This window comes from Streptomyces sp. NBC_01410 (assembly GCF_045040195.1).
Classification (GTDB): Bacteria; Actinomycetota; Actinomycetes; order Streptomycetales; family Streptomycetaceae; genus Streptomyces.
The window spans coordinates 6,760,363-6,818,033 of the sequence record NZ_CP109530.1 but is presented as its reverse complement, the minus strand read 5'-3'; the positions used below and the strand labels follow the sequence as shown (position 1 = coordinate 6,818,033).

Annotated in this window: 45 protein-coding genes and 5 pseudogenes (2 of these 50 only partly in view); 22 read left to right on the top strand and 28 right to left on the bottom strand. The window is 70.7% G+C overall.

Translation table 11 applies throughout. The features are described 5' to 3' along the window. On the bottom strand, window positions 1–1,496 hold the 5' portion of the coding sequence (locus OG741_RS31220; RefSeq protein WP_405603339.1) for an AMP-binding protein. It extends 193 nt beyond the left edge of the window; 1,496 of the gene's 1,689 nt are visible here — the first part of the coding sequence; it begins with the start codon at window positions 1,494–1,496; its stop codon lies off the left edge, out of view. Window positions 1,497–1,620: 124 nt separating this feature from the next. Between OG741_RS31220 and OG741_RS31215 the strand changes: the two genes are divergently transcribed. The 3 genes from OG741_RS31215 (at window position 1,621) to OG741_RS31205 (ending at window position 4,550) form a co-directional block, all read left to right on the top strand. Further along, entirely contained in the window at window positions 1,621–2,448 is an 828-nt protein-coding gene (locus OG741_RS31215; RefSeq protein WP_405603338.1) for a response regulator transcription factor, read from the top strand. Between the two features lie 124 nt (window positions 2,449–2,572). Continuing rightward, window positions 2,573–3,565 carry an IS481 family transposase gene (locus OG741_RS31210; protein WP_405603337.1) on the top strand — a complete coding sequence of 331 codons (993 nt, stop codon included), beginning with the start codon at window positions 2,573–2,575 and terminating at the stop codon, window positions 3,563–3,565. Between the two features lie 340 nt (window positions 3,566–3,905). Next, window positions 3,906–4,550: a LysE family translocator gene (locus OG741_RS31205; RefSeq protein WP_405603336.1), complete on the top strand. Its 645-nt coding sequence runs from the start codon at window positions 3,906–3,908 to the stop codon at window positions 4,548–4,550. A 24-nt stretch (window positions 4,551–4,574) separates the two neighbouring features. Here the strand turns inward: OG741_RS31205 and OG741_RS31200 are convergent, their stop codons facing one another. Continuing rightward, entirely contained in the window at window positions 4,575–5,696 is a 1,122-nt protein-coding gene (locus OG741_RS31200) for a winged helix DNA-binding domain-containing protein (protein ID WP_405603335.1), read from the bottom strand. 181 nt (window positions 5,697–5,877) lie between these two features. Here OG741_RS31200 and OG741_RS31195 point away from each other — a divergent pair, with 181 nt between their 5' ends. Beyond that, window positions 5,878–7,017, top strand: coding sequence for a magnesium and cobalt transport protein CorA (locus tag OG741_RS31195; RefSeq protein WP_405603333.1), 1,140 nt, complete (start codon window positions 5,878–5,880; stop codon window positions 7,015–7,017). 58 nt (window positions 7,018–7,075) lie between these two features. Here the strand turns inward: OG741_RS31195 and OG741_RS31190 are convergent. Then, window positions 7,076–7,587, bottom strand: a pseudogene (locus OG741_RS31190) (IS5 family transposase); the annotation flags it as partial. A gap of 462 nt (window positions 7,588–8,049) precedes the next feature. Between OG741_RS31190 and OG741_RS31185 the strand changes: the two are divergent. The 11 genes and pseudogenes from OG741_RS31185 to OG741_RS31135 all read left to right on the top strand — a co-directional run. Next, the gene (locus tag OG741_RS31185) at window positions 8,050–9,021 is read left to right on the top strand and encodes a helix-turn-helix domain-containing protein (protein WP_405603331.1); all 972 of its coding nucleotides are present in this window, start codon (window positions 8,050–8,052) and stop codon (window positions 9,019–9,021) included. Window positions 9,022–9,664: 643 nt separating this feature from the next. Then, a complete protein-coding gene (locus OG741_RS31180; protein ID WP_405603329.1) occupies window positions 9,665–10,669 on the top strand; it encodes a GNAT family N-acetyltransferase in 1,005 nt (334 codons plus the stop codon). Window positions 10,670–10,707: 38 nt separating this feature from the next. After that, window positions 10,708–11,298 carry a dihydrofolate reductase family protein gene (locus OG741_RS31175; protein ID WP_405603327.1) on the top strand — a complete coding sequence of 197 codons (591 nt, stop codon included), beginning with the start codon at window positions 10,708–10,710 and terminating at the stop codon, window positions 11,296–11,298. Window positions 11,299–11,359: 61 nt separating this feature from the next. Further along, window positions 11,360–12,154 carry a VOC family protein gene (locus tag OG741_RS31170; protein ID WP_405603325.1) on the top strand — a complete coding sequence of 265 codons (795 nt, stop codon included), beginning with the start codon at window positions 11,360–11,362 and terminating at the stop codon, window positions 12,152–12,154. Window positions 12,155–12,303: 149 nt separating this feature from the next. Continuing rightward, a complete protein-coding gene (rox, locus tag OG741_RS31165; RefSeq protein WP_405603323.1) occupies window positions 12,304–13,740 on the top strand; it encodes a rifampin monooxygenase in 1,437 nt (478 codons plus the stop codon). A gap of 125 nt (window positions 13,741–13,865) precedes the next feature. Further along, window positions 13,866–14,357, top strand: a complete 492-nt coding sequence (locus OG741_RS31160) for a hypothetical protein (RefSeq protein WP_351133585.1) — start codon at window positions 13,866–13,868, stop codon at window positions 14,355–14,357. Between the two features lie 115 nt (window positions 14,358–14,472). Further along, window positions 14,473–14,652 carry a hypothetical protein gene (locus OG741_RS31155; RefSeq protein ID WP_405603321.1) on the top strand — a complete coding sequence of 60 codons (180 nt, stop codon included), beginning with the start codon at window positions 14,473–14,475 and terminating at the stop codon, window positions 14,650–14,652. A 109-nt stretch (window positions 14,653–14,761) separates the two neighbouring features. After that, a pseudogene (locus OG741_RS31150) lies at window positions 14,762–15,970 on the top strand (glycosyltransferase); the annotation flags it as partial. A 15-nt stretch (window positions 15,971–15,985) separates the two neighbouring features. Then, on the top strand, window positions 15,986–16,735 hold the full coding sequence (locus OG741_RS31145; protein WP_405605854.1) for an SAM-dependent methyltransferase: 750 nt from the start codon (window positions 15,986–15,988) through the stop codon (window positions 16,733–16,735). A gap of 8 nt (window positions 16,736–16,743) precedes the next feature. Continuing rightward, window positions 16,744–17,013: pseudogene (locus OG741_RS31140) on the top strand (alpha/beta fold hydrolase); the annotation flags it as partial. Window positions 17,014–17,246: 233 nt separating this feature from the next. Then, window positions 17,247–17,351 (top strand): annotated as a pseudogene (locus tag OG741_RS31135) (Loki-CTERM sorting domain-containing protein); the annotation flags it as partial. A gap of 85 nt (window positions 17,352–17,436) precedes the next feature. On the opposite strand, the gene OG741_RS31130 reads toward OG741_RS31135, so the two are convergent. The 4 genes from OG741_RS31130 to OG741_RS31115 all read right to left on the bottom strand — a co-directional run bounded on the left by OG741_RS31130 (window position 17,437) and on the right by OG741_RS31115 (window position 22,827). Continuing rightward, on the bottom strand, window positions 17,437–18,114 hold the full coding sequence (locus tag OG741_RS31130) for a 4'-phosphopantetheinyl transferase (protein WP_405603320.1): 678 nt from the start codon (window positions 18,112–18,114) through the stop codon (window positions 17,437–17,439). Between the two features lie 888 nt (window positions 18,115–19,002). Further along, window positions 19,003–20,280 carry an LCP family protein gene (locus OG741_RS31125; protein ID WP_405603319.1) on the bottom strand — a complete coding sequence of 426 codons (1,278 nt, stop codon included), beginning with the start codon at window positions 20,278–20,280 and terminating at the stop codon, window positions 19,003–19,005. Window positions 20,281–20,356: 76 nt separating this feature from the next. Continuing rightward, window positions 20,357–22,477: a bifunctional polysaccharide deacetylase/glycosyltransferase family 2 protein gene (locus OG741_RS31120; RefSeq protein WP_405603318.1), complete on the bottom strand. Its 2,121-nt coding sequence runs from the start codon at window positions 22,475–22,477 to the stop codon at window positions 20,357–20,359. Then, window positions 22,474–22,827 carry a hypothetical protein gene (locus tag OG741_RS31115; RefSeq protein WP_405603317.1) on the bottom strand — a complete coding sequence of 118 codons (354 nt, stop codon included), beginning with the start codon at window positions 22,825–22,827 and terminating at the stop codon, window positions 22,474–22,476. Before OG741_RS31115 ends, OG741_RS31120 begins: the two co-directional genes overlap by 4 nt. 591 nt (window positions 22,828–23,418) lie before the next feature. Here OG741_RS31115 and OG741_RS31110 point away from each other — a divergent pair. The 6 genes and pseudogenes from OG741_RS31110 to OG741_RS31085 all read left to right on the top strand — a co-directional run. Continuing rightward, window positions 23,419–23,589: pseudogene (locus OG741_RS31110) on the top strand (Lrp/AsnC family transcriptional regulator); the annotation flags it as partial. A gap of 49 nt (window positions 23,590–23,638) precedes the next feature. Beyond that, window positions 23,639–24,286 (top strand): ABC transporter permease, encoded by a 648-nt coding sequence (locus OG741_RS31105; RefSeq protein WP_405603316.1) that lies wholly within the window; start codon window positions 23,639–23,641, stop codon window positions 24,284–24,286. Next, window positions 24,279–25,574, top strand: coding sequence for an ABC transporter ATP-binding protein (locus OG741_RS31100; RefSeq protein WP_405603315.1), 1,296 nt, complete (start codon window positions 24,279–24,281; stop codon window positions 25,572–25,574). The genes OG741_RS31105 and OG741_RS31100 overlap by 8 nt, the downstream gene beginning before the upstream one ends. After that, window positions 25,571–26,440 (top strand): ABC transporter permease, encoded by an 870-nt coding sequence (locus tag OG741_RS31095; protein WP_405603314.1) that lies wholly within the window; start codon window positions 25,571–25,573, stop codon window positions 26,438–26,440. The genes OG741_RS31100 and OG741_RS31095 overlap by 4 nt, the downstream gene beginning before the upstream one ends. Beyond that, window positions 26,440–27,429, top strand: a complete 990-nt coding sequence (locus OG741_RS31090; RefSeq protein WP_405603313.1) for a glycine betaine ABC transporter substrate-binding protein — start codon at window positions 26,440–26,442, stop codon at window positions 27,427–27,429. The genes OG741_RS31095 and OG741_RS31090 overlap by 1 nt, the downstream gene beginning before the upstream one ends. A 193-nt stretch (window positions 27,430–27,622) precedes the next feature. Further along, on the top strand, window positions 27,623–28,309 hold the full coding sequence (locus OG741_RS31085; protein ID WP_405603312.1) for a phosphatase PAP2 family protein: 687 nt from the start codon (window positions 27,623–27,625) through the stop codon (window positions 28,307–28,309). Between the two features lie 42 nt (window positions 28,310–28,351). On the opposite strand, the gene OG741_RS31080 is transcribed toward OG741_RS31085, so the two are convergent. From OG741_RS31080 to OG741_RS30980, 21 genes are all read right to left on the bottom strand, one after another. Further along, window positions 28,352–29,677, bottom strand: a complete 1,326-nt coding sequence (locus tag OG741_RS31080) for a glutamate-1-semialdehyde 2,1-aminomutase (RefSeq protein ID WP_405603310.1) — start codon at window positions 29,675–29,677, stop codon at window positions 28,352–28,354. A gap of 7 nt (window positions 29,678–29,684) precedes the next feature. After that, entirely contained in the window at window positions 29,685–30,236 is a 552-nt protein-coding gene (gene rfbC, locus OG741_RS31075; protein WP_405603308.1) for a dTDP-4-dehydrorhamnose 3,5-epimerase, read from the bottom strand. Beyond that, entirely contained in the window at window positions 30,233–31,483 is a 1,251-nt protein-coding gene (locus tag OG741_RS31070) for a polysaccharide pyruvyl transferase family protein (RefSeq protein WP_405603306.1), read from the bottom strand. Before OG741_RS31070 ends, rfbC begins: the two co-directional genes overlap by 4 nt. Then, complete coding sequence (locus OG741_RS31065) at window positions 31,480–32,436, bottom strand: glycosyltransferase family 2 protein (RefSeq protein WP_405603304.1); 957 nt, start codon at window positions 32,434–32,436, stop codon at window positions 31,480–31,482. Before OG741_RS31065 ends, OG741_RS31070 begins: the two co-directional genes overlap by 4 nt. Further along, window positions 32,433–33,728 carry a hypothetical protein gene (locus OG741_RS31060; protein WP_405603302.1) on the bottom strand — a complete coding sequence of 432 codons (1,296 nt, stop codon included), beginning with the start codon at window positions 33,726–33,728 and terminating at the stop codon, window positions 32,433–32,435. Before OG741_RS31060 ends, OG741_RS31065 begins: the two co-directional genes overlap by 4 nt. A 5-nt stretch (window positions 33,729–33,733) precedes the next feature. Continuing rightward, the gene (locus OG741_RS31055; protein ID WP_405603300.1) at window positions 33,734–35,017 is read right to left on the bottom strand and encodes a DUF4910 domain-containing protein; all 1,284 of its coding nucleotides are present in this window, start codon (window positions 35,015–35,017) and stop codon (window positions 33,734–33,736) included. Continuing rightward, window positions 35,005–36,030 carry an NAD-dependent epimerase/dehydratase family protein gene (locus OG741_RS31050; RefSeq protein ID WP_405603299.1) on the bottom strand — a complete coding sequence of 342 codons (1,026 nt, stop codon included), beginning with the start codon at window positions 36,028–36,030 and terminating at the stop codon, window positions 35,005–35,007. Before OG741_RS31050 ends, OG741_RS31055 begins: the two co-directional genes overlap by 13 nt. 3 nt (window positions 36,031–36,033) lie before the next feature. Continuing rightward, window positions 36,034–36,681: a PIG-L deacetylase family protein gene (locus OG741_RS31045; protein ID WP_405603297.1), complete on the bottom strand. Its 648-nt coding sequence runs from the start codon at window positions 36,679–36,681 to the stop codon at window positions 36,034–36,036. After that, a complete protein-coding gene (locus tag OG741_RS31040; RefSeq protein WP_405603296.1) occupies window positions 36,678–37,487 on the bottom strand; it encodes a glucose-1-phosphate cytidylyltransferase in 810 nt (269 codons plus the stop codon). The genes OG741_RS31045 and OG741_RS31040 overlap by 4 nt, the downstream gene beginning before the upstream one ends. Then, complete coding sequence (locus OG741_RS31035) at window positions 37,484–38,719, bottom strand: class I SAM-dependent methyltransferase (protein WP_405603294.1); 1,236 nt, start codon at window positions 38,717–38,719, stop codon at window positions 37,484–37,486. Before OG741_RS31035 ends, OG741_RS31040 begins: the two co-directional genes overlap by 4 nt. After that, window positions 38,716–39,990: a glycosyltransferase gene (locus OG741_RS31030; protein ID WP_405603293.1), complete on the bottom strand. Its 1,275-nt coding sequence runs from the start codon at window positions 39,988–39,990 to the stop codon at window positions 38,716–38,718. Before OG741_RS31030 ends, OG741_RS31035 begins: the two co-directional genes overlap by 4 nt. A gap of 2 nt (window positions 39,991–39,992) precedes the next feature. Next, window positions 39,993–41,225, bottom strand: a complete 1,233-nt coding sequence (locus OG741_RS31025; protein WP_405603292.1) for an O-antigen ligase domain-containing protein — start codon at window positions 41,223–41,225, stop codon at window positions 39,993–39,995. Between the two features lies 1 nt (window position 41,226). After that, the gene (locus OG741_RS31020) at window positions 41,227–42,759 is read right to left on the bottom strand and encodes a right-handed parallel beta-helix repeat-containing protein (RefSeq protein WP_405603291.1); all 1,533 of its coding nucleotides are present in this window, start codon (window positions 42,757–42,759) and stop codon (window positions 41,227–41,229) included. Window positions 42,760–42,930: 171 nt separating this feature from the next. Further along, entirely contained in the window at window positions 42,931–44,898 is a 1,968-nt protein-coding gene (locus OG741_RS31015) for an alginate lyase family protein (protein ID WP_405603290.1), read from the bottom strand. Next, window positions 44,895–47,084, bottom strand: coding sequence for a bi-domain-containing oxidoreductase (locus OG741_RS31010; protein ID WP_405603289.1), 2,190 nt, complete (start codon window positions 47,082–47,084; stop codon window positions 44,895–44,897). Before OG741_RS31010 ends, OG741_RS31015 begins: the two co-directional genes overlap by 4 nt. Before the next feature lie 26 nt (window positions 47,085–47,110). Beyond that, a complete protein-coding gene (gene asnB, locus OG741_RS31005; protein WP_405603288.1) occupies window positions 47,111–49,045 on the bottom strand; it encodes an asparagine synthase (glutamine-hydrolyzing) in 1,935 nt (644 codons plus the stop codon). 3 nt (window positions 49,046–49,048) lie between these two features. After that, a complete protein-coding gene (locus OG741_RS31000) occupies window positions 49,049–50,581 on the bottom strand; it encodes a Wzz/FepE/Etk N-terminal domain-containing protein (protein WP_405603287.1) in 1,533 nt (510 codons plus the stop codon). Next, on the bottom strand, window positions 50,578–51,945 hold the full coding sequence (locus OG741_RS30995; protein ID WP_405603286.1) for a Wzz/FepE/Etk N-terminal domain-containing protein: 1,368 nt from the start codon (window positions 51,943–51,945) through the stop codon (window positions 50,578–50,580). The genes OG741_RS31000 and OG741_RS30995 overlap by 4 nt, the downstream gene beginning before the upstream one ends. Then, a complete protein-coding gene (locus tag OG741_RS30990; protein ID WP_405603284.1) occupies window positions 51,942–53,207 on the bottom strand; it encodes a glycosyltransferase family 4 protein in 1,266 nt (421 codons plus the stop codon). The genes OG741_RS30995 and OG741_RS30990 overlap by 4 nt, the downstream gene beginning before the upstream one ends. Further along, the gene (locus OG741_RS30985) at window positions 53,197–54,513 is read right to left on the bottom strand and encodes a nucleotide sugar dehydrogenase (protein ID WP_405603283.1); all 1,317 of its coding nucleotides are present in this window, start codon (window positions 54,511–54,513) and stop codon (window positions 53,197–53,199) included. Before OG741_RS30985 ends, OG741_RS30990 begins: the two co-directional genes overlap by 11 nt. 73 nt (window positions 54,514–54,586) lie before the next feature. Next, on the bottom strand, window positions 54,587–56,065 hold the full coding sequence (locus tag OG741_RS30980; RefSeq protein ID WP_405603281.1) for a sugar transferase: 1,479 nt from the start codon (window positions 56,063–56,065) through the stop codon (window positions 54,587–54,589). A gap of 679 nt (window positions 56,066–56,744) precedes the next feature. Here OG741_RS30980 and OG741_RS30975 point away from each other — a divergent pair. Further along, a protein-coding gene (locus OG741_RS30975; RefSeq protein ID WP_405603279.1) for an ATP-binding protein crosses the window boundary here: on the top strand, window positions 56,745–57,671 show its start. Its footprint extends 1,962 nt past the window's final position; 927 of the gene's 2,889 nt are visible here — the first part of the coding sequence; it begins with the start codon at window positions 56,745–56,747; its stop codon lies beyond the right edge, outside the window.

The following is a 57,671-nucleotide window of genomic DNA, read 5'->3' as shown; positions in this document are numbered from 1 at the left end:
CAGCCCTCCGCCAGCACGATGTACGCCTTCGGCACGGCGAGCCGTACGGGGTCGGGCGCGGGCACGACCGCCGCTTCGGCCACCGCCTCGTGCTCCAGGAGCGCGCTCTCCAGTTCGAACGGCGAGATCTTGTAGTCGGACGCCTTGAAGACGTCGTCGGAGCGGCCGATGTAGGTGATGTAGCCGTCGGCGTCGCGCGCGCCGATGTCGCCCGTGCGGTAGAAGCCGCCTGCCATCGCCTCGGCCGTACGCTCCGGGTCCCCGTGATAGCCGGTCATCAGGCCGACCGGATCACCGGACAGATCCAGCGAGATCTCACCCTCCGCAGCGCCCGGCTCGCCCGTGACCGCGTCCAGCAGGACCACCTGGTAGCCGGGGCTCGGGCGGCCCATCGACCCGGCCTTGAGCAGTTGGCCGGGGCTGTTGGCGACCTGCACGGCCGTCTCCGTCTGCCCGAAGCCGTCCCGGATGGTCACGCCCCATTCGCGGCGCACGGTCTCGATGACCTCGGGGTTCAGCGGCTCCCCGGCGGCGACGACCTCGCGCGGCGGCGTACGCAGCAGGCCGAGATCCTCCTGGATCAGCATCCGCCACACGGTCGGCGGGGCGCAGAAGCTGGTGACGCCCGCGCGGTCCATCTCCGCCATCAGCCGGGCCGCGTCGAAGCGCGTGTAGTTGTGGATGAAGACGGTCGCCTCGGCGTTCCAGGGCGCGAAGAGATTGGACCAGGCGTGCTTGGCCCAGCCAGGAGAGGAGATGTTCAGATGCACGTCACCCGGCTTCAGCCCGATCCAGTACATCGTCGCCAAGTGGCCCACCGGGTACGACACATGAGTGTGCTCGACCAGCTTGGGGCGGGCGGTCGTGCCGGAGGTGAAGTAGAGCATCAGCGGGTCGTCCGCCCGGGTCACGCCGTCCGGCTCGAAGACGCCCGGCGCGGAGAACGCCTCCTCGAAATCCAGCCAGCCCGGCACATCGGCCGCACCCCGGTCCGCCACCGCGATCCGGGTGTACTCCCCCGGCACCTCCGCGAACTTGGCGGCGTCCGCCACGCGCGCGATGACATGCCGGACGCGCCCTCGGTCGACCCGGTCCCGCAGGTCCACCGGGCCGAGCAGCGGTGTCGCGGGGATGACGACCGCCCGCAACTTCATTGCGGCGAGGGCGATCATCCACAGTTCCTGCTGGTTGCCGAGCATGACGAGGATCCGGTCCCCGGCCCGCACGCCGCGGTCCCGCAGCCAGTTGGCGACCTGGTCCGAGCGCACGGACATCTCGCCGAACGAGACGGTGATCTCGCGGCCGTCCTCCTCGACGATGTGCAGCGCGGTCCTGGCGTTGCCGTCGGCGATCTGATCGAACCAGTCCAGTGCCCAGTTGAATCGCTCGGGCCGGGGCCAGGAGAAGCCCTCGTACGCAGCCGCGTAGTCGTCTCTGTGCCGCAGCAGGAAGTCCCGGGCCGCCCTGAAACTCTCCGTCGCGCTGCCTGACGTCATTCGTCCTCCTCATTGCGGGACCGGCCACTGACATCGTGTAATCAGTGACCCAGGTCTCACTACCCCCGAACGGGGGTGACACAGCCCCCCTACGGGGGTGACCCAGCACGCAGGAGGAGAGCAAGTGTCCGAGCCGGCCGATGCGGTGGAGATGCGCGCGGCGCTGGCGCGGCTGCGCCGCGCGACCGGGCTGCCGGTCGCCTTCGGCGGGCTGCTGCACGATGCACGGCAGCTGCGGATCGCCGAGCTGAGCGGCACGGCGACGGGCGCGCTGCGCGGTCTCGCGATCAGCGCGGGCAACGGCCTCGGCGGCAAGTCGATCGCTCTCTCGCGGCCGTGCGCGGTGACGGACTATCCCTCGGCGCGGCACATCAGCCACGAGTACGACGCGGCGGTCGCGGCGGAGGGGCTGCGCTCGGTGCTCGCGGTGCCCGTCGTCGTACGGCGCAAGGTGCGAGGCGTGCTGTACGGGGCGCTGCGGGAACCGAGGGCGCTCGGCGAGCGGACCTTCGACGCGGCGGTGGCCGCGGCGCGCGATGTGGAGCAGGCGCTGGTCGTACGGGACGAGGTGCAGCGGCTGCTGGTCGCGGCGCGGGAGCCCGTGGCGGGGCCCGGGGCGTGGGAGGAGGTCCGCGAGGTGCACGGCGAGCTGCGCGCACTGGCGCCGCGGATCGTCGACGAGGTGCTGCGCCGGGAGCTGCTGGCGGTCTGCGGCCGCCTGTCCACCGCGTCGGGCGGCCCGCCGCGGCCGCACATGGTCAGCTTGGCGCCGCGGGAGCTGGACGTCCTGGCCTGCGTGGCCGCGGGCTCCACCAACGCGGCGGCGGGCGAGCGGCTGGGGCTGAAGCCGGAGACGGTGAAGGGGTATCTGCGGGCGGCGATGCGGAAGCTGGGGGCGCACACGAGGCTGGAGGCGGTGGTGGCGGCACGGCGGGCGGGGCTGCTGCCCTAGGTGTACTGCCCGGGCAGGTTGGTTGAGTTTGTGCGACGACACGGTCTGAATCTGGCCGATGGCGAAGGCCTCCGGTTGTGGAGTGGAGCTGTCTAGGAACCGCTCCGCCAACCTGGAGGCCTTCGTGTCTCACGCTAACGCTGCTTTGACTCCTCGTGCCCGTCTTCGCCTGGCGCGTCTGATTGTTGATGACGGGTGGCCGGTCGCTCGTGCGGCCGAGCGTTACGACGTGTCCTGGCCGACCGCGAAGCGGTGGGCCGACCGTTACGCCGAGTCCGGTCCGGCAGCGATGGCTGACCGGTCCTCACGGCCGCACCGCAGTCCTGCCCGAACCACGCAGCCGCAGGTCCGCAAGATCGTGCACCTGCGCTGGAAGCAGCGTCTGGGCCCGGTCCAGATCGCCGGACGGCTGGGCATGCCTGCCTCCACCGTGCACGCGGTCCTGACCCGGTGCCGGATCAACCGGCTGTCCCACGTCGACCGCGCCACCGGCGAGCCGGTCCGCCGCTACGAACACGACCATCCCGGCGCGATGCTCCACATCGACGTGAAGAAGCTCGGGAACGTTCCCGACGGCGGCGGCTGGCGCTACGTCGGACGCGTCCAGGGCCGCAGGAACCGCGCCGCGACACCGGACAGGCCCCGCAACAAGTACCGCGGACCGCTGCTGGGAACCGCGTTCGTCCACACCGTCGTCGACGACCATTCCCGGGTCGCCTACGCCGAGATCTGCGACGACGAGAAGGCCGCCACCGCAGTCGGTGTCCTGCGGCGCGCGGTCGACTGGTTCGCCGCCCGCGGTGTGAGGGTCGAGCGGGTCCTGACCGACAACGGCTCGGCCTACCGCTCCCGGCACTGGACACAAGCCTGCACCGAGCTGGGAATCACGCCGAAGAAGACCCGGCCCTACCGGCCACAGACCAATGGCAAGGTCGAACGCTTCCATCGCACCCTGGCCGACGGCTGGGCCCTCGGCCGCTTCTACTCCAGCGAATCAGCCCGCCGCAAAGCCCTGCCGGCCTGGCTCCATCACTACAATCACCACCGCCCCCACACCGCAACCAGCGGCAAACCACCCATCACCAGGTTGACCAACGTCCCTGGGCAGTACACCTAGGCCGTGTCTGACAAATCTCGCCTGGCGCGCGACGCCCGGCACGCCCACTCGCTGCGTTGTCGGAGTCATCCAAGTACGTCCAGTACGAGGATGATCCTCCGCCTTGCGATTGCACGCACCGGACGCCGCGCACCCCGCCCTGCGGGCGGACGGCGCTATTTGTCAGACACGGCCTAGGCGCCGGCGGCGAGCCTCACCCCACGCCCTTCAGGCCGCCCGCGGAAATCCAGCCCGTCCGGCGACTGAGGACATGCGCCGAAGGTCGCATACGGGGTCCGGGGCGAAGCCCGGTCTCCACAGCCACTGGCAGCGCCGCCCGGCACTGAGGTTGAATGTGCAAATGGTGTCCACAGACCGCTTCCTCGCCTTCGCCGCGATGTCGCTGCTGGTGATCGTGATCCCGGGGCCGAGCGTGCTCTTCGTGATCGGCCGGGCTCTGGCCCACGGCCGCCGCACGGCGGTGGCCACGGCGCTGGGCAATGTCTTCGGCTCGTACGTCCTGGTGGTGGCCGTCGCGCTGGGCATCGGCGCGCTCGTGGAGCGCTCGGCCCTGGTGTTCATGGCGGTGAAGCTGGCGGGCGCCGCCTATCTGGTCTTCCTCGGGGTGCAGGCGTTCCGGCACCGCAAGGACATGAAGGTCTCGGACATGCAGGCCCCGTCCGGACCGGCGCGCGGCGATCTACGAACGGTCGTGGACGGCATCCTGGTGGGCGTCACCAACCCCAAGGGCATCGTCTTCTTCGCCGCCGTCCTTCCACAGTTCGTGGACCACGCGGCGGGAAACCTGCCCGCGCAAATGCTGCTGCTCGGCCTGGTCCCGATCTCGATCGGCCTCGTCACGGACACCCTGTGGGGCCTGGGCGCGGCGGCGGCGCGCAGCTGGTTCGCCCGCTCGGAGCGCCGCCTGTCGATGGTGGGCGGCGCGGGCGGGTTCGCGATGATCGGCCTTGGCGTGACGGTGGCGGCGACGGGCCGCGCGGACTGACATGTACGCATGGCCGCTACTCGCTCACTCGCTGAAGACCCCGAACTCGATGTCGGGCGCGGTGGCCGGTGACAGGGTCGTGAGCATCCGCGCCGCCTCCTCGGCCACCGCCTCGCGCTGTGCGCGGGTCAGCTTGCCGAAGGCCTGCACGATCACATGCGCGCTGTCCTTGGTCTCGGTCAGCCGCCAGATCCCGGCGAGGTAGCCGTCGACGAGGAAGGTGCAGTGGGCCTGGTTGCCCTTCCAGGTCCGCTGCCGGTACTCCTCGGGCACGACGCGGGTGCGGTCGGCGTGCGAGAGCAGCAGATTGTCGAACTCCGGCAGCAGCCGGGGCGGCGCGGGGGTGCCGGCGTCCGGCCGGGGTGCGTCCGGGAGGTCGAAGAGTTCGACGCCGTTCTCGTCCTGGAAGAGGGCCAGCTGTGGCCGCAGCCGCTCGAAGGCCTCCCGGAGCCGGGTCAGTCCGGACCAGGTCTGCATGTCCCTGACCGATGCGGGCCCGAAGGCCGCCAGATAGCGCAGGACGGTAGCGTCGGGCGCGGGCGCGGGCTCCGACGTCCGCCCGAACCAGTGCTCGGCGGTGGTGAGCGCGACCTGGCCGCTCCTGCCCCACAGGCCGCGCGGGGTGACCTGCACCAGCGGCAGCACACAGCGCGCGGCGACGGAGAGGGCGAACGGATCGGCGTCCGGCCACTGGATCAGCAACGCCTCACGCAGCTCCTTCATGGTCCGGGGCTGCTCCTCGACCAGCTCCCGGCTGATGGCTCCGAGCCGGACCAGATCGACCCCGGCCAGGCCCGTACGGAACTGCTTGAGCTCCCGGTCACGGGCCGCCTGGACCAGCGGCCGCAGGGTGAGGCAGTCCTCTGCGGTGTGCGTATGAATGGTGGAACGCATCGTCACCAGGCGCGCGACCTCGCGGGAGGCCATCAGCCCGGAGAGTTCCTCGGGGTCGAACTCCTCCAGGCGTGCGGCGAGCGCGTAGTACGGAGGCTTCACGTTCTGCGCCTGGAGGCCGACGAGATGCCCGACGGCGCCCTTGACGGACATCGCGGACCGGGGAGCACGTCGCAGCAGGAGCTGGCGCTCCAGTGTGGCGCGGTTGAGGGCGCGGTTGCCGAGCACGGGGTAGGTCGTCTTCGAGGCCATGCGCCCCACGCTACTCAGGCTTGCGGACACCTTCTGTCCTCAAGGAATCCCGAGGGGGCCGAGGGAATCCCGCTGGTCGCCCCCGTCATGCCGGGGCAATTCGACCCGGATATCCTGCTCCGTGGCCGTACGGGCGCGGACGACACCCGCGCAGTTTCCGAGGTGGGAGGTGAGAGACACGATGCCGCTGTCCCCGAAGAGGCACCAATGGCGCCGCCGGTCGCTCCTCCCCGCGAGCCCGCCGCCCGCCAATCCCCTGCCCGCGGAGCCGGTCGCTCCCGCCCCCGTCCAGAAGGATCAGGGCAGCGTCGTCCAGGCCGCGCTCTACCGCGACGGCCGCCGCGTCGCGACGCCCGACTCCCTCGCCCAGACCTTCCGCCAGCTGCGCGAGTACCCCGACGGCATGGCGTGGATCGGGCTGCACCGCCCCACCGAGGCCGAAGTCCTCTCGCTCGCCGAGGAGTTCGACCTTCATGAACTGGCCGTGGAGGACGCGCTGGAGGCCCACCAGCGCCCCAAGCTCGAACGGTATGGCGAGACCCTCTTCGTGGTGCTGCGCGCTGCCCGCTATCTCGACGCCCAGGAAGAGGTCGAGTTCGGCGAGCTGCATGTCTTCGTCGGCAGGGACTTCCTGATCACGGTCCGCCACGGCGCGGCCCCCGACCTGTCCGCGGTCCGCCACCGCATGGAGAAGACCCCGGAACTACTGGCGCTGGGCCCGGAGGCGGTGCTGTACGCGATCCTGGACGCGGTGGTCGACGGCTACGCGCCGGTCGTGGCGGGTGTGCAGAACGACATCGACGAGATCGAGACCGAGGTCTTCGGCGGCGACCCGGCGGTGTCGCGCCGCATCTACGAACTCTCCCGCGAAATGGTCGAGTTCCAGCGCGCCACCCGCCCCCTCGTCGGCATGCTGCACGCCCTGATGGCGGGCTTCGCGAAATACGGCACGGACGAGGAGCTCCAGCGCTATCTCCGCGACGTCGCCGACCACGTGACCCACACGAGCGAGCGCGTGGACGGCTTCCGCCAGGCGCTGGCGGACATCCTCACCGTGAACGCGACGCTGGTGACGCAGCAGCAGAACGAGGAGATGCGGGCGATGGCGGAGGCGGGCATCGAGCAGAACGAAGAGATCAAGCGCATCTCGTCCTGGGCGGCGATCCTCTTCGCCCCGACGCTCGTCGGCACCATCTACGGCATGAACTTCGACCACATGCCGGAGTTGCACTGGGTATTCGGATACCCGTTCGCGATTGGCCTCATGGTCATCGTATGTACTAGTTTGTACGTCATTTTCAAGCGGCGAGACTGGCTCTGAGTAGTCGGCCGCACGAGCACATACCGAACAGGCTCGGGGCAGCAGTCAAAGACTCCAGCGGGGCGTCGCCCCACCGGCCCGGAGTGATCAGCAGGGACAGCGGGCGACGGCCGCCTTCACCAGCGAGATGGATCTTGCAGGTCAGTCCGCCACGGGAGCGTCCCAGTCCCTCGTCGGGGCGGTGCTGCCGGGGCGCGCGTCTTTTCCCCCCGGCACCCGCGGAGGTCTTCTTCGCGCTCCGGCAGCGTGCTGGTGGGCCCGGCAAGTAGTGGAGTCCACGCTCACCAGGGACCAGTCGATACGACCTTCCGCGTCGGCGTCGGCCAGGACGGACGCGAAGAGCTTGTCCCATGTACCGTCCGCCGACCAGCGTCTGTGCCGTTCGTACACGGTCTTCCACTTCCCGAAGCGCACAGGCAGATCCCGCCACGGCACCCCGGTCCGATTCCGGTACAGGATCCCGTTGATGACCGTACGGCGGCCAGCCCAACGGCCGCCGCGCTGCACGGACTTCGGCAGATGCGGCTTCAGTCGGGCCCACTCCTCGTTCGTGAGAACTCCCCGTAGCATGGACACGCCAACGAACGGATCTCCAGGAAGTCACATGATCCGCCGGACCGGCCCTAGGGGGGACTTAGACCGCCTCACCACATAGGACACGGTCTTAGCCGTCGAGGCTGCCAGCCACCGTTGTAGTGCCGCCGCAGGCACCCCTGACCGGCCGGCACCGCCTGCACACTCCACGAGCGGGCAGCCCCGGCCAGCAACGTGCGTGGTGCTCGTTGAAGCTCCCTGCTCCGTTGAACGCCGGACCGAGTGGGGCGACGAGTAGCCCTGGCCGGATTCAGGGCTGTGACAGTACGTGGAACGAGGCGCGCCTGGCGTTGTTCACGCCTCCAAACTGTCATGCAACGGTCGCCCGACCCGGCCAGTCGGTCCGGTGCCGGGTGCCCGAGTCCTTCCCGCGCGCCCTGCCAGTCATGGCTGATAATCGATGCGTCGCAGAAGGTGTGCAGGGTCTGGGGGACTGAGTTGGGATCGTTGGATGTTTCGGATGCGGCCGTGTCCTGTGAAGACACGTTCGACTGGTTCTGTGAGACGGTGTCCAGTGACGTGATGCCTGTCAGCCTCAGCACCCGGCACACAGCCGACTTCCGTGCCGACATCACGGACCTGGACCTCGGCGCCGCGCGATTGTCGACATTCGCCTGCTCGCCGGTGCTGGCGCGCCGCACCCCCGCTCACGTCCGCACAGGCGATTCCGAGCAGTACCAGATCGCGCTGGTCACACGAGGGGCCTTCAGGGTCTCTCAGCGAGGCCACCGTTCCGTGATCGCCGGGGATCTGGTGTTGACCAACACGTCACATCCGGTGGAGACCCAAACGGTCGGCGACGCCGACGGGCAGGTTGAAATGGTCATGCTCCAGATACCCCGGGCCGTCCTGCCGCTACGGTCGGACAGAGTGGACCGCCTTCTCGGGCAGCGCATCCCCGCGAGCGAGGGAACTGCGGCGATCCTCGCCGGCTTTCTCGGCACGCTGCTCAGCCACGGCCCGCAATGCGGCGGTGAGGAGATCAACCGCCTGGGATCCATGACGCTCGACCTGGCCACCGCCTGCCTGGCCCAGCAATTGGGAGCGCTGGACGAGGCGCCGGCCGAGGCCCGCGCACAAGTGATGCGGCAGCGCATCAACGCATTCATCGAGCACAACCTCGGAGACCCTGAACTGACGCCTCAGGCGATCGCGGACCGGCACAACATCTCCCTGCGCACTCTCTACAACCTGTTCCGCGAGCAGCCCATCAGCGTCGCGGCAACCATCCGCAGTGAGCGGATCGAACGCTGCCGGCTCGACCTGGCGAGCCGAGACCTGAGTAGCCAGCCTGTCCAGGCAATTGCGGCACGGTGGGGGTTTTCCAGCGCCACTGCCTTCTCTCGCGCCTTCCGCGAGGTGCACGGCGTCACCCCCACCGAGTACCGCGCGAATGCCCTGCTCACGTAGGTGCACGAAGTGTCGAAGGTGCGTGCACGTCCTGCACACTGCCGTGCTTCGCGTGGCCATAGATTGAAGATCGCTGGAGGCAACCTCTTTCGGAGTGAGTGGTGCGGCTGCTCCAGCGATCTCGGCCTGGGGGCGGTTCAGCGCAAGCCAGGGCGGGTTGTTCGAGCTGGATCAGCCTTGGGGGAACAGTCATGCAGCATGCGCGTGGGTTTTTAGGACCGCGGCACCGCGCAGCCTCGCGTCGCAGAGGGCGTCTCACGCTGCTGGTTGCTTGTTTCGGCGATCCTGGGGCGTCCCGATCCCATTGATGTGCGGACTCCTCGGGCAGCGGTGTCCCTGCAGAGTCGCACGTTGCAGCGGCGCGGCGCTCCAGAGCCGGAGCTTCTGCGGTAGGGCAGGCCGGCTCTTCTCAGGAACCGATCCGCCCTGGCCGCGAGGCCGCCTCGGCCGCGACGAAGCTGCCACTTTCGCTGAGAAGACGCCGGAAGCCGACGCCGACCCTCGACGCACTCGCGGACGCGGGCGACGCAGTCGCTGACGCGGGGCACCACCTCACTTGCCCGGGTTGCCGGCCGATGTGCCGGCCATCAGCCCCCCATAGCTTCACAGCAGTTCGACCACATCGACTTCGGGAGTCACCGCCTTGTCCGAGCACGTCCACCTCACACCGCTCCGCGGCAGCATCTCAGTCACCGACGCCGCCGCCTGGCATCAGGTCGTCGCCGCCTCGATGGCCCACGACCTGCCCGGCGTACCGCCTCCCAGCCCCGGTCAGATTCACGCCCAGCTCACCAAGCCCACCCTCGACAGCCACCGGCTGACCTGGCTGGCCGCCGGGGCGGACGGCGTCCCCGTCGGAGTCGCGGGCCTGCGGCTGTTCACCTCCCGGGGCAGGGATCACCTCGCCGAACTGGAGCTCCACGTCGACCCCTCCCACCGGCGCAACGGAAGCGGGTCGCAGCTGCTTTCCGCGGTCGTGGAGGCCTGTCGCACAGAGGACCGGCGCAGCCTGATCGTCGAGGCGGCGGCCGACAGCCCGGGCGAAGCCTTCTGCGAGCGGTGGAGCTTCCGCCGGGCCCTGTCCCTGGACCATCTGATCCTGCACCTCGACAAGCTGGACGAGGCCGAGATCCTCCGCGTCGCCGGCGCCGTGCACCCCGGCTACCGGCTGACCAGCTGGACCGGCACGGTGCCCGACGACCTCTCCAAGGCCTTCGCCGCCGCCAAGAACGCGATGAACGACATGCCCGTCGGAGACCTCGACTACGGCACCGTGGACTGGGACGCCGAGCGCGTACGGGCCATGGCCCAGGTGATCGCCGACCGCGGGGACACCCTGCTGACCATCGCCGCCGTCCACGACGACGGCACCATGGCCGGCTACACCGAGATCCTGCTCCCCCAGGGCGCGCCGTCACGGGCCCAGCAGTACGACACCGCGGTCGTGCCCGCGCACCGCGGCCATGGTCTGGGGCTGTGGATCAAGGCTGCGATGGTGCGCCGACTGCCCGCCGAGTACCCCGGTGTCACCGAGATCGAGACCGACAACGCCGAGGACAACGTCCACATGCTGGCGGTCAACCGGGAGTTGGGGTTCCGCTCCTACCGGCGCACGCGCGAGTTCCAGCTCGACATCCCCAGGGCCTGATCCCGTACCTGGTTCCGCACCGAAGAGATGAGCACCCTTTGCGCAAGCTGACCTACTACGTCGCCGCCACTGTCGACGGCTACATCGCCGGCCCCGACGGCCAGTTCGACTTCTTCCCGTTCGGCGGTGAGGATCTGGCCGCGCTCGTCGCCGACTTCCCCGAGACCATGCCCACACCCGCACGCGGGCCGCTGGGGATCGCGGACCGCGCCGCCGAGCGGTTCGACACCGTCGTCATGGGCCGCGCGACCTACGAGGTGGGCCTGAAGGACGGACTCACCAGCCCGTACGACCACCTGAAGCAGTACGTCATCTCCTCCACGCTGACCAGCCCCGATCCGGCGGTGAACGTCGTCGACGACCCTGGCGCGCTGGTCCGCGAGCTCAAGAAGCAGGACGGCATGGGGATCTGGCTGTGCGGAGGCGGCAAGCTGGCGGGCGCGCTCCGCGACGAGATCGACGAACTGATCATCAAGCGCAACCCCATCGTCATCGGATCCGGCATCCCCCTGTTCGACGGCCCCTTCACCCCGACGAACTTCACCCCGGTCACCGCGCGATCCTTCGACTCCGGCCTCACCATCACCACCTTCTCGAAGGTGTCGCCGACGGCGGATGCGCGGGACTGAAGGACCTGCTGACACCACCGACCCACCGACCAGCCCACCCCATACCTCCCGAGGAGCCGCCATGAACGTCTCTGCCTCCACCCTCTCCCTCACCGTCGCCGACGTGGACGCATCCCGCGAGTTCCTCGGTACCCACCTCGGCTTTCAGGTGGCCATGGCCGACGACGGCTTCGCCTCCCTGACCCGCGAGGACGCTGCCGTCGACATCGTCCTGCTCCGCAGGGGCACCGAAGTCCTCCCCGCCGAGCAGCGCGACCGGGAGGCGACCGGCCTGATCCTCGCCCTCACGGTCACCGACCTGGACGCCGAGGAGGCTCGGCTGCGCGCGGCGGGCGCCCCCATCACCATGCCGCTGCGCGAAGAGCCCTGGGGCGAGCGCCTGTTCCAGATGACCGACCCCAACGGGGTCGTCATCCAGCTCGTCGAATGGACCAGCCCCGACCAGGCCGGGGGCCAGACCGCGGACCTGAGCGAGGACACCGCCATGCGCGTGATCACCCCCGCGACCGAGAGCGTCACCGTCTCCCCGAACGCCACGATGGCCGGCCTGGCGGCGCCCAGCCGCGGCAGCGCCGAACTCAGCACGTGGACGGTCGCGATGGAGGCCGGGGCGACGGGTCCCGAGCACTCCATCAGCCGTGAGCAGGTCTGGACGGTCACCGCTGGAGCCCTGGAGGTGACGTGCGACGACCGTACCGAGAAGGTCTCGGCCGGCCAGACCCTGGTCCTGCCCCCTGACCTGGTCCGTCGGATTCACGCACCGGAGCCGGCCGAGGCCCACGTCGCGATGCGCGCCGACGGAGTCGCCTCCGTTCCCGGCACCGAGGGCACCCGTGAACTGCCCTGGGCCCAGTAGTTCAAGACGGGGGGGAAGAGCCGTTGCCTACCTCTGGAATCGGTGCCGCTTCGCGCAGGAGGCTGCCCGTCGCCAGGGACGAAGACGAAAGAGGCACCAGTCGAAGCCAGGACCTGCGCGAGTACACGGGGGTTGTGATGGTTGACGTGATGACTGACGTGATTGTTGCCGGTGGTGGACCTACCGGTTTGATGCTGGCCGGCGAGCTGCGGCTGGCCGGGGTACGAACGGTCGTGCTGGAGAAGCTGGCCGAGCCGACCCGGCAGAGCCGCGGACAGGGCCTGCACGCGCGCAGCGTCGAGATGATGGACCAGCGCGGCTTGTTGGGCCGGTTCCTCGCGGTCAGTGAGAAGTTCCAGGTCGGCGGTCTCTTCGGCGGCATTGCCAAGCCGTGGCCGGAGCGGTTGGACACGGCTCACCCGTACGGTGTCGCCACTCCGCAGCCGGTCACCGAGCGGCTGCTCAACGAGCGCGCGCTGGAACTCGGTACGGAGATCCGGCGCGGTTGCGAAGTGGTCGGGCTGAGCCAGGACGAGGACGGGGTGACCGTCGAGCTGGCGGACGGGACCCACCTGCGCTCGCGTTACCTCGTCGGCTGCGACGGCGGCCGCAGTACGGTGCGCAAGCTGCTCGGCGTGGAGTTCCCCGGCGAGCCCGCCACGGTGGAGACGCTCCTTGGCGACATGGAGGTGACCGAGGATCCGGCGACGATCGCCGCCGTCGTCGAGGAGGTCCGCAAGACTCAACTGCGGTTCGGCGTCTCCCCTGCCGGGGACGGGAACGAGGGTGTGTTCCGCGTCGTGGTGCCTGCCGACGGGGTGTCCGAGGACCGTGCGACCGCGCCGACCCTCGACGAGTTCAAGCAGCAACTGCGGGTGTTCGCGGGCACCGACTTCGGCGTGCACTCGCCGCGTTGGCTGTCCCGGTTCGGCGATGCCACCCGGCAGGCCGAGCGCTATCGGGTCGGCCGGGTGCTGCTGGCCGGCGACGCGGCGCACATCCACCCGCCGACCGGCGGGCAGGGGCTCAACCTCGGTGTGCAGGACGCGTTCAACCTCGGCTGGAAGCTGGCCGCCGCGGTCGACGGCCGGGCACCGGAGGGTCTCCTCGACACCTACCACGCCGAACGGCACCCGGTGGGCGCCCGCGTGCTGGAGAACACCCGCGCGCAGATCACGCTGCTTGGAACCGATCCGGGTCCGACCGCGCTGCGGGAGCTGTTCTCGAAGCTGATGGACTTCGAGGAGGTGAACCGGTACGTGACCGGGATGATCACCGCCGTCGGGGTCCGCTACGACTTCGGCGAGGGCCACGAACTGCTCGGCCGGCGGATGCGGGACCTGGAGCTGAAGCGGGGTCGCCTCTACGAGTTGATGCACGGCGGCCGCGGGCTGCTGCTCGACCAGACCGGTCGGCTCTCCGTGGAGGGCTGGGCGGACCGGGTCGACCATGTCGTCGACGTCAGCGAGGAACTGGACGTGCCCGCGGTGCTGCTACGGCCGGACGGCCACGTGGCGTGGGTCGGCGAAGACCAGCAGGACCTTCTCGGCCACCTGCCCCAGTGGTTCGGCACCGCCACCGGCTGAGCGCGCCGTCAGGGCCGGCAGGGAGTGGCTTGCCGTTCCCAGTCGGGGAGCCCCGGCCCTCAGCCTGTTGATCAACGTGATGTGCGTTTCGGAATATTGTCGTGACTGATTGTGAAGAGGTTGCTGTGCGACGATCGATGCGTTTGTTCCTGGCGTTTTGTTCTGTTCTCGGTCTCGTCGTGGTGACTGGTGGTGTGGCTCAGGCGGCCGAGCCCGGTGAGAAGGTTTGCTACCGAGCTCACATCGCCAACGTCGGGTGGACACAGGGTTGGAAGTGCGACGGAGAGCAGGCCGGGCTCACTGGCGTGAGCGCGCCGATCGAGGCCCTCGAGATCCAGGTTTGGGGCCTGGGCAGCTTCTGCGCGAAGGCCCATTTGCGGAACACGGGTGACGAGTTCGATGAGTGCGTGGGCAGCGGTCAGGTGATCCGGGTCGGCGACGAGGGCAAGTCGATCCGCATCGAGCAGGTGTCGGTGCGTCCCGACCACCCGGGTCTGCATGGGCGCGCTCACGTGCAGAACAAGGGCTGGCTGGACCCGGACGCCGGATATGAAATCCTCCTCGGCACAAAGAGCGAGGCTCTGAACCTGGAGGCCGTTGAGATGTGGATTGTGTAGTCCTCTGTTGAGCTCCCTTCAGGCCCCTACTCCCCTATCAATTCGTGGAGCAGGGGCCTGAACGGTTCAAGGCCCGGGACCGTAGGTCTGGACGGTCACCGCGGGCGCCCTGGAGGTGACCTGCGACGGCCGCACCAAGAAGGTCTCGGCCAGCCACGCCCTGATCCTGCCGCCGGCCCTCGTCCGCCGGATCCATGCCCCGGAACGGGCCGAGGCCCACGTCTCGATGCGCTCCGACGGAGTCGCCTCCGTTCCCGGCACCGAGGGCACCCGCGAACTGCCCTGGGCACGGTAGCCGCGGCTGCCGCGCGCACGAGCTTGTCCTCAGGGGTTTCCGGCAACGCCCGGACCCTCCCGCACCATCGCCGGTCGAGGCCGGAATCCACAGAAACGAGAATGACTGAATGCGTGTGCTGATCATGGCTTATGGGTCACGCGGCGACATCATGCCGCTGGCCGCACTCGCGGCACAGCTGCGGAAACTCGGCGCGGAAGTACGGGTATGCGCGCCTCCGGACGAGGAGTTCGCGCAGATGCTGGCCGCCGTCGGCGTGGAGCACGTGCCGTTCGGCCGACCGGTGCGACCGCTGGTGACCGGGACGCCGCCGTCACCCGGTTTCGCGACCGAGTTCGCGGCCGAGCTGGTTGCAGAGCACTTCGACACGGTCGCCGCGGCCGCCGAGGGATGCGACGTGCTGGTGGCGACCGGCCTGATGCCGGCCGGCGCGCGGTCGGTGGCCGAGAAGCTGGGCATCCGCTACGTGTACGCCTGCTTCCACCCGTTCGAGATGCCGTCGACGCACTACCCGCCGTCGTCGCGGCCGGGCCCGCCGATTTCGACCGACGCGATCGACATGACCGACAACCGGGCCCTGTGGGACCTGGACGTCCAGAAGGTGAACGCGCTGTACCTCGCGCCGCTCAACGCCCACCGTGCAGAGATCGGGCTGCCGCCGGTGGAGAGCGTCCGCGACCATGTCTTCGGCGACCGGCCGTGGCTGGCGGCGGACCCGGTCCTGGGGCCGTGGAAGGAGCTGACGGACCTCGAACTCGTGCAGACCGGCGCGTGGATCCTGCCCGACGAACGCCCGCTGCCGACCGACCTGGAGGAGTTCCTGGGCGCCGGCACCCCGCCGGTGTACGTGGGCTTCGGCAGCATGCCGATGCGGGCCGCGACAGACGTTGCCCGGGTGACCGTCGAGGCGGTCCGCGCGCAGGGCCGCCGCGTGCTCGTCTCGCGAGGCTGGGCAGAACTGGGCCTGGTCGACGACGCGGACGACTGCTTCGCCGTCGGTGATGTCAACCACCAGTACCTGTTCCGCCGGGTCGCGGCCGTCGTGCACCACGGTGGCGCGGGCACCACGACCACCGCCGCCCGAGCCGGTGCACCCCAGGTGGTGGTGCCCCAGTTCGTGGACCAGCCGCACTGGGCCGCCCGGGTGGCCGACCTGGGCATCGGCGCGGCCCACGACGGCCCGGCCCCGACCCTCGAGTCCCTGTCAGCCGCGCTCAGGGCGGCACTGACCCCCGAGACGGAAGCACGGGCGAAGGCCGTCGCCGGCACGATCCGCGCTGACGGGACGGCGGTGGCCGCGAAGCTGCTCCTCGACACGGGCCACGGCGCGCCGATGAGCCGCGAACAGATCTCCATGATCGCCCATGCCGACCACCCGATAAAGTCTCCGCTCGACGACGACTCGGTCAGCCGCCTGCTCGAACGCGGCCTCCCGCGAGGCGACGAGCGAGTGCTCGACCTCGGATGCGGCACAGCGGAATGGCTTCTGCGCGCCCTGACAACGCGCCCGCACCTGCACGCCGAGGGCGTCGACATCTCCGAAGTCGCCCTGACGCAGGCCCGCCAGGCAGCGAGCAACCTCGGAGTCGACGAGCGCCTGGTCCTCCACCACCAGGAGGCTGCGGACTTCGTCTCTGCACAGCCGTTCGACCTGGTGATCAGCGTCGGCGCCACTCATGCCTTCGGCGGTCTTCTCCCCACCCTCGCGGCGGCCCGCAAGCACCTGGCCCCCGGCGGCCGCGTTCTGATCGGTGAGTCGTTCTGGGACCGCGTCCCTTCACCGGCGGCCGTCGAGATGTTCGGCGACCTTGCCGACCTGGCGACCACGGTGGACCGCGTCGTCGCCGACGGATGGACCCCTGTCCACGGCCATGTCAGCACCCGCGGTGAGCTGGACGCCTACGAGTGGGCCTGCTGGGGCTCGCTGGCCTCATGGGCTCTGGACAACCCCGCCGATCCGGTCGGCGCACAGGCGCTGAACACCGCCACCGCTCAGCGTTCGCAGTGGCTGCACGGGTACCGGGACAGCTTCGGCTTCCTCTGCATGGTCCTACGTCAGACCCCCGTGACTACCGAAAAGTGAGTACATAGATGCAACCGACGTTCGTACTGGTCCACGGAGCCTTCGCGAACTCCTTCTCCTTCGCGCCTCGCCAGGCGGAACTCGGCCTCCTCGGCCACCGTTCGGTCGCCGTCGACCTGCCCGGCCACGGGTTCCAGGCGACCTTCACCCGCGCCTACCAGGTGCCTCAGGACCTCGAGGAGCTCGCCACCGCGCCCGGCTCGATCAAGGGCGTCACGATCGCCGACATCGTCGCGCACCTGATCGGGATCCTCGAAGGGGCCAAGCGGAACGGTCCGTGCCGCCGCTTGTGGCTTCCACTGATTGGCCGCCCGACGTCCCACGACGACTCGGCTGCCAATTAGGAATTGCGAATGATCGCTCCGTAGGGAATCGACAGCGCTTTGAAAGCCACACCCGACGCCCCTGGGTGGGCCAACCATACGAAGGGCTCGCCCCGTCCCGCAGACAACGTAGGGAACTCTGAGCGCCGCAGCATGTGTGCCGGTCACAGGCCCACATGCCCAGCGGGATGCCGGAGCTGAAGTGGGCTGCCGGATACCCCTTCGCGATCCTGCTCATGGCGGTGGTGTGCGTGAGCCTGTACTTCATCTTCAAACGGCGGGACTGGCTGTAGGAGCCAGGCCGACATGGTTGACGATCCAGCGGGCGAGACGGGTGTTTGGCCAGATACTCGGGGCACTACGACCCTAGGCACAGCCCTACCGAGCAACCTGGCGCAGGTTTGGACGTGCAGGCAGGAGGGCGATCGCGGTGAGGACGATGCCCTGGTCGACGAGCCACCGTCCGTGGAACCTGCGGACCTCGTCCTCTCCGATGCGGGGACCCGGGACCAGGAGCTCGGCGATGAACGTCCGCTCCGCCGGCTGGAAGCTGACCGAGGCCTCGTGGAAGTCGAGCCATCGGTGGGTCAGCGGGAACCAGGTCTTGTAGACGGACTCCTTCGCGGAGAACAGCAGTCGATCCCAGTGCCGGTCGGCACCGAGGCTCGACAGATGCGCCCGTTCCTCGGGGAGGGAGATCACGTCCAGGACCCCTTCGGGGAGCGGCTGGTGCGGTTCGGCATCGATTCCGAGCGCCGTGATCTCGTCGGCTCGAGCGACCGCCGCGGCCCGGTACCCCAGGCAGTGGGTCATGCTGCCCACGGTTCCGCGCGGCCAGAGTGGTGCGCCCCGCTCTCCCGGCAGCAGCGGCATCGGGGGAATGCCCAACGTGGCCAAGGACTCTCTCGCGCAGCGTCGTACGGTGGCGAACTCGCGGCGCCGGGCTGCCACCGCTGCCGCCACGACAGTCGCCTCCTGCGGGAACAGCTCCGCGTCCACGGCGTCGTCGAAGGCATGATGCGCCGCAGTCACCGACGGCAGAATTCTCTCGATCAAGGTCGGCTCGCTATCCGATCCGTCGCAGCAGGGGCGTGTGCAGTCCGGATCACGCTGTCCCGCAGCGTCACGGAGGTGTTCGGCCTCGCATGCACACTGACACCGTTGTACGCCCGGATCTCCGAGTGCTCGAGCGTGAGCGTTCCCGCATGGCAGCCGACGACGCTGGCATCGCGGCCGACCAGCACGAGACCGTAGACTCGAACCGACCCGAAGGAGTCAAGGACGGCACCCCGAGGCTGGCTCACCGCCACGGAGCCCGGATCGCCGAGTGCGGCTGACTGGACCTCCCCCTGGGCGGTGAGCGCCTCTTCGTAACGACCGGGGGCGATCTCAGCCAGCGCCGCTCGGCCCCGTCCGGCCGCAGCAGCGAGAGCGGACGTGATGTCGGGGTACGCGGGAAGACCACCGTGCGGCGAGACGAAGTACCTCGCGACCATTCCCGCCTTCTCCCCCCGTCGCTCACTTGGAGCCGTCTGTCGATGGTATCCGAGCAGTTGAACGGAGGCGGCTACGCAGGTGGACGCCCACCACGGCCGCTTCCCCATGGCCGGCGCACTGTGGGCGTACGAGTCCAAGAGGGATGACAAACTGCACGCACGCCAGGCCCAGATGTTCCACCTCTGGGAGGCTGCCATCCAATTCCACGCCACCGCCGTCCTGTCTGCGCTACTCCAGGATCGGTCCGCCCTCGAGCGGGAGCTACCGATCCTCAAAGACCAGTTCAACGAGGGGCGCGTGACCCCGGAACGGGCCACGCTTGGTGTCTGCCGAACTCCGGGCTGCAGTCAGCAGCCCGGACCTCGACGGATTGCGTGAGCGGTCGTCACGCGACGACGCGCGGCTGACAGCACCGCCCCGGTGCCACGGAACGCCTGACGACAGGACCTACGGCACCCGCCTCGCCGCTCCGGAGGACGGGTGCCGGTGCCGAGACGTCTTCCCCGTCTCCGTCACCGGCCGGTCGTGCCGCAGGTCGTCGAAGAGCCGGGACGACTTCTTGGCGTCCCACTTCAGTACGTTGCCCTTGGGCGTGGGGACGCCGATGCCGGACACGGGCACGTTGATCTGCGTGCCGTGTCCGCCCGAGACGCTCTGCACGGCGCGGAACACCCTGCTGAGATCGCGCAGGCTCATGCCCTTGTCGACGATGAGCGTGTCGAGCCCGGCCTGCATGGCCGGACCGATCTCCCGCGGGTCGAAGAGGGTGCCGGGACGGGCGGCCTGGTGGGCGAGGGTCGACAGGAACTTCTGCTGGTTCCTCGACCGGCCCAGATCGCCCTCCTTCTCCTGGTGCCGCTGGCGGACGAAGGCGAGCGCCTGCTTGCCGTTCAGGGTGTGACAGCCCTTGCGCAGGTCGGCGCCCGACTTCTTGTCCTTGATGTCCCGGTCCAGGCACATGCGAACGCCGCCGATGGCGTCAACGATGTTCACGAACCCGGCGAAGCCGATCTCCGCATAGTGGTCGATGCGCAGCCCGGTGTTCTTCTCGACGGTGTGCACCAGCAGTTCGGGGCCGCCGTAGGAGAAAGCGGCGTTCAGTTTGTCCCCCTCGGGCCGCTTGGTCTTGCCCGTCGATGTGTCGAGGCGGCCGGGCACGGTGATCCAGGAGTCGCGCGGCAGGCTGACCATGCTGGTTCCGTGGGCCCCGGTGTGCACCAGCATCATCGAGTCGGTGCGCCGCCCGCCGCCCGCGCCGGCGTGCAGGTCCTTCACGTCGTCCGGCGAGAGCCCGTCGCGGCTGTCCGAGCCCACGATGAGGTAGTTGGTGCCCTCGCCGGGCGGCGGACGGTCCCCGTACGCTCCGAGGTCGACGTCACGTTGGAGCCGGGTCTCGGCCCAGCCGTACGTGCCGCCCACCGCGACGACCACAACGGCCAGCAGGACGAACACCGCCCGCCGCAGCCTTCTGCGCTTCTTCGGCCGCCGGGCGTGGGCGCGCCGGGGCCCGTAGCGGGAGCTGGGGCGTTCGGCGAACCGCTCACGAGCGTCGGAGCCTTCCGGGGCCGCGTACGACTCCGGGCCGGGTGTCGGCTCCGGGCGCCACAGCTCGCCCGTCATCTGCACCGGCCCCCGGCGCACGGGACGGCTCCCGGCGTCGCCGTTCCAGCCGTGCTCCCCCGTGGGTATGGTGCGTCCGGCCCGCTGGTCAAGCGGGTCTGTCATGGTCAACTCCCTTGGTCATGTCCCAGGTCCGACTCGCGCGGCCGCTCGCCGGTTCCCGTCCCGTCCCACACCTGGATCACTGCGACGACAGGCTCCGCCGCGGGGGCGGCTCGTCCAGCGGATCTCCGGACGTCTCCCCGGACGGCATTTCGAGCAGATACGGGTCGGCGGTTCCGGTGCGCTTCATGCTGTGCCACTTCAGTCGGGTGCCGAGCAGCGCCGTGGTCACGGAGTGGATGACCACCAGGTACATCAACTGCCGGTAGACGAACTGCTGGAGCGGCAGTACCCACAGCACGCGCAGCCGTTCGCGGTCGAGCCGCAGCGCGTACGCGGCGGTGACCAACTGGACGGCGAGGAACCCGAACCATACGAGGGCGGCCTCCAAGGGGTCGCGGAACAGCGCCCCGAACAGGGCGAACATGTCCACAACCGGTGCGCACAGCGGCAGCACGATCTGGAACAGCGTGACGTAGAGCAGCACACGACGGCCGAAGCGTCCGGCGGGGCCGACCTCCGTCACCGCGTGACGGTGCTTCCACATCGACTGGAGGGTGCCGTAGCACCAGCGGTAGCGCTGACGCCACAACTGCCGTACCGTGCTGGGCACTTCGGTCCAGGCGACCGCCGACTCCTCGTAGACGACGCGCCAGCCGGCCCGCCAGAGCGCCATCGTGAGGTCCGTGTCCTCGGCCAGGGTCTCGTCGCTGACGCCGCCGACACCCATCAGCGCGTCCCTGCGGAAGGCGCCGATCGCCCCCGGCACCGTCGGCATGCACTCCAGGACCTCGAACATCCGCCGGTCGAGGTTGAAGCCGAGGACGTACTCCAAGTGCTGCCATTTACCCAGCAGGCGGCGCCGGTTGCCGACCTTGGTGTTGCCGCTGACCGCACCGACCGCCGGGTGGGCGAGCGGCTGGACAAGCCGGGCAAGCGCCTCGGGTTCGAAGATGGTGTCCGCATCGACCATGACGACGATGTCGTGCCGGGCGTGCGCCAGGCCGGTGTTGAGGGCGCTGGGCTTGCCGCCGTTGGGCTGCCGGATCACCGTCACCCGCGGGTCGTCGATGTCCTCAGCGATGTCCGCGGTGGCGTCGGTCGAGCCGTCGTCGATCACGATGATCTGCACGTGCGGGTGGGTGGAGGCGAGCAGCGAGTACACGGTGGAGGCGATGCCGGCCTCCTCGTTGTACGCGGGCACCAGGACCGTCACCGGCTCCCGCACCTCGCGCAGCCGTGGTGCGCCGGGCCGGTACCGGTGCAGCCTGCGCACGTGGAGCCGGGCGAACACCGCGAACAGGAGCATCCGCAGGACGCCGAGCACGCCCGTGAGGGTCAGGGTCCACACCATCACGGTGAGGAAGGCGTGTCCGAGTCGCTGCGACCAGATCAGGCCCTCGCCCTTGATCTCCTGGGCGACCGGGACCTGGTCGAGGAAGGAGGGACGTTCAAGGCCGCCGCTGATGGTGGTGAACCGTTTCACGCTGCGGTCCCGCAGCAGTTCCTCGGCCTCGTGGTAGCCCAGATCGGTCTGGCTGTGCTGCGTCACCACCCCCCGCCACGGCTTGCGGTCCTTGTGGTCCGAGGCGACCACCAGGTACCCCTGCGCCGCCGCGCGATTCGCGGCCGACCACTCGGCGCCGCAGAGCGTGTCCGCGGCCGTGGTGTGCGGCAGCCGCAGCAGGGTGGTGTTGATGCCGACCGCACCCGCGAAAGCGGTCTGGGTGAGCGACAGTTCGAGGCGCGCGCGCAGCGGCGAGGCGACACCGAGGTCGCCGCCGCTGTAGGTGTACGAGCCGATCTCGTGGCCCTCGTACAGGATCCGCCGCATCAGCTCCGGGTGACGGGCCGCGTCCTTCCCGTAGACGAAGAAGGTCGCCCGCGCGTGGTGCCTGCGCAGCAGGTCGAGCAGGCGCGGCGTCCACACCGGGTCGGGCCCGCCGTCGAAAGTGAGCGCGGCGGTCCCCGGCGGCATGGCCGCGGTGGTGACCCCCGTCGGGCCGAACCGCAGCAGCGGCTTCCCGTCGTCCGCCTCGCGCGGGATCGGCCGGGTGCACGGGGGCTTGGCGCGCGCGGCGTCGACCTGATGGGTCGTCCAGCCCTCGAAGAGGAGGGTGACGGCGACCACCAGGAGAACCAGCAGGAGGACGAGCCAGTGTCCGCGCGGCGGGCGGCGAACAGCGGCGCGCCGGCTCACTGCTTCAGGCCTCCGGCCGGCGGGACGGATCTGCCGGCCGGCGGGCGGCGGTCGTCCCGGTCCGCGTGGGCCCCGGCCGGTGGCCGGTGGGCCTCTGCTCGGGCCGGTGCGCCGGGGCCGTGCGGCGCCTTGCCGGTGTCCGGGCCGGAAGGCGCTGGTCCGTTCGTACTCGGCGGGTGCGTGCCGACGGGGTGCCGGAGTCCGCTGATCAGCGTGCCGACGAACAGCAGATACCCGAGGCAGGCGCAGCCCACGGCCAGCGCCACGCCTTGCAGCGTCCGCCTGCGCCAGCCCGACTGGTCGATGAAGACGGGGAGTTGGGGGGCGGCGGCCTGGGGACGTCGTGTCACTGGGGTCACGCGAGGCGCCGCCACCCGGTGCGGCATGCGATGTGTGATGTCCCGCCCTGTGTGCTGCTCCCTGCGGGCAGGGGGTACGGACGACAATCGCCCGTCGTGCGGTGTGCTGGCTATGTGGGGGATGCCCTGCACTGGTGCTCCTGATCTGCGGCCGCGCACGCGCGACTCTTTGTGTGTGGGGGTACGGACCCGGGGGTCCGCTGTACTGCCCGTGCGACGTCGGAGCCGCATCCCGGTGCCCGGCGCGTACGGAGGGTTCCCGTACGCGCGCATGCCATGCGCCCTTCCCGGGTGGGGCCGGGAAGACCACGTACGCATGTGCCCTCACAAGGGCCGGGAGGCCAGGGTGCGGCCGTCTGCCATCACGCAGCCCCCGACCCTAACTCGGGCGGATGGTGTCGGGCACCCCCGATCGGGCGGCGGGCACCCGGACGGCACGGCAACAGGCCGTCCTGGCCTTCGACATCGCGATGAACGACATGGAGCAGCGGCGGTGCCTGCCCCCGCACCCTGGCCCGCTCCGAACCGTCCCCCCACCTTCGGCGTCGCCACGGCCCAAGTCCTCCTCACCGCCGGCGGGGTGGTGACATGCTGTGCCGTTTGGTGGCACGCTCGAATGCCGACTTGCAGCGCGCGATCGACCGGATGGTGGGATTCGATGGCATCGTGCCGGCCTCGACGGCGATCACGTTGGAGAATCCGGTACCGCTCCGGATCACTCCACTGGTGCGCCAGGCGTCGCGGCAGGCGCCGTATGGACCGCTGACCGCTGGAGGACCGGCCTTGAGGGAGGGACCGAGAAGTGAGCTTCTGGGAGTACCTGAGCACCCGCTACCAGCAGCTGCTGGTGGACGCCTATCAGCACGCCAGCGCCGTCTTCCAGTGCATGATCGTCGCCACGGTGCTCGGGGTCCTGATCGGCGTCCTCACCTACCGCACCGAGTGGGCGGGAAACCTCGCGATCACCACGACCGCAAGCATCCTCACCGTCCCCTCCCTGGCTCTCCTCGGCCTGCTCGTCCCGGTCGTCGGCCTCGGCGTCGCGCCGACCGTCATCGCGCTGACGCTGTACGGACTGCTGCCCGTGGTCCGTAACGCGGTCGTCGGGTTGCGCGGAGTCGACCCGGCCCTCGTCGAGGCCGCCAAGGGCATGGGGATGTCACGGTTCGCCCAGCTGCTCAGGGTCGAACTGCCCCTCGCCTGGCCGCCGATCCTCACCGGTGTCCGGGTGTCGACCCAGATGCTGATGGGCATCGCGGCGATCGCGGCCTTCGCCTCGGGGCCCGGGCTCGGCAACCAGATCTTCCGCGGGATCTCCAGCCTGGGCAGTGCGAACGCGCTCAACGAAGTACTGTCGGGGACGCTCGGAATCGTCGTCCTGGCCCTGCTGTTCGACGCCGGGTACGTGCTGATCGGACGGCTCACCATCTCACGGGGGATCCGTGGCTGACTCTGCCGAAATCGTTGAACCGACCTCCCCGACGTCCGGCGCCGCCGGCCCCGGCGGATCCGCCCGATCCGCCGAGCCCGACCGGCCGGCCGCCGCCGGCGCGAGTATCCGGCTGGACAACCTCACCAAGCGCTATCCGGACAGCCGAGCTCCGGCCGTGGAGGACGTGACCCTGGACGTCGCGGCCGGCGAAACCGTGATTCTCGTGGGGCCCTCCGGCTGCGGCAAGAGCACCACCCTCAAGATGATCAACCGGCTGATCGAGCCGACCTCGGGGCGGATCACCATCGGCGGCGAGGACGTCACCGGCATCAACCCCGTGGCGCTCCGCCGCACCATCGGCTACGCCATCCAGGCCACGGGCCTCTTCCCGCACATGACCGTCGCCGAGAACATCGCGCTCGTACCGAAGATGGCCGGCTGGCCCCGCGCGAAGGTGCGGGACCGGGTCGAGGAGATGCTCGAACTGGTCGGGCTGGATCCCGGGGAGTTCCGCGGCCGCTATCCGCGCCGGCTCTCCGGCGGCCAGCAGCAGCGGGTCGGGGTGGCGCGGGCGCTGGCCGCCGACCCGCCCGTGCTGCTGATGGACGAGCCTTTCGGGGCCGTCGACCCCATCACCCGCGAACGCCTGCAGGACCAACTCATCCGGTTGCAGCGCGAGTTACGCAAGACGATCGTCTTCGTCACGCACGACTTCGACGAGGCCATCAAGGTCGGCGACCGGATCGCGGTGCTGCGCGACCGGTCGCAGATCGCCCAGTTCGACACTCCGGAAGCGATCCTGGCCAGTCCGGCGGACGACTTCGTCGCCGGTTTCGTGGGCGCGGGAGCCGGGGTGAAGCGGCTGCACCTCAAGCGCGTACGGGAGGTGGAGCTCGGCGACGTCCCGACCGCCACCGTCGACGACCCGCTCGAGACCGCCCTGCACCTGCTGGACGCGGGCTCGGCCTCCGCCGACCACCTGCTGCTACTGGACCGGGAGCGGCGCCCCCACTCCTGGCTGCGACGCGAGGACCTGACGCGCGCCCGCAGTGCGCAACCCGCCGGAGCGCCGCTGCCGTTGTCGGCGGGCACCCCCGTACGGAGCCGGATCGGGGTGGACATGACGCTGCGGGACGCGCTGGAGGCGCTGCTGGCCGACCGTGCGGGCCGCGTCGCGGTCACGGGACAGGACGGCGCGTACGCCGGCGTGGTGGACATGTCGACACTGCTGAACGCGATGCACGCGGCGCCGGGCGAGCGGGGAGCCGAGGAGGCTCGGCCGACCGGCCGGGGTGAGCCCGCGTGAGCCGCAGCGAGGCCGGTGTCGGGGCCGGTGGTGGAGCCGCTCCCGAGGCCGGTTACGGGTCCCCGGGGCCGGCTCCAGGGCCAGGGCATGACGAGCCCGTGACCCGGCTCGCCGCACTGGACCGGGTCCCGCCCCGTATCACCTGGCAGAAGCTGGTGACGCTGCCGGCCTTCGTCGCGGTCGTCCTCGGCGCCACCGCGCTCTATCTCCGCACCACCGAGCTGGACTCGATCGCCAGGAACGCCCTCGCAGACGGCGCCGTGCGCACCGCACTCCTCCAGCAGACCGAACTCGTCGCGATCTCCACCTTCTTCGTGCTCATCATCGCGATCCCGCTGGGCATCGCGCTGACGCGCGGGGTCCTGCGCCGGGCCGCACCGCCGTTCGTCGCGGCGGCCAACATCGGCCAGGCGACCCCGGCTCTTGGCCTGCTGGCGCTGCTGGTGATCTGGCTCGGCATCGGCCAACGAGCCGCCTTGGTCGGCATCGTGGCATTCGCGGTGCTGCCGGTGCTGAGCAACACCGTGGCCGGCCTGAGGGCCACCGACCCGGCACTCGTGGAGGCGGCGCGCGGCATCGGGATGTCGCCGCTGCTGGTGCTGTTCCGGGTCGAACTGCCCCTGGCCGTACCGCTGATCCTGGCGGGCGTACGGACCGCGCTCGTGCTGAACGTCGGCACCGCGACGCTGGCCACCTTCGGCGGCGGAGGAGGACTCGGGGACCTGATCTCCTCGGGCATCACCAACCAGCGCATGCCGGTGCTGGTGCTCGGCTCCGTACTGACGGTCGCCATGGCGCTGATCGTGGACTGGCTGGGGATGCTCGTCGAGTTGCTGCTGCGTCCACGCGGCCTGGAGGTGGACTGATGCGCCTGACCAGGGTACGGACGGCCGTCGCGGGCGCGGGCGCCCTGCTGCTCGCCGCCGCGGGGCTGAACGGCTGCGGACTGACCAGCGGAAGCCCGCTGGCCGACTCGGTGCAGCCCGGCTCCATCGGGAAGGGGCGACCGCTGAAGGGCGCCCAACTGACCGTGACCTCCAAGGAGTTCACCGAGCAGATCATCCTGGGCAAAATCATGGGGCTGGCCTTCAAAGCGGCCGGCGCGGAAGTCCTGGACCGGACGAACATCCAGGGCTCGATCGGTGCCCGCGAGGCGGTCAAGTCCGGTGCGGCGGATGGGATGTACGAGTACACGGGCACGGCCTGGATCACCTACCTCGGTCACACCAAGCCGGTCGTCGACCCGTACGAGCAGTGGGAGGCCGTACGCGACGAGGACCGCCGCAACGGCATCACCTGGCTGCCCGCCGCCGCGCTCAACAACACCTACGCGCTGGTCGCGAACCGGGCGAATGCGCAGAAGTACCGGCTGCGCACTCTCTCCGACGTGGCACGTCTGACGAAGAAGGACCCGGGCGCGGCGACGATCTGCGGCGGAAGCGAGTTCTCGGTGCGCGAGGACGGCCTGCCGGGCGTGGCGAAGACGTACGGATTCGCCCTCCGGCGCGGGAACTTCAAAAAGATGGACGACGGCGTCGTCTACACCCAGGTCGCCAAGGGCGCAGCCTGCACCCTCGGCGTGGCGGCCACCACCGACGGCCGCATTCCGGAACTCGAGCTGAAGGTGCTGGAGGACGACCGGCACTTCTTCCCCAACTACAACGCGGCACCCGAGATGAACAGTGCCACGATGAGAAAGTACCCCGCCATCGCCGGCCTCCTCGCCCCGATCACCAAGCGGCTGACGGGCGCGGAGGCCCAGCGGCTGAACGCGCGGGTGGACGTGGAGGGGGAGGACCCGCACGAGGTGGCGAAGGACTGGCTGGTGCGGGAGGGCTTCATCCGGGAGGGCTGACAGACGGTTTCGCCCCAGGCTTGAACTCCATCACAACCGGCTCACTGCCCTCGAAGAGATCAGGAGACGGCCAGAGTGCCACGATGGACGGCATGACGATGATCGGCGGTGAGGTCGCGGCCGGGTTCGAGCCGGTGCGCGAGGCGTTCGCGGAAAGCAGGCCGGGCGCAGGTCGGCCGGACGCGGTGGGCGTGTGACCGGCCGGCCGGCGCCCGCGGTGCTGCCCCCGTCGCTGCGCACGTGGCTCGGGCTGATCGCGGTCCTCGCCGCGCTGGTGGTCGTCGTGCTCGGGGTCCTGTACGCCGGCCACAGCGAGCCCGGCAGGGTGGACAGGTGGGTCATCCAGCCGACGGCGGACAGTGTGGGGCCGCCGTGGCGGGACGTAGCTCTGGCCACGGACTTCTTGGGGGAGCCCGTGGGAGCGGCGATGTTGGTCGTGGCCGCCGTGACGGGCTGCCTGCTGTTGCGGCGTCCTCGCGCAGCGGTGCTCATCGTCGCCGGCGTCAGCCTGACCGTGGGGGCATCGACGCTGCTCAAGTCCCTGGTGGGACGCACCATCCACGGCGAGGACAACCTGTCCTACCCGAGCGGGCACACCGCTTTCTTCACCGCGCTCGCCCTCATGGTGGCGCTGCTCGCGACCGGCCGGCTCTGCCTGCGCAGGACGGCCGGAATGTTACTCGTGCTCGCCGCGGCGCTGGCCGCCGGCGCCGCCATGGGCTGGGCACAGGTCGCCCTCGGCGCGCACTACCCGACCGACGTCCTCGGCGGCTGGTGCACCGCGCTGGCGGTGGTACCGGCGACCGCGTGGCTGGTCGACCGGATGGCCGACCGGCTGGTCGATCGGACGGCCGACGCCGGTCGGCGACAGCCTCGCTGACGTCGCGTCACGTCACGTCACGTCACGTCACGTCACGTCACGTCATACCAAGCGGCGGAATACAGGCTTCACCGGCCGCCCGGCCAGCCAGGGGGTGGGGTCAGCGGCGTCCAGTGCCTTCCGGTACACCGCACATGCCTGGGCCACCACATCGACGGTGCGGTCGATGTCGGCGTCGCCGAGCGCGCTGCTCACCACGAACGACGGGGCCAGCACCCCGCCCGCGAGGAGTTGGCGCAGGAACAGGGTGCGGTACCCCTGCGACGGCTGCCCGTGCTCGTCGAGGGTGGCGAAGACCAGGTTGCTGGCCCGGCCCCGTACGACGACGTGGTCGCCGACGCCCATGCCGGCCGCGGCGGCGCGGACACCCGCGGCCAACCGCTCGCCGAGGGCGTGCAGTTGCGCGGTGATGCCCTCCTCGGCATAGGTGGTCTGCACGGCCATCGCAGCGGCCAGCGAGTGCGTCTCCGCACCGTGCGTGGTGGACAGCAGGAACACCCGCTCGCCGGAGTGACGCAGCCCGCCCCACTCCATCAGCTCGCGGCGCCCGGCCAGCGCCGAGACGGCGAACCCGTTGCCCAGCGCCTTGCCGAACGTGGAGAGGTCGGGGACGACGCCGTACAGGCCCTGGGCGCCCGCCTCGGACCAGCGGAGGCCGGTGATCATCTCGTCGAAGATCAGTACGCAGCCGTGCCGGTCGGCCAGCTCGCGCAGGCCGGCGAGGTACCCGGGCGGCGGCTCGGTGTGGCCGGCCGGTTCGAGGATCAGGCAGGCGACCTCGTCCTGGTACCGGGTGAGCAGCTCCTCCGTGGCGGCCAGGTCCCCGTAAGGGAACGCCACGGTGAGCTCGGTGGTCGCCGCCGGAATACCGGCGGACATCGGTGTGGTTCCGATGAACCAGTCGTCGACGGAGAAGAACGGATGGTCGCCGCAGATGGCCACCCGCGGGCGCCCGGTGACGGCGCGGGCGAGGCGCACCGCGGCGGTGGTGACGTCGGATCCGTTCTTCGCGAACTTCACCATCTCGGCGGTCGGCACGGTGGCCAGGAAGCGTTCCGCGGCCTCGACCTCCACGATGGACGGCCGCACGAAGTTGCTGCCGCGGTCGAGTTCCCGGCGCACCGCCTCGAGCACGCGTGGGTGGGCGTGGCCGAGGCTGACCGACCGCAGGCCGGAGCCGTACTCGATGTAGCGGTTGCCGTCGATGTCCCACACGTGGGCACCGCTGCCGTGGCTGATGACCGGGGCCAGGTTTTCGGGCCACTGGTCGTCGCCCTTGGCGTAGGTGTGCGCGCCCCCGGGGATCATGGCGTGCAGCCGCTCGTTCGCCGTCCGCGACCGGGGCAGGAGGAACTCCTCAGTGTCCACGCTGACTTCAGCTCTCTTTCTGCTTCAGGACCTCGGCGAGGCTCGGCGCCTCCCGGTCCCGCTGGGACATCGATGTGACCGGCAGCGGCCAGGGGATGGCGAGCTCCGGGTCGTCGAAGGCGATCGTCACGTCCTCGGCCGGATCGTGCGGGCGGTCGATCCGGTACGAGGTGTCGGCGGTCTCGGTCAGCGCCTGGAAGCCGTGCGCGCACCCCGCCGGGATGTACAGGGTCACCTGCGTCTCGCCGGACAGCTCGAAGAAGGCCCGGTTGCGGTATGTCGGCGAGTCCGTCCGCAGGTCCACGACGACGTCGAAGATCTTCCCGTACGAGCACCGCACCAGCTTGGCCTCGCCGGCGCCGGAGCGCAGGTGCAGGCCGCGCAGCACGCCCCGGACCGAGCGGGACACGCTGTCCTGGATGAAGGTGTCCGGGTCGAGGCCCACCGAGCGGACCACGTCGGCGTCGAAGGTGCGGCAGAAGAAGCCGCGCTCGTCGGCGTACGGCGTCGGCTCGAACAGGTACGCGCCGGCTATCTCGGGAACTGCGGTCGCTTTCATGAAGCCTCCTGCCGGGCATGGGCGTTGGCGTTGGCGCTGGCCTTGGCGGTCGCCGGGAACAGCGCCGCGGTCAAGGCGGTGAACTGGTGCTCAAGTTGCCGAACGGCGAGCAGGTTCCGCTCGGTGAGGGTCCGCCGCAGCTCCGCCGAGCGCTGCTCCAGCGCCCGGAACTGCTCGAGCAGCCGGTCGGCGTCGACCTCGCGAGCCGGGTGGCAGTACGCGCCAAGACCCATCTGAGCCATGAGCGCGTCGCTCTTCGCCGCATAGCTGAGTGCGAGCGTCGGCGTGCCGACCTTCAGCGCGCAGATCAGGTTGTGGTACCGGGTCGCCACCACGGTGTCGGCCGCCGCCATCTCCTTCATCAGGTCGGCAAGCGAGGCCGCCTCGGCAGCGGTGACCAGCGGCGAGTCCACCGCGTCGAGGATCGCGGCGACCACCGGCACGTCGCACTCGTCGCCGGTGAGCAGCCGGACCGGCCTGCCGTCATCGACCAGCGCGCGGACGAAGCGGGTCGTCCCGTCGAGGTAGCGCCGGTGGATCTCCTCGGCCCGGGCGCGGTCGTCATTGCCGCCGTGGAAGTCCATGACGCCGACGCAGACCGGGCCCGGCGGGCCCGAGGGCGCGCTCCCCGGCAACGTCGGCAGGGCGAAGGCGAGGTCCGGGTGCACCTCGTCGCGCGCGGTGTCCACGCCCATCGCCCGCATCGCGTCGCGGGATTGGGTGTCCCGGTACGACCGGTACGTGGCCAGCCGCGCCGACCAGCGCACCAGGGCCCGGGTCGGCCGGTCGCCGATCGCGGCGGCGCCGACGCCGACCAGCGCGACCCGGGTGCGCAGCAGCCGGCCGGATGCGCAGAGCAGGAACAGCGAGTACGGGAAGCCCCAAGGCCGCAGCGGCAGCGTGGCCTCCAGGACGCCCATGCCCGGCACGATCACCACGTCGTGCCGGCGCACCCAGGCAGCGGTGCGGAAGACGTCGACGAGTTTGCCCAGGCCCTTGCCCGCGATCGCGCCCGCCCGTGACGCGGTCCGGTACTCCCCGCGATACCAGTGCAGCCGCGTCGCGGGGATCGCGTACCGGGCCGCGACGACCTCGGGTCCGCCGCACAGCGCGTCCACGATCGCGTCCGGGTGCCCGGCGCGGAGGTAGCCGAGCACGGCCTCGAGCGACCCGTCGTTGCCGAGGTTGCCGGAGCCGAGCAGGCCGAACACCCCGACGCGCACCGGAGTTTCGTCTCCGGACGTCATGCCTGCCTCCCTGCACGACCTTCGCGGCCGGCGACGAGGGCGTCGACGGAGACGGTGAGCTTGGCCGGGTCGACGGGGGCGCGGTCCTCGACCCGCTCGCCGGCGCCCGGCCGGACCCGGCTGGTCATCCATGTGGCCAAGTGGCGGTAGCACGCGCGCCGGTCGGCGGGGGACAACGGCGCCCGCCGGATCGCCGAGGCGAAGCCCCAGACGTACTCGGCGAGCAGCCGGGGCGTCGGGTGCAGCAGGCCCGCCCGGCGTGGGTCCAGGTTGACGCAACGGGAGCGCTTGGAAGGGTTCGCCCGCTCGGCGCGGGTGGGGTGGTCGCGGCGGAAGTAGAGCAGCTCCGGCACCTGGTGGAACGGCCCGTGCAGGGTGATCTCGGCGACGAACGTGCGGTCCGCGTGGTGGTAGCTGTCGTGCGGCTTCACCCGGCGCAGCACGTCGGCCCGCATCACCCCGTAGAAGTCGTCGCCACCGGGCTCGAACAGCAGGCTGCGGAAGCGCTCCGGGGCGTGCCGCGAGTCGGTGGCCAGCCCGTACTCGTACGGGACCTTCACCTTGCCGTCGCCGTCGATGACCGCCTGGCCGCTGTGCGCGAGGATCACGTCCGGCCGCTCGTCCAGCGCCTCCACGCAGCGCCGCAGCAGGTCGCGGGCGTAAAGGTCGTCGTGCGAGGCCCACTTGAACAGCTGGCCGCGGCACTCGGTGAACACGTAGTTGTGGTTCGGGGCGGCGCCGATGTTGCGGGGCAGCCGGATGTACCGGATGCGCGAGTCCTGCGCGGCGTAGGTGCGGCAGATCTCCTGAGTCCCGTCGGTCGAGGCGTTGTCGGAGATGACCAGCTCGAAGTCCTCGTAGGTCTGGCCGAGCAGGGCGTCGAGCGATTCAGCCAGGTACTCCTCGCCGTTGTACACGGGCAGGCCGATGCTCAGCCGGGGTTGGGCGGTCATGACGTCCTCACTTCGGGGATGGGATTGCGGTGGCGCTCGCGCAGGGCGGACCGCAGCTGGAGCCACCACACGGCCGAGGCGCAGACGGTCGCGGCGGCGACGCCCCAGGCCGAGCCGATCGTGCCTGCCACGGCCGCGCCGCCGAGCCCGCCGCCGACGTAGCAGGCGGAGGCGAACAGCTGGCAGCGCAGGCTGCGCCGGGCCGCGGCGAGCGCGCGCAGCCCGGCCGCCGCGCCGGTGCCGAGGCCGGCGCCCGCGACGCCGAGCGTGGCCGGCACGATGAGCTCCGAGGCGGAGTGCCAGACGCCGCCGAGCACCAGCTCGCCGGCCCGGTCCGGCACCAGCAGCAGCGCCGCGCCCCAGAGCAGTGCGGCGGCGGCCTGTCCGCCGCCGAGCAGGAGGCAGAACCTGGCAAGGCGGTGCGGGGCCTGCCGCAGCACGCGTGCCGCCTCCGCGACGGTGACCAGTGACAGCCCCATCAGCACGGCGAGGAACGGGCCGAGCAGGAGCTCCGCGCCCCGGACCGCACCCACCGCGCCGACCCCGACGATCGCGCCGAGCCCGTACGCCCGCAGCTGGCTCGCGCCGCTGAGGCTGACGTTCTCGACCAGGTACCGGTAGCCGAGATCGCGCTGCTCGCGAAGCCACCCGGGCGCTCCGGTCAGCCGGGGCAGGATGCCGGACTGGAGGCAGCCGTACACCGCGGCCACCGCGGCGGACGCGCCCCAGGCGAGCACGAAGGCGGCCACACTGCCCACGCGGGCGGCCAGGACCATGGCCGGGACGAGCGCGACGCCCCACACGAGGTCGTTGACGAACGCCTTCCGCCCGGTGCCGGCGGCGAAGAACGCGAACCGCCAGGCGTCCTGGAGCAGCAGCGCCGGCAGTACGACGCCGAGGCAGGCGAACGCGGGCCCCACCCGGCCGCCGAGGCCGAGCCCGATCAGCAGACACACTGCGCCGAGGGCGGCACCGACGCCGAGTGCGGCACCCGACGACCGGGCCGCCGCCGCGCGCCAGGACGTGTCCGGCACGCCGCTGAAGCGGACCACGAGCGGGTCGGTGGCCAGCCCGCGGGCGACGTTGAGCACCACGCCGTAGGTCAGCCAGGCCAGGCTGAACACGCCGAACGCGGTCAGCCCCAGCGAGCGTGCCACGTAGAGCCCCACCGCGAAGTTGGTCATGCTGGAGGCCGCCTGGTCGGCCAGTCCCCAGGACAGCCGGCCGACCATGGCCTGCTTGGCGGTCCGCCGGTCCGCCGGTGTCGTCGCCTTCTCCCCCTCGGTGGTCATGGGCGTCATGCCTTGATCAGCCCGGCACCGTGCAGGGCGTCGGCCGCGACGGCGACGGCGCTGAACGGCAGCCCGGAGCGCTCGGCGACGTCCAGCAGACTGTGCTCGCCGTCGGAGAGGCTGAGCACCCAGAGCATGGCCATCTGGGCCTGCTTCGCGTCGCTGCGGCCGCCGAGCGAGTCGTACAACCCGCGTCGGCCCAGCTGTGGTTCGCCGTAGGGACTGAGGTTGACGTAGCGCCGGTTGCGGTCGAGGACGGCGAATGCCTCGCGGCAGACGGCGAGCGTGTCCGCCATCGCCTCCGGGGAGACGAAGTCCGGGTTGTCCGCCGAGGTGTGGTACTCGGGGTACCCGGCGTACGGGGTCCGGCTGAGCGAGCCCACGCCGAGATCGAACCCGGGCGAGCAGAACTGCCGCTCGTCGTAGCCGTACGGAGTGAACTCGGCGACGTGGTGCGGGCGTTCGGATGCGGCCAGCACATGCCGCATCACCCGGTCGATCTCCGCGTCGCCGCGCCTGCTCTGCTTGTACGTCAGTTGGCCCGAGTCGCCGGCGCAGGCCAGCACAAGGCCGTGCTTGACCCGTTCCACCCGCTCCGCGTTGCGGGCCAGCCAGGTGATCGCCCCGATGGTGCCGGGCGCGAACAGGAACCGGTAGGTGTAGTACGGCGTTTCCTGGGCCAGCGCCCGGGCCAGGAACGTCGCCACCGCGATGCCGGCCAGGTTGTCGTTGGCCAGCGACGGGTGGCAGACGTGGCAGGAGACGATCACCTCGTCGGGGACCTGCCCGGGGACCACGTGCTCGGCGTAGGTGAGGTGGCCGTCTTCGAGTGTGGAGTCGATGCGCACCTCGTACTCGCCGTCCGGCAGCGCGTCCAAGGTCTCCTGGGCCAGGCAGAATCCCCATTCCGGCTTGTAGTAGCTGGTGCGGTACGGCACCCAGCTCGGGTGGTCGGGCAGGGTGTGCAGGTGTCCACGCAGCTCGGCCAGCGGCATGGTCGCCGACACCGGCACGCTGTAGCCGAGCACGTGCAGGCTGGACGCGGCGAAGTCGACGACGCGATTGCCGGCGGTGTCGGCGATGTACGCGTCCCGGATGTTCCACTCCTGCGGCACCGTCCAGTCGAGCACTTGCGTCCCGGTCGGCACCTCGTGCACCTGCAGCGGAACGTACTCGCCGACGATCTCCAGGGTGGCGCGCACACCGTCGCCGGTGATGCTCCGGCACAGCGGGTACAGCCGCTCCACCAGCGCGTGTATCTCGTCGCCGACTGCGGTCATCGGCGCCACCGCAGGGTGTCGTCGACGGCACCGGCTTCGGACGCCGCGCGCAGCACGGCAAGCCGGGTGAAGCGTCGCTCGAAGTCCTCCCGGGTCAGCCCGAACTTCCGGTAGGCGTCGGCGAGTTCGAGCGCGCCCTGCTTCACCGTCCACTCGCAGTCGAAGCCGGGAATCGCTGCACGGAACCGGGAGAAGTCCACCCGGTACGACCGCGGATCGGCGCCCGTCTCCCCGGTGATCACCACCTTCGAGCCGGACACCGCCTCGGCGACCTGATCGGCGATCTCCGCGACCGTGACGTTGTTGATCTCGCTGCCGATGTTGAACGCCCGGTCGTGCACCGCTTCGCGCGGAGCCGTCAGCGCGGCCGTGAAGGCCCGTGCGATGTCGGCGGCGTGCACCAACGGACGCCAGGGGGTGCCGTCGGAGAGCACCAGCACCTCGCCGGACAGGAGCGCGTGGCCCACCAGGTTGTTCAGCACGATGTCGGCGCGCAGCCGGGGCGAGTAGCCGAAGGCGGTGGCGTTGCGCATGAACACCGGGCTGAAGTCGCCGTCGGCCAGCGCGTGCAGGTCGTCCTCCACCCGCACCTTGGACTCCGCGTACGGCGTCACCGGGCGCAGCGGGGCGTCCTCGGTCACCAGGTCGTCGCCGCCGGCGGCGCCGTAGACGGAGCAGGTCGACGCGTACAGGAAGCGCCGCACTCCGGCGTCGCGGGCCAGCCGGGCCAGCCGCACGGACGCGTGGTGGTTGATGTCGTAGGTGAGCTCCGGCGCCAGCGATCCCAGCGGGTCGTTGGACAGCGCGGCCAGATGGATCACGGCGTCCACCCCGGCCATGTGGTCGGCCGTGACGTCGCGCAGGTCCACCCGGGGCCCCGGCGGGTCCGCGGGCGGCGGGCCCAGCACGCAGTCGGCGAACAGGCCGGCGTCGAGACCGACGACCTCGTGCCCGGCGGAGCTAAGGACCGGGGCCATCACGGTGCCCAGGTAGCCCTGGTGTCCGGTCAGTAGTACGCGCAAGGTTCATTCCCCCAGATTGAGCGTGAGTTTGGTGACGGCGAACGCCTCGGCGTATCGCGCGTGGCATTCGATGCCGCGGATCCGTGCAAGGCCGAGGAAGGCCTCCCGGTCGTACCAGGGCCGGTGCCGTTGCGAGGGGTAGTGCTCCTGCAACAGCCGCACCTTCTGTTCTGCGATCTCCGGCGACAGCGGCTGGTACGCCGACGGACGGCCGAGATCGCCGTCCCACTTGACGATCTCGTAGCGGAGCACGAGGTGGTCGCGGAATGCGGTGGTCATCAGCTTCGCCAGGCCGCGGTGATCCTGGTGCGCGTCATCGGTACGCGGCGCCAGCACCAGATTCGGCTCGGTCTGCAGGCGCAGTTCCTCGACCGCGGCTTTGGCCTCCTCCCAGTGCGCGGGCAGCCGGCCGTCCGGCAGCTTGAGCACGGTCAGCCGCAGTTCGGCGCCCGGGCAGAAGGCGGCGAGCGCGGCCCGCTCCTCCTGTTCCCGCTCGCTGCCACCGCCGGAGAGCACCAGCGCGTCGACCCGGATGCCCGGCCGCGCGAGGCACATCGTCAGCAGCGTGCCGCCGGCGCCGATGGCGATGTCGTCGCAGTGCGCGCCCACCGCGACGATCCGGTCCAGGGGCTCGGCCCCGAGCCGGATCACGCGGTCCTCGCCCCGGCGCTCGCACCCGCGCCGTCCCGTTCCCACACGGCCCACGGGCGGTCGCCCCGGGCGTAGGCGTCGTCGAGCGCGGCCCGTTCTTTCACGGTGTCGGTCGGCTTCCAGAAGCCGCGGTGCTGGTGCGCCACCAGCCGTCCCTGCTTGGCCAGTTGGGCGCATCCGTCAGCGACCAGGTCCCCGTTCTCCGGGATGTGGTCGAAGACCTCCTGGCGGAGCACGAAGTAGCCGCCGTTCTCCCACAGCGGCATGTCGCTCACCGCGGTGATGCCCCCCACCAGGCCGTCGTCACCCAGGTCCACGCAGTGGAACGACGACTGCGGCGGCACCACCATCATCGACGCACCGGCGTCGCGCCGGGCGAACCGGTCGATCATCTCCGGCAGCGGGGCGTCGGTGAGCACGTCGGCGTAGTTGGCGAGGAACATCTCGTCGCCGTCCAGGTGGTGCCGCACCCGGCGCAGCCGCTCCCCGATCGGCGACTCGATGCCGGTCTGCGCGAACGTGATCGTCCAGGAGGCGATGTCGGTGGACAGCAGCTCGGTCTGCCCATTGCGCAGCACGAAGTCGTTGGACGTCGTCTCCTCGTAGTTGAGGAAGAAGTTCTTGATGTGGTGAGCCCCGTACCCGAGGCACAGGATGAACTCCGTGTGCCCGAAGTGCGCGTAGTAGCGCATGACATGCCAGATCAGCGGACGCGGGCCGACCATCGCCATCGGCTTGGGCACGTCGTCGGAGGCTCCGTTTCGCATCCGCATCCCGTAACCGCCGCAGAACAGGACGACCTTCATGACTTGACCTCGACAATGCTCAGTTCCGGGATGGGAAAGACAAGGCGGCCGCCCCAGTCGTGCACGAAGGACAGCTGCTCGACCAGCTCGGCCCGCAGGTTCCACGGGAGGACGAGCACGTAGTCCGGTTTGTCGGCGGCTATCTGCTCGGGCGGCAGGATCGGGATGCGGGTGCCCGGGGTGAACCTGCCGTGCTTGTAGGGGTTGCGGTCGACCGTGTACGGGAGCAGGTCGGGCCGGATGCCGCAGTGGTTGAGCAGGGTGTTGCCCTTGCCCGGGGCGCCGTAGCCGACGACCGTCTCGCCGCGCTCGGCCGCCTCGATGAGGAACCGCAGGAGGTCCCGGCGGACCTTGGCCACCCGGGCGGAGAACTCGGCGTATCCGGACAGCTCCTGCAGCCCGGCGGCCTTCTCCCGGTCCAGTACGTCGGCCACCTGCTGGGTCGGCTCGCCGGCCACCTCGGCCGGCCGTGCCCACAGCCGGATGGAGCCGCCGTGCGTGGGCAGCAGCTCGACGTCCACCAGCGTGAGTCCGCCGCTCGCCAGCGCCCGGGTCGCGGACGCGACCGTGTAGTACTGGAAGTGCTCGTGGTAGATCGTGTCGTACTGGTTCTCCTCGATCAGGGTCAGCAGGTGCTGCACCTCGATGGAGACCCAGCCGTCGTCGGCGACAAGGGCGCGCAGCCCCTGGGTGAACCCGACCACGTCGGGGATGTGCGCGTACACGTTGTTGGCCACGACCAGGTCCGCCGGGCCGTGCTCGGCGCGGACGGCCGACCCGGTGTCCGGGTCCAGGAACGCCGTGAGCGTGGGCACGCCCGCGTCCCGTGCCGCGGCGCCGACGTTCACCGACGGCTCGATGCCGAGGCAACGGATTTCCCGGTCGACCATGTGCCGGAGCAGGTACCCGTCGTTGCTCGCGACCTCGACCACGAAGGCGTCGGGGCCGAGAGCAAGGCGCGCTGCGGTGTCGGCGACGAACGTGCGCGCGTGCTCCACCCAGGAGGTCGAGTAGGAGGAGAAGTACGCGTACTCGCTGAACGTCTCCTCCGGCGTGATCAGCGGGGGGATCTGCGCGAGCCAGCAGTCGGTGCAGACCCGCAGGTGCAGCGGGTACGCCGGTTCCGGCTGGTCCAGTTGGTCCGCGGCGAGAAAGCTCTCACACGGCGGGGTCGCCCCCAGATCGACGACGCTCCCCAACGCCGCCGAGCCGCAGAGTCGGCATCGTGTCATTTACTGCCCCCATCCCTGCTCGCGCGGGTGCCCCGCCGCGAGCCAGTGTTTCCATTACCTGTCGACGGCACGGTGTCCCCGCCGCCGGACCGACCCGCGATCGCGGTGCGGTACCCCTCCACCAGGCGCTCCAGCCCGACGGCCGGGCTGAAGCCCTGCTCGTATCGGCGCCGGGCCGCCTGGCCCATCTCCTGGTTGCGGTGCGGATCGTTCGCGATCCGGCGCACGCAGGACGCGAGCGAGGCGGGGTCGCCCGGCTGGTGCAACAGCCCGGTCACCCCGTCCTCGACGAGTTCGACGAAGGCGCCGTGACCGGCGGCGACGGCCGGGACCCCGGCCGCCATCGCCTCCACGACCACCAGGCCGAACGCCTCCAGCCAGGTCGAGGGAGCCACCACGGCGACCGAGCGCGCGATGGCCTGCCGGCACTGGGCGGGGTCGTACAGGCCGACGTACCGCACGTCGTCCCGGCCCGCCGCCCAGGCGGTCACCTCCGGCTCCAGCGGCCCCGCTCCGGCGATCACGAGCGGCACGCCCACCCCGCCGCTCGCTGCGATCTCGTCCCACGCGGCCATGAGCAGCCGTACGCCCTTGACCTCCGCGAGCCGCCCGAGATAGAGCACATGCTCTCCGGCTCCCGCTCGGCAAGTGCCCGGGTCGGGCACGAAGTTGTGCTTCACCGCCAGCCGCTCGGCCGGCATGCCGGACCGCACCAGGACGTCGCGCTGCGACGCGGAGATGCAGAAGAACCGCTCCACGCCGGACCACCACCGCCGCCGGTTGACCGACAGGCTGACCGCGAGCGGAACCGTCGCCAGGCGGGAGTTCCGGTAGCAGCCGTGCCGGACGGCGGGCAGCGGCGCGGACCCGACGCACTCGGTGCACGGCCGGCCGTCCCGCTGCAGCGTGCCGGGCGGGCAGACCTGGGTGTAGTTGTGCAGCGTGGCGACGGCGGGCACGTCGGCGTCGGCGCAGGCGGCAAGCACGGCGGGCGACAGGAGCGGGAAGACGTTGTGGACGTGCACCACGTCCGGCCGCTCGGTGCGAAGCCGGGCGGCGAGCTCCGTGCGGACCGCCGGGTTCCACGGCACGAGGAGCGGCAGCGCGGCCTTGGAGAGCAGGGACCGGGCGGCGATGTCGTCGCTGCGCCGCTCGAACACCTCGACCCGGTGGCCGGCCTCGCGCAGCAGCCCCACCTCCTGGTCGACGACCTTGTTCTCCCCGCTCGGCTGCGCCGAGGCGTAGCGGTTGTGCACCACGAGGATGTGCATGCTCAGGTCACCTCCGATCTCTGGGCCCATTGCGGAATGCGTCGTCGCGGAACTTCGGGCCTCGCGAGGGGACTGGCCGCGGCAGGTGCCGCCAGCAGCGAGGCGGCCACGGTCAGATGCAGCAGATACGGCGAGGCGTCGCCCAGACCGGCCTCGGTGTACGACGCGATCGCGCAGTAGCTGATCAGGAAGATCGCGCAGGCCCTCGACAGCGACGGTGGCCGCAGCAACGCGACGCCGCCCAGCACGATGATGATCGCCGCCACGATGGCGGTGCCGGTCAGACCCTGCTCGTGATAAACGGCCAGCCAGCTGTTGTCGATCGGCAGCCCGCCGAACGACTTGTCGCCCAGGCCCGCGCCGAACAGGTACTCCGAGGTGGACCGGGGGGCTGCCAGCAGGGCGTCCCAGACCTTGGCCCGACCGGTGAGGTTGGAGAAGTTCTCTTTACTCTGTCCGCGCAGGAACCACGCCTGGAGCGCGGAACTGAACGCCACCGCGGCCACAGTGGCGCTCAGCACCGCCCAGGCGAAGAACCGGCGGGCGGCGGCGCTGGTCAGGACGAGCGAGCCGATCGCCAGCACCAGCCCGATGAGCAGGCCGAGGGTGGCCGTCCGGGTATGGGTGAGCGCGAGCAGCACGAGTGCCGGCACGATGACCACCGCCGCGCTTCCCCTGGTGGTCCGGCGGCCCAGAACGAGCAGCACGGTGAGCCCGATGATCACCGCGGCGTACTGGCCGATCTGCGGCGGGGTGAGCGGCCACAAAGCGCCGACCAGCCGGCCGCCGTAGAGCTCGGGCATGGCGGCGCCCGGTGAGATGACCAGGCCGGCGGCCACCGACCCCAGGACCACGAAGTACATCCGGATGTGGTGCCGGACGAACGTCGGGTTTCCGTCCCACCAGCGGCTGAGCAGCCACAGCGTGCCGACGAAGAGAGCCAGCCGGGCGCAGCGGAACAGCGCGCCGAACCCGGACTCCAGGTTCGCGCTGGAGATCACACTCGGCACCAGCAGGAGGGTGAGCAGGAACAAGAAGGCGCTGGCTCGGATGCGCAGCCGGAGATTGACTGCGAGCGCCAGCGCGAACGCGGCGACCAGCGCGCCCATGGTGACCATCTGGATGAGGGAACGGGGCAGCGGGATGATGGTCTTCGCCCCGGCGGAGCCGAGCGTGTTGAGGATCAGCAGCCCCCAGACCGTCCCGACGATCTTCGACGTGTGGTTCGCGCCCATCTCAACCACCGTCCCGTGCGCGGAAGGTGCTGCCCGCGTCCTGCTGGTACGGCGTGCCCTGCCACTGCCCGAAGTCGAGCTTTCGGCTCGGGTCGTGGGCGATGAAGCTCCATGGTCCGCGGTAGACGTTGGCGTGCCAGCGGTTGTGCTGCTTGTGGGTGATCGCCTCAGCCACCCGTTCGCCCGGGTACGGCGTCCAGTCCGGATAGGTGCCGTAGTTGGCCAGCACCGCCATGCGGCCGCACTCCACCGTGCACCCGACGACGGACGTGTCCAGCACGAAGCGGTTGTGGTGGATGTCCACCCGCTGGGTCTTCCACCGGCAGTCGGCGTAGAGCGGTGCGGTGGCGATCGCCGGCTGCACGCAGCGGTCGGTGTCCGGCACCAGCAGCGTGCAGTCACCGGACGAGGTGTTGGCCGGGCTGTTGCAGAACCGGTCGGCGTTCTCCCACAGGGTGATCCCGGACCAGTTGTTCTCCAGCACGTTCCGGTAGATCTCGATCTTGTCCGTGCGGGCTCGGATGCGTGGTTCGCCGCCGGACTCGGACAGGTAGACGGTCGCGAACGGGAAGTTGTCGCCGCGGTCGGCGTACTTGCGGCCCACGACCCAGTTGTTCCGCCGGATCGTGTTCTTCCGGATGACCGCGTTGTAGCTGGTCTCGTAGATCAGCGCGGCACCGTCGTTGGCCTCGAGCACGTTGTCCTCGATGCGGAAGTCGTTGTTGTTGGTGTCCGCCCACAACCCGGCTCCGCGGTTGGCGTGCACCCAGTTGCCGCGTACGTCGGCACCGTTGACGGCCCAGAACTTGACGCCTGCCGTGCAGCCGCAGCCCGGCCGCCGCCGCTCCCAGTCGTCGGTGTTGTTGCCCACGATCTCGTTGCCCTCGAGCACCAGGTCACTGAGGGGGTCGCCGGCCTTGTACGCGTTCATTCCGTACTGTCCGTTGCCGCGCAGGCAGCTGGCGCGGACCTGCTGGCGGGCACCGGCCATCAGCCCGGCGCCGGAGTTGTTCTGGATCGTCGCGTGCTCGATCACCCACCCGTCGGCCGAGTCGTGGTTGACCACGCCCTCGTTCTGCGGCGCGACGAAACCCTGCACGGTCAGGTGGCGGACGGTGACGTCGCGGGCGGCACCGCCGAACGCGTACTGGTTGGTCTTCCGGCCGTCGAGCACCGCGCCCGGCGCACCGAGGTAGGTGTTCCCCTTCTTGGGGATTATCTGGGCGTAACGGTCCGATTCGAGCCGGTGCTTCCCCGGCCGCAGCCAGAACGTGGTGTTCGGCGGGCTCTTCTTGGTCTTCGCAGCCAGGTCACCGACCACCGCGGGGTCGACCGTCACCGCACCCGCCGGCGCCTTCGCCGGCCCGGCCGCGGGCTTGGCGCACACCCGGGCCAGGGACCGGGCCCCGGACGTGGATGGCGCAACGGTCGGCTCCGCCGGGGCGCTCGGTGTGCTCACGCAGCCGGTTGCCGCCAGCAGGACCACCACCAGCGGTACCGTCGGCAACGCCCAGTGCCGCTTCTTGATCACCACGCGTCCTCCCTAGGGGGTGTCCGGCGGATCATGCTGGGCTCGCGACGCCCTGCGACTCCGTCTCCTGCGTTGTCGTCGGTCGGCATGGCTCCGCCATGCCTCCCTCCTCCGCCTTGGATCCGAAGCCGCATGACGCCGCTCCCCGATCCAGCCTGATCCACCGGACACCCCCTAGCCGCGGAACCTGAGCACGGTGGTGAACCCCTCCGCGCCGTCGGCGAAACCGGTGCCGACCAGCGTGGTGGAGGGTTCCTTGCGTCCGAACCCGGCGGAGTACCAGCCCAGCGGCGGGTCACTCTCGCCGCGATGCGCGCGCCAGCGCAGCTGCCGGGGCAGGTCGAGCACCGCGGAGCGGTCCTCGCCGTCCCGGGTCCAGGTGAGCACGGCCCGGTTCTCCGCCAGGTCCGCGGTGATCGCCGGGCCGAGGTGGAACGCGAGGCGCATGTCCCGGCGCGGGCCGCGCACCTCGTCGACCACCCGCAACTCCTTGGCTGCGGCGGTCAGTTCCACCCGGCGGCGGTGCACGGAGCCCTGGTAGCCGTCGTGTTCGGCGCACCAGCGGGCCGTCCCCCCGTCGGAGGTGTCGGATGTGTCCGCGACCAGGACGCGGCTGCGGGCATGGCGGGTCCACAGGAACGGGCCGCCGGATGCGGACTGGTCACCGCCGTCCAGCTGAAGGGTGTTGTGGCCGAGGGTGGACCGGAAGTACTCACGCCACTCGGGCTGCCCGTGGTAGCAGTACGTCCCCGGGTCGGCGAGCACGTCGACTCCGTCGTGCCGGACCTCGATGGACAGCGCGTCCGCGTGGGCATGCGCGGCGATGGACAGGAATCCGTGCGGGCCACCGTCGCAGCGGCACCAGATCTCCTCCGGACCGCGCAGGATAGTCATGCCCGCGTCAGCCAAGTGTGAAGGTCGGCTTGCCGGGCGGGTCACGGCCGGTGCGGTTCCATTCTTCGAGTACGGCCGGATGAGCGCGGCAAGCAGCGGGGTGCGCACATCGGTGCCGGTGACCGCCGGCCACCAGTCGAGCCGGCCGAACACGGCCTCCCCGGTGGCCAGCAACGAGCCCCAGCGGTCGGTGCCCTCGCCGTCCACGACCAGACCGTGCCCGTCGTCCGCGTCACCCTGGCGCGGCGGCCGCAGCCGGTTGTCCACGATGGCCGCGAGGGCGTCGGTCATCCGCAGCAGCACCAGCCGGAGCGATGCAGGGACCGGCACGTCGGCGGCATCCGCCTCGGCCACCGCGGCCAGGCCGAGCTCCAGCACGAGTCCGTGATACTCGGTGGCCAACTCGCGGTTGAGGCCCGAGTGGAAGGTGTTGCCGCGCAGCTGCCGCTCCAGCGACCGCAGCGCGCCGGCTCGCCAACGCGCCGAGGAGGGGAACCAGCCGAACGCGCAGGCTGCGGCGAACTGCCCGGCGGCCTCGGCGATGACGTGGTTGTTCGCAGAGGACCCCCGGCTGGGGAAGGCGGCCAGCCAGCGCTGGTGGTGCCAGATCTGGTTCAGCGCCACCGGGTTGTCCTCGAACAGCCCGGCCGCGCCCGGCCAGCCGTCGAGCAGCCGGCGGATCCACACCCAGGACAGCAGCCGGATGCCCAGCTCGATGCCGCTGACCCAGTGCACTCCGCGCAGCGGCGCGTTGGCCGCCCACCACAACCGCAGGTGCTCGGCCACCCGCTCGGCGTACCGCTCGTTCCCGGTGATCGCGTAGGCGGCGGCGAGCACGGTGAGGTACTGATGCCGGGACGGCTCCCAGATCTGCTTGATGTCCCCGACCGCGTCCTCGTTCCGGTACGGCACGTCGAAGGCGTACCCCCACGGAGCCCGGCGCCCGGTCTTCGGGTCGTACCACCAGTCGGGGTCGACCATGTCGTCGCGGTCCACCCCGAAGTACTCGGCGTGCCCGGCCATCAGCCGGTCCGCCTCGGCGATCAGACGTTTCGCGGCGTCCGGCGGCACTGCGGCGATCGTCCCGGCGGGCAGTACCGCGGTGAACCGGACGCCGTTCACGCTCGGGCTGTCCGGCCGCGCCGACCGCCACCGCCGCCTGCGCACCGCGTCGCCCACCCGGCCGCCGACCTCCCGCGGTCCCATCCGGGACAACCGCCGCAGGTACCAGCCCGCGCTCATGGTCATCGTGCCCTCGCCAGCGTCACCGGCGCGCCGCCGGCCAGGCCTGCCTGTACGGCGAGGGTGGCCGCGGTGGTGGCGACCAGCGACTCCAGCGGCACCGGCATCGGCCCGCCGGTCCGCACGGCCTTGATGAACGCGGCCAGCTCGGCGGACTGGCCCTTGTCCCGGGCCTTGGGCAGCCGAGAACTGACCCACCGCTTGCGGCTGTACACCGAGGCGCGGACGAAGTCGTCGAGCCGCAGCACCTTGCCGTCCGCGACGAGGTCCAGCGTCTCCTTGGGGAAGCCGGGCGCGCCGGTGGTGACGTAGCTGATGGTGGCGGTGGACCCGTCCGGGTAGCGCAGCACGACCTGAAGGTCCTCGTTGCCGGCCGTGGCGACCGCGTACACCGAGACCGGGTCGGCCTCGATCAGCCAGCTCGCCGTGTCGATGAAGTGTCCACCCTCGCCGGCGAACCGCGAGCCCTCGGTGCCCTGTTGGAGGTACCAGCTGCCGTGTCCGAGCCGGCCCGCGTTGACCAGGTAGCGCAGGCTCGCCGGACCGGTCCGGGCGCCGAACCGCTTCCTGGCCTCCTGCAGCAGCGGCGCGAACCGGCGGTTGAAGCCCACCTGCAGCCGGTCGTTGCCGGACTCCTCCACCGCCGCGAGCACGCCTGCCAGCTCGTCCTCGGTGAGCGCCAGGGGCTTCTCCACGAACACCGCCTTGCCGGCCAGCAGCGCCCTTCGGGTGAGTTCGGCGTGCGAGCTGTGGCGGGTGACCACGAACACCGCGTCGACGGACTTGTCGCCGAGTACGGCGTCGAGATCGGTGGTCGCCTCGGCGAAGCCGAACTTCCGCTTGGCGTTGGCCGCGGACAGCGCCGTCGTGGTGACGACCGTGGACAGCTCGACGCCGTCGCGCTGCGCCAGGTGCGGCAGCAGCATCGACGTCGCGTAGTTCCCCGCGCCGACGAACGCCAGCCGCACCGGTGCCTTGGCGGACCGGGCAGGGGTGGACGCTTTGCCGCTGCGTCGCACCGCGGGCACTGCGACCGCCGGGGCCTCCGCTTCCCCCGCTTCCTCCTTCTGTTCGGGGTACCGGAACAGCACGGCCACGGCCTTCAGGTCGCCGTCCTTCAGGCTCTGGTACGTCTCGACGGCGTCGTCGAAGTCGGCGACGTGGGAGATCAGGGGCTCCACGTCGACGCTGCCGCGGGCGAGGAGATCGAGGAAGCACGCCAGGTTGCGGCGCTCGGTCCAGCGCACGTAGCCGATCGGGTAGTCGCGCCCCTCGAGCTCGTACTCCGGGTCGTAGCGCCCGGGGCCGTAACTGCGCGAGAACCGGACGTCGAGCTCTTTCTCGTAGTACGCGTTCCACGGCAGGTCCAGGCGGCACTTGCCGATGTCGACGACCCGGCCACGGTCCCGGCAGAGCCGGGCGGCCAGCTCGACGGGCTGGTTGCTGCCGCCGCCGGCGGCCAGGTACACCTGGTCCACGCCGTGACCGCCGGTGAGTTCGGCGACGGAGGCCTCCACGGCCGCGGACTCGGGATCGCCGCAGGCCGCGGCGCCCAGGCCCTCGGCGAGCTCGCAGCGCACCGGATCGGGGTCGACCCCGACGACGCGGACCCCCGAAGCGGCGAGGAGCTGTACCACCAACTGCCCGATCAGCCCGAGGCCGATGACCAGCGCCACATCGCCGAGTTGCGGCTCGCCGCGGCGCACGCCCTGCATCGCGATCGACCCGACGGTGCCGAAGGCCGCGTGCCGCGGCGCGAGGCCGTCCGGCACCGGGGCGTAGAGGTTCTTCGGCACCCAGTTCAGCTCGGCGTGCAACGCGTGCTCGTTGCCGGCGCAGGCCACGAGGTCGCCGACCTTCACATCGTCGATCCCGGCGCCGACCTGCTCGACCACCCCGCACAGCGAGTAGCCCAGCGGCGTGTAGGAGTCCAGCTTGCCCATCACCTTGCGGTAGGTGGCGGGCACCCCGTTGGTGGCCACGCTCTGCATGACCTTGGCAACCTGATCGGGACGGGAACGGGCCTTGCCCAGCATCGACATGCCGGCCTCGGACACCTTCATGAGCTCGGTTCCGGTGGATATCAGCGAGTAGGCGGTGCGGACCAGCACACCGCCCGGCTTGCACCCAGGCACCGGCACGTCGAGCACCGCCAGCTCGCCGCTCTTGTAGTTCTGCACAACCTGCTTCACAAAGTCCCCTTGTTTCTACGCAGTCTTTACGCCGCCGAGCGAGCGCTCCGGCCGGACCCGGAGGTCGCGTCGCGGTACCAGTACTCGAGGGTCAGCACATGCCACAGATGTTTGGAGAAGTCCCGCTGCCCGGCAGCGTCCTCGGCGACCATGCGCGCCAGCGCGTCGCGGCGCAGGAACCCGGAGTTGACGAGCACGCCGTCGTTCACCACCTCGCGCACCAGCGGTGCCAGATCCCGGCTCATCCAGGCGCGCAGCGGGGCGCTGAACAGGCCCTTGGGCCGGTACACGATCTCCCGGGGCAGGATCGAGGTGGCCGCCTCCTTGAGGACGGCCTTGCCCTGCCGTCCGACGATCTTGCGATCTCCGGGCACGGCGAACGCCGCCTTGACCACCTCGACATCCACGTACGGCACCCGCACCTCGGTCGACGCGGCCATGCTGGAGCGGTCCGTGTAAGCGAGGTTCAGGCCCGGCAGGAACATCCGGGCGTCGCCCAGGCACATGCGGTTGACGAAGTCGTCCAGCTCGTTGTCCTCGTAGATGTCCGCGTGCTCGGTCAGCACGTCGTCCACCGTCCCGGCCAGGTCCGGATCGACCAAGGCGAGCAACTCGTCCTGGTCGTACATGGTGTAGCTGCGCCGGAACGCGGTCTCCTCCGGCAGATCGGCGAAGGAGAGGAACCGCTTCGCGAAGCGCACCGACCGGTACCCCCGGCGGGCCGTTGCCACCGGCAGCCGGTCCACGGCCCTGGACACCCCGCGCCGCAGTGGCCGCGGGACGCGCTGATAGCGCAGTGCAAGGAGGTTGGCCAGGTGCTTGCGGTAACCGGCGAAGAGTTCGTCGGCACCCATCCCCGAGAGCATCACCTTGACCCCGGCCTCCCGGGCGGCCTCGCAGATCAGGAACGTGTTGATCGCGGCGGGGTCGCCGATCGGCTCGTCCAGGTGGTACGTCATCCGCGGCAGCAGGTCGAGCACGTTCGGAGCGATCTCGATCTCGTGCAGGTCGACGCCGAACCGCTCGGCCACCTGCCGGGCGTAGCGAAGGTCGTCCGGCATCGCCTCGAACTTGGCGTCCTCGGCGCGGAACCCGATCGTGTAGGCGGAGATCCCGGGTTGGTCGCGGGCGGCCAGCGCGGTCAGGTAGCTGGAGTCGAGGCCGCCGGAGAGGAAGGTCGCCACGGGTACGTCGGAGAGCAGGTGGCGGCGAGTCGACTCCTCGACGATGGCGGCCAGGTCCGGCTGCTCGCCGCCCCGGGCCCGCTCCCGGCCCTCGGCGGCGACGTCCTTCAGGTGCCAGTACCGGCCGCGCTCCACCCGGCCGTCGGGCCGGCACCGCAGCCAGCTCCCCGGCGGCAGCTTCTCCGCCTCGCGGAACGCGCACCGTGAGTCCGGCACCCAGTAGTAGAGGAGCGAGGCCACCAGCGCCGCCTCGTCCACCTCCAGTGAACCGCCGGTGGCGGCGGCGAGCGCCTTGAGCTCGGAGGCGAACACCAGCCCCGCACCGCGCCGGAGCAGGAACAGCGGCTTGATGCCGAGCTGGTCGCGGGCGAGCACCAGCTCACCGGTTCGCTCGTCGAAGATCCCGAACGCGAACATGCCGCGCAGCCGCGGGAGGCAGTCCGTGCCCCAGCGCCGCCAGGCCTCGAGCAGCACCTCGGTGTCGGAGGTACCGCGGAAGCGCACCCCGGCCGCTGCCAATTCGGCACGCAGCTCGGGCGCGTTGTACAGCTCCCCGTTGTACGTCAGGACGAGGCCGTCCGAGACCATCGGCTGGGCGCCGGTCTCGGACAGGTCGACGATGGCCAGCCGGCGGTGCCCGAGGTGCACTTCGCCGTCACCGGCGGAGTGGCTGTAGCGGCCCGCCCCGTCCGGACCGCGGTGGGCGAGGATGTCGGTGAGCCGGTCGGTCACGGCCTTCCCGTCCGGCCATCGGTAAGTGCCTGCGATGCCACACATGTCTTACCGCACCTCCTGGTCGCTGTCCGGGACCCGTGCGGCCCACATCGGCTGTCGCTCCGTGCGCCGCCTGGCGGTCCCGTTCTGCCGGGCCAGCCGCTCGTTGTGGCCGCGCAGCGCGGTGTGCAGCCCGTCCCACAGCGTGCCGTCGGTCCGGTCCCGCTGATCGGGGTCGACCAGCACCACGCCGATCACCGGAATGCTCTGGTCCGCGAGCTGCCGCGCCACGGTGTGCAACCATGCGGCGCTGCCGTGCCCGGCACGCACGACGAGCACGGTCTGGGTGCCGAGGTGCTGCAGGTCGGTCCACGCCGCGCCGGGTGCCACCGAGCCGACGCCGAGCCGGCGCTCCCGCTGCGATCCGGTCGCGGCGCTCTCGCCGCTGACCACGGTGGGGTCTCCTGGCTTCGGGCGGCGGTTGGCGAGCTGCTGGCGTGGCAGACCGTCGACGATGACCACCGGCTCCTCGGCCGTCGCCAGTGCCCGTGCCAGGTCCAGGGCGATCACACTCGTGCTGCGCGCACAACCCAGTTCCAGCAGCGACACCGGTTCCGCGGAGCCGCGCACGGTGCGGGCCAGGGACGAGGCCAGCCTTGTCCGTGCCGCCCGGGTCCGTCGGCGCTGCCACAGCTTGATCGACCAGCGGGGCACGCGGCGCAGCTCCGCGATGACCGAGGCACCCAGGTTCGCCGCGATCTCCCGGCGCAGCACGGGGCGGTCCGCCACCACCGAGCCGACCGCGGCCACCGCGAGACCGAGGACGAGACCGAGGACGAGACCGATCACGGCGTTGGTGGCAGCGGTCTTGGGCAGGGAGTGCCGCACCGCGCGCGGGGCGTCCACGATCTGTGTGCCGGCGATGAGCCGGGGCGTGCTGGTGCGTGCTTCTCCGGCGCGCTGATCGAAATCGGCTATCCGCGAGGTGAGTTCGGCCCGGCGGGCGAAGAGGGACTCGAGGTTCGCCGAGTCCTCCGCTCTGCTCTCCGGGGTTCTGTCCCCGATCGTCTTGTTCACCTGGGCGAGTTCGTCCCGCATCCGGTCCCGCTGCTCGAGCAGGGTCTTGGACTCGGCGTTCGCGGCGTCCTGTATCCGCCGCACATGGTCCGCGACGAACGCGTCGGCCAGCGCCTTGGCGCGGGCCACCGCTTCCGCGTCGTTGTCACCTGTCACATCGATCTGCAGCAGGTTGTTGGTCAGGCCGATGCCCCGGTAGTCCTGCATGAAGTCCTCCGGTTTTTCCGGGGACTCGAGGGACTTCAGGGCCTTGCTCGCGATCCGCGTGGTCCCCAGCAGCGCGACGTCGGTGCGGATCAGCGTTCCGGGGTCGTTCGGCTGGTCCGCCTGGTGCGCGACCAGCACCTTGGTCACCGCGGTCGGCGGTGGCGGCAGCAGGACCGCCACCGCCGCGCCGACGAGCAGCCCCAGCAGTGCCATGGCGGACCAGAGGCGGCGCCGCCTCCGTACCGCCACCACCAGCGACTGCAGGTCAAGCAGTGGAGTGGCGGCCGACGACTCCGAACTCGTACTCGTCGTCACCCTGAGCCTTCCTTTACGTCGTTGCCCACTGCGACCGCCGGCGTGGCGGTTTCCCGAGGCCGGCCGGCGGATCGTGTCGGACGGGTCCAGACCGTGCCGGCGAGGACGATGCCGACGACCTCGTGCTTGGCATCCGCACACGCCTCGGCGATGCCGGCGAGCTCCCCCGCTGTCCAGCTGCCCGCGCTGAGCACGACCAGGGCACCGGACTCGTTGTCGCGGTCCGGCACCATCGGCCGGGTCACCGAAACCTCCACCAGGCGCAGCAGCGGATCGCTCCCGGCCTCGGCGACGAGCTGCCCGGCGGCCCGGCGGGCGATCTCGTCGCCGTCCGGGACGACGACCAGCAGCCGTCGGGGGGCGGGCAGTTGGTCGCGGAGGCGGGCGCACACCCGCCGGTAGCGGATCTGCCTGCCGGCCTCGTCGCCGGAGGTCTGCGGGGTGGGTATGTCCCACCGGATGTCGACGCCCAGCAGCCGGCGGATCCGGGCCCGCGGGCCACGGCCTTCCGGCCGGTGCGCGGCCCGTGCACCAGGTACGTCGACGGTACCCAGCAGCGCCGAGCCCAGCGCCGCGGCGATCTCCGGTTCGGTGCGCAGTCGGCGACTCACCCGCGCGGCGGTGAGATGGCCGATGACCGAGACCAGGAAGAACAGCAGCGCCCCGGCGACGATGAGTTGCATCCTTGTCGGCGGTGCCTCGCCGGCCGGCCGGGCGGACGGCCCCATGACGACCAGGTTGGCCTTGTTGGTCGCCGGGTCGGCCTGGTCCAGCTTGTCCATGGCCTCCTGCAGCGTGGTGCGCAGCTTCTCGAGCTCGGTGCGGCCCTGCACGCTCTCCACGGTCTGCCCCGGATCGGCCGCCTCGGCCAGGTCGGTGATGCGGCGGCTGGTCTGCACCACCAGCTTCCGCAGCGCCTCGGGCCCCGCCGCCGCTTCGGGGTCGGTGTTGTCACCGGCGATCCGCGCGGCGAAGGTGACGTACTGCTGGGCCACTTGGTCGGAGAGCCGCTGCGCACGCTCCGGGGTGTCGGCCGTACCAGAGATCTTGATGATGTTCCCGTCCGAGGCCTTGGCGCTCACCTGGTCGCGCAGTTCGCGGCCGCTGACCCCGCTCCAGTCGAGCGCGGCGGCCGCGCGGTCGACCACCACCGAACTGGTCGCGATCTCCGACTGAGTCAGCAGCTCGCGCTCCTCCCATGCGCCCGGCAGCAGTACCGATGCCGATGTCGTGTAGCGCGGCGGCATCAGCAAGGAGGTGCCGTAACCGACGAGCGCACCCACCACGGCGAGGACGGTGAGAAGCCGCCGGCGCCGACGGATGATCCGGCCGATCGTGACCAGGCGTATCGTGTCTTCGCTCAACGGTGCTGCCTCTTCCCTGCCCGGTCCGGGTGGCCCGCCGGCACCGGAGCGTGGTCCCGGCAGGCAGCGGCGTAGGCGGCGAGCAGCGATTGCTGGGAGTTCCGCCAGGCGAGCGGCCCGTTGATCCGTTCCTCGCCGATCTTGCCCATGCGGGCCCGCTTCTCCGGGTCGTCCAGGAGCAGCGCGATGAGCTTGGCGAACTCGGCCTCGTCGTTGGCGGGTGCGTAGACGGCGGCGTCGCCGGCGGAGACCCGCGCCTCCCGGAGGTCGAACGAGACGATCGGCCGTCCCATCACCATGTACTCCAGGACCTTGTTCATGGTCGACACGTCGTTGAGCGGATTGTGCGGGTCGGGAGAGAGGCACACGTCCGCGGTGGACAGGTAGCGCGCCAGGTCGGCGTCCGGGATGCGCCCGGTGAACTGCACCTGCTCCGAGAGCCCGAGCCGCCGGGACAGCTCGACCATCGCGTCGAAGGTGTCGCCGCCGCCGACGAACACCGCATGCCAGTCGGTCCGCCCGAACTCGTCGCGCAGCTTCGCGAGGGCCCGCAAGGCGTAGTCGACGCCGTCCTGGGGGCCCATGACGCCGAGGTAGCACAGCAGATGAGGCTTGCCGCGCTTCAGCTCCGGCTCGGGCGGTACCGGCTGGAACCGGTTGGTGTCGGGCGCGCTGCGCACCACGAAGACGTCCTCCGGCCGCTGGCCGCCACGGCGCAGCGCGACGTCCCGGTAGCTCTCGTTCGTGGCGAGTACGACGTCCGCGGCCCGGTAGGTCCGCCGTTCCAGGGCGCACACGGCGCGGTAGAGCAGATCCTCGCCGCGGTCGAACCGGGAGAGGTACAGCTCGGGTACCAGGTCGTGCTGGTCGAAGACGAACCGCGCCCCGCGCCGCTTCAGCCACAGCGCCGGCAGGAACAGCAGGTCCGGCGGGTTGCAGGCGTGCACCACGTCGACCGGGCCGACCTTGCGGGCCAGCCGGAGCGTGTGCCACAGCGCCGATCCGTACTCCCGCAGGTAGCCGGCCGGTCCTCCGGTGGCCGCGCGCAACGGGTAGCGGTGGATGCGCACCCCGTCGATCTCCGCCTCCGGCTCCGTGTCCCGCTTCTCCCCCCGGGGACAGATGACGTGCACCGTCCAGCCCGCGTCGCGCAGCGTCGTGCACTCCTGCCACACCCGCCGGTCGAACGGCACCGACAGGTTCTCCACCAGAATCAGCGCGCGCCGGGCGGGCCCGGCGCCGCTGGTCTTGTCACCAAGCAAGGCCCACGTATCCCGGTTCGGTCCGGCGCGCCTCGGCGTCGGGAAGATGGACGAGGTCGATGAGCACCGTGCCGTCGCCATGGGGCAGCGCCGACAGGACGGCCGGATCCTTGGTCCCGACCAGGCACACCTCGGCATGCTCGAGCACCTCGCCGACGGACTCCGCGAGCAGCTGCCCGAGGTGCGGCAGCCGGGTCTCGATGTACTCGCGGTTCGCACCGAGCAGGCGTGAGAGGTTCACGTTGGGGTCGTAGATCCGCAGGTCGTACCCCTTGCCGTAGAGCCTCTCCGCCAGCTCGACGAGCGGGCTTTCGCGGAGGTCGTCGGTGCCGGGTTTGAAGGACAGCCCGAACATGCCCACCCGACGCTTGCCGGTGCGCTCGACCAACTCCACCGCGCGCTGCAGATGTTCGGCGTTGGAGGGCAGCACGTGGGCGAGGATGGGTACCGAGATGTCGGCCCGCCGCGCCGCGTGGACCAGGCTGCGCAAGTCCTTGGGCAGGCAGGAGCCACCGAAGGCGAAGCCGGGCCGCAGGTAGGCGGGGCTGATGTTCAGCTTGCGGTCGGCCAGGAACACGTCGATCACCTGGTGCGAGTCCACCCCGAGCGCCTGGCACACCGCGCCCAGCTCGTTCGCGAAGCCGATCTTGAGGCCGTGGAACGCGTTGTCCGCGTATTTGATCGCCTCGGCCGTCGGGATGGGCACCCGGAACACCTCGCCGGGCAAACCGTCGTACAGCGCCGCCACCACGTCGCCGCTTGCCGGGTCGAGCTCGCCGATGACGGTCTTGGGCGGGTCGAAGAAGTCCCGCACGCTCGTGCCCTCGCGCAGGAACTCCGGGTTGACCGCGACCCCGAAGTCCACCCCGGCCGTGCCGCCGACGTACTTCTCCAGGATCGGTACCAGCAGGTTCAGGCAGGTGCCCGGGAGCATGGTGCTGCGGAACACGACGGTCTGCCGCCCACCCCGCTCGGCCACCGCGGCACCGATCTCCTCGGTGACCCGCTCCAGATATGTGGTGCACAGGCTGCCGTTGGGCTCCGACGGCGTGCCCACGCAGATCAGCGACACCTCGCTGTCCATGATCGCCTCGCGGACGTCACCCGTGGCGCGTAATGCTCCGGTCCGCACGACCTCGGCTGTGAGCTCGCCGATCCGCTCCTCGACCACCGGGGCCTTGCCGTCGTTGACCAGGTCGACCTTCACCTGGTTGACGTCCACCCCGATGACCTCGTGACCGAGGCTGGCCAGGCACGCGGCCGACACGCAGCCCACGTAGCCGAGTCCAAAGACACTGATCCTCATGACCCGTTCCTCCCCCCAGGCAGGCCCTTTTGGCCTGCCATCCGCGCGCCGATCGATCGATGCCCCCCGCGCATCAGTAGGCCCCCTGCCCCTGAAGCACCGCACGCAGCGTCTTCCACAAAATCACTGTGTCAAGGGCGAGCGACCAGTCCTCCACGTACCGCAGGTCCAGCCGGACCGCCTCATCCCACGGCAGGTCGCTGCGTCCGCTTATCTGCCACAGGCCGGTGAGGCCGGGCTTGACCAGCAGCCGCCGCCGGATGTCCGGGCCGTACGCAGCGGACTCCTCCGGCAACGGAGGCCGCGGGCCGACGAGCGACATCGATCCGCTGAGCACGTTGAAAAGCTGCGGGAGCTCGTCGATCGAGTACCGGCGCAGCATCGCTCCCACCCGGGTCACCCGCGGATCCCGGCGGAGCTTGAACAGCAGGCCGGCTCCCTCGTTGCGGTCGGCCAGCTCGGCACGTGCCCCGTCGGCCCCGGCGACCATGGTGCGGAACTTGACTATCGTGAACTCGCGGCCGTCCTTGCCGACCCTGCGCTGGCGGTAGAACACCCCACCCCGGCTGTCCATCAGCACGAGCAGCCCGACGAGCACCATCAGCGGCGCGAACAGCATCAGCAGGACCGCCGCGCCCATCCGGTCGACGACCTCTTTGACCGCCCGGCGACCCCCGCTGAAGATCGGCATGCTGACCCGCAGCAGCGGTATCCCGAGCACCGCGTCGACGTGCAGCCGCGGGCCGGCCACCTCCATCAGCACGGGGGCCACGACCATCTCGGCATCGCTGCCTTCGAGGTTCCAAGCCAGCCGCTGCAGCCGGGACGGTGACCAGTGCGGGTCCGGTGTGACCGCGACGACACGGTAGCCGTCGCGGCGCACGTGGTTGGCGACGTCCGCCAGTCGGCCGACGACCGGCACTCCGTCCAGGTGGTCACCGTCGAGCCCGAGACCGTCCGGCGTGCACACCGCCTCCACCCGCCAGCCGAGGTGCGGGAACTTACGGACTCGGGTGATCAGGTCGCGCACGGTGGCCGGGCTCCCGGCAGCGAGCACCGGTCTCAGGCACCGTCCTTCCTTCCGCTGTTTATGCAGCCCGAGGCGCAGCAGATACCGCGCGGTCATGGTGACGAGCGCGATCGCCGGAATCGCGACGAAGATCCAGAGCTTGATGTTGCGCGAGGTGAGGGCGATCCCGCCCAGCGCCAGTACGACGGCCGCCGTGAACAGTGAGCGTCCGAGCCGGCGGAATTCCTCGGCGCCCTGGCCGAGCACGGCCGGAGCCCACGACCGGCCCACCGCAAGCGCTCCCAGCACCAGCAGCTCGGTGCCGAATGCGAGAAATCCCCAGTTCTCGTGCCAGTTGGCCGCGTCCCGGACCCCGAAGAAGCCGCCGATGGCCGCCACCACGAAGGCGGTGACCACGGTATCGCTGGTGATCACGGTACGGCGGTACCGCTGCTCCCAGTCCATCGCGGGCCGGCTGATTGCCCCGTTCACCGGACGCTCACGCGCCGATAGAAGCGGGCGTACTAATTCCCCCTGCTGCACAGACCCCCCCAGGGTCCCAGTGGGCTCAACGTGTTCTTTCCACACGGTTCCTCCCCCCGGGAGGCCCCCGCCTCCCGCACTGTTCCTCCCCGCGGGAGGCCCCGCCCCCCGCGCCGCGCTGTTCCTCCCTCCGGGAGGCCCCCGCCCCCCGCGAATGACATACCGCCGGCTATTGCAGCGCTACGTGAACACCCCACCCAGGCGCCGGCGGACTCGCATGTCCTGCCAGAGTCTCGACGTGCGCGGGAACCCGTTATGTCCGGCGCCGGGGACGCGACTGCTGGCCGTCCGTAGCACGCCGGACCTATAGATCGATTATTGGTCGCCTCGACCAAATAGCTGAAGCACGGTCAATCTAGACCATCGGGGCCAGTGTGTAGAGGGGATGTGTGCAATTTGTGCTCAAGCTTTGAGACTGGATCCACCGATCGGTGACCCCTACGGGTGCCTTGACGAAGAGACATGCCTTCTGACCTGTGATGATGGGAGTTCTCCGGGCCGCCGGCACCGGCAACCCAGAGGCATCCGGAACAGGCAACTGGGCCGCGCCCAGGCCCTGCTGACGCCCTGTCCACTACGCCGTGACGCTGTGGGTGCCCCTGCGTGTCAGCGCCTGACCGTAGGGTTGTCGGCGGGGACAGGGACCGTTGGACTGGGGGAAGTTTTGCCGGTGGGGGACGTGAGCGCGGCACAACTGGTGGGCAGATCCGGGGAACTCGCACGGCTGGACGCCGTGCTCGCCGGACTGGGGCAGTCGGGAGTGCCCGCGGTGATCGACATCGCCGGTGAACCCGGCATCGGCAAGAGCCGGTTGCTCGGCGAGGCGTGCGCCAGGGCTGAGCAGGCCGGTTTCACGGTGTTGCGCGGCCGTGCGACGGAGTACGAACAGCACGTTCCCTTCCAGGCGTTCACCGACGCGCTCGCCGATGCCGCGCCCGGCTCACCGGCCGCTGATCCGGCCCTCGCCGAAGCGGGCTCGGTGCTGCGCGACATCCGGAACGTGCCGGGCGACGCGTCCCACGCGGGCGCCGCTGCCCGCTTCGGGACGCATCGTGCGATCGCCGCGTTTCTCGCGCGCCTGGGCGGGCGCGGCCTGGTGCTGGCCATCGACGACCTGCACTGGGCGGATCCCGCGTCACGGGAACTCGTGGACCATCTGGTCCGCCACCCGGCGCGCGGCCGGGTCCTCCTGGTCGTGGCGCGGCGCTCCCGGCAGACGCCGACGTCGTTGACCGCGGCACTGACGCGCGGTGCCGACAGCGGAGCCGTGCTGCATCTCGCCCTGGAGCCGCTTCCCGAGCAGGAGTCCCTCCGGACGCTGGCCTTGGACGTTCCCGAGGACCACGCCAAGCAGCTGTACACCGCCAGCGAGGGCAACCCTCTGTACCTGCTCTCGCTGTTGCACGCGTACCGCAACGGGGCGCCGCTGCGCAGCATCACCGCCCATGCCGAGGCCACAGACGCGGTCGGCGTGCCCAGCGGGCTCGCTGCGCTGCTGCTCGACGAACTGACCGCGCTGACCGAGCCGCAGCGCCGCATCGTCGAAGCGGTGGCGGCGCTCGGCGACCACGCCACGTCCGCCATGCTGGTCGTGGCGACCGGGCTC

Bases quoted from the DNA above. Each gene is read 5' to 3' on its own strand.
- OG741_RS31205 (WP_405603336.1), top strand. From the start codon at position 3,906: ATGGTGTCCACAGACCGCTTCCTCGCCTTCGCCGCGATGTCGCTGCTG.
- OG741_RS31200 (WP_405603335.1), bottom strand. From the start codon at position 5,696: ATGGCCTCGAAGACGACCTACCCCGTGCTCGGCAACCGCGCCCTCAAC.
- OG741_RS31195 (WP_405603333.1), top strand. From the start codon at position 5,878: ATGCCGCTGTCCCCGAAGAGGCACCAATGGCGCCGCCGGTCGCTCCTC.
- OG741_RS31170 (WP_405603325.1), top strand. From the start codon at position 11,360: ATGAACGTCTCTGCCTCCACCCTCTCCCTCACCGTCGCCGACGTGGAC.
- rox (WP_405603323.1), top strand. From the start codon at position 12,304: ATGACTGACGTGATTGTTGCCGGTGGTGGACCTACCGGTTTGATGCTG.
- OG741_RS31145 (WP_405605854.1), top strand. From the start codon at position 15,986: ATGAGCCGCGAACAGATCTCCATGATCGCCCATGCCGACCACCCGATA.
- OG741_RS31125 (WP_405603319.1), bottom strand. From the start codon at position 20,280: ATGACAGACCCGCTTGACCAGCGGGCCGGACGCACCATACCCACGGGG.
- OG741_RS31090 (WP_405603313.1), top strand. From the start codon at position 26,440: ATGCGCCTGACCAGGGTACGGACGGCCGTCGCGGGCGCGGGCGCCCTG.
- rfbC (WP_405603308.1), bottom strand. From the start codon at position 30,236: ATGAAAGCGACCGCAGTTCCCGAGATAGCCGGCGCGTACCTGTTCGAG.
- OG741_RS31070 (WP_405603306.1), bottom strand. From the start codon at position 31,483: ATGACGTCCGGAGACGAAACTCCGGTGCGCGTCGGGGTGTTCGGCCTG.
- OG741_RS31065 (WP_405603304.1), bottom strand. From the start codon at position 32,436: ATGACCGCCCAACCCCGGCTGAGCATCGGCCTGCCCGTGTACAACGGC.
- OG741_RS31060 (WP_405603302.1), bottom strand. From the start codon at position 33,728: ATGACCACCGAGGGGGAGAAGGCGACGACACCGGCGGACCGGCGGACC.
- OG741_RS31040 (WP_405603296.1), bottom strand. From the start codon at position 37,487: ATGAAGGTCGTCCTGTTCTGCGGCGGTTACGGGATGCGGATGCGAAAC.
- OG741_RS31035 (WP_405603294.1), bottom strand. From the start codon at position 38,719: ATGACACGATGCCGACTCTGCGGCTCGGCGGCGTTGGGGAGCGTCGTC.
- OG741_RS31030 (WP_405603293.1), bottom strand. From the start codon at position 39,990: ATGCACATCCTCGTGGTGCACAACCGCTACGCCTCGGCGCAGCCGAGC.
- OG741_RS31025 (WP_405603292.1), bottom strand. From the start codon at position 41,225: ATGGGCGCGAACCACACGTCGAAGATCGTCGGGACGGTCTGGGGGCTG.
- OG741_RS31015 (WP_405603290.1), bottom strand. From the start codon at position 44,898: ATGACCATGAGCGCGGGCTGGTACCTGCGGCGGTTGTCCCGGATGGGA.
- asnB (WP_405603288.1), bottom strand. From the start codon at position 49,045: ATGTGTGGCATCGCAGGCACTTACCGATGGCCGGACGGGAAGGCCGTG.
- OG741_RS30985 (WP_405603283.1), bottom strand. From the start codon at position 54,513: ATGAGGATCAGTGTCTTTGGACTCGGCTACGTGGGCTGCGTGTCGGCC.